Source organism: Rugamonas apoptosis, assembly GCF_014042355.1.
GTDB classification, from domain to species: Bacteria; Pseudomonadota; Gammaproteobacteria; order Burkholderiales; family Burkholderiaceae_D; genus Rugamonas; species Rugamonas apoptosis.
The window spans coordinates 171,644-229,029 of the sequence record NZ_JACEZU010000010.1; the positions used below are offsets into that span (position 1 = coordinate 171,644).

A 57,386-nucleotide genomic window follows, 5' to 3' on the forward strand; every position below is an offset into this window, starting at 1 on the left:
GCGTCGATCTGGCCATCAGCCGGGCTGACGACGATGTAGGTATGAGCGATGCGGTCGCTGGCCAAAAAGGCTTCCAGCGCGTGGCGCAGCATGGGCTTGCCGCCCACGGTCAGGTATTGCTTGGGGCCGTCGGCCGCCATGCGGGCGCCCACGCCCGCCGCAGGTATCAGGGCGTAGTGGCGCGGCGCGCCAGCGGTGTCCAGGATCATTAGTGCTTGTCGTCGATCAGAAAGGATGGCCGCCGCTCAGTACGTTCCGTATTTCGCCGCCGCAGGTTTCGCTCAGGTGCGCGTACTCTTCGGGCGAATCGATACCGGCTTGCACCGCGTCGACCTTGCGCATTTCAGCCTTGATGAAATCCATCCAGCCATTATCCACTTCGTGCGTCAGCGCCGACATGGCCGTACCCGATGGCGCATACAGGGGTTTGTCCTGGAAGCGCTTGGCCAGCGCCTCGCGCACCGTCTTTTCCACCTTGGGCAAATGCTCCATGTAGGCGTTCATGTGGCGCAGCTCATGTTTGAGGATTTCCTTGTAGGCGCAGGAGCCGGCCGGGAATTCGCGCGCCACGTAGATCACCACGGGCACATAGTACAGCTTTACTTCGATGCGGGGCGCGATGCATTCATAGCCGCTGTCGCTATCCTGCAGCAGCGTGCCCGTGTAACCCATCTTGACGCGCGAATCGGTCTGGGTCAGCCCCGCCACCTTGACGGCGCCGGCCGCCAGACCGTGCATCGACGTCAACGCCCGGTAGGACAGATGGGTATCGACCGTATAGCCGCTTTGCTGGGCCGACAGCACGGTGACCGTCTTGCTCAGGGAATCTTCGCAACGCATCTGGAACGGCGTGCGCTCGGCGTGCGCGGTGGCCGCCGCCAGCAGGCATGCAAGCGCTAACAGGAACCGAAATGGTCGCAGTGACAACATGGCTCAGTCCAGCTTCCAGGCACCGGAACGGAGCTTATCGAGCCAGAACACACCAATCACCGTCTTGACGTCGGTGATCTTGCCGCTGCGGACCCAGTCCAGCAGCTCATCAATGGTGGCGGTGAACGTTTCCAGGAATTCGCCCTCGTCCAGCTTGGCCGCGCCCGCCTTCAGGCCGCGCGCCAGGTACAGGTCCAGGTGCTCGTCCGAATAGGCGATGGCATTATGGATCACACTGACAAATTGCCAATCCTTGGCCGTATAACCGGTTTCCTCTTCCAGCTCGCGCTTGGCGCAAGCCAGCGGGTCCTCGCCCGGATCGATCTTACCAGCGGGAAATTCGATGAACACCTGGTCCAGCGGATAGCGGAATTGACGTTCCATCAACACGCTGCCGTCATCGAGCACGGGCAGGATCACCACCGCGCCAGGATGACGGATATATTCGCGGGCCGTGTGCTGGCCGTCGGGCAGCGCCACCTGGTCCTTCTGGACCTTGAGGAACTTGCCGTCGTAGACCAATTCGCCGCCGACGCGGATTTCTTTCAGGTGCTTGTCCATGCGTACTCCGTGTTGCCGTACGGCTAGTATATCAGGAGTGGTGCTTGCGCAGGTAGCGCACGACAAATCCGGGGAAGGCAAGGACGATAAAGAGACAGGCCGTGATGGCGTAGAACTCCCACGTCTGGGGGAAAGGGGTGCCGATGCGGGCTTCCAGCGCGAAACCGGCAGCCCCCACGGCGAAATACAGCACCGCCATTTCCACCAGCCGCAGCCAGAACGGCTTGCGCCGCACGGCCCGCGGGTCGCCGGGATGCCGCTTGAGCGGTACCACGGCGAAAACCTTGTCATTAAAGAAAGGCAGGTTGGCGGCCAGGATCGTCAGCGCGATCACCAGCCAGCTGGCGGAAGATACTTCCATCAGGTATTGAGCGTCTTGGTCATGGCGCTCAGGCACGATGCCAGCAGCGGGCCAGGCAGCATGCCCACCACCACCAGCGCCAGGCCGTTCAGGCTCAGCACCAGGTTCATGTCGCCGGGGATGGACAGCGGGGTGCTGTCGGTCGGCTCATCGAACCACATCATCTTCACCACGCGCAGGTAGTAGAACGCGCCGATCAGCGAGAACATGACGGCCAGCACGGTCAGCCAGATCTGGCCCGTACCCAGTACGGCGGTCAGCACCGAGAACTTGGCGGCGAAGCCCAGCATCGGCGGCACACCGGCCAGCGAGAACATCATGATCGACATCAGCACGGCGTACCAGCCGTTGCGCTTGCTCAGACCCTTGAAGTCGGCCAGTTCTTCCGCTTCGAAGCCGGCGCGGGCCAGCACCATGATCATGCCGAAGCTGCCGGCCGTGGTCATCACGTAGGTAATGGCGTAGAACATGGCGGCGCTGTAGGCGGCCGGCGCACCGGTGCGGTCGGTCGCGCCGACCACGCCAGCCAGCAGGCCCAGCAGAACGAAGCCCATCTGTGCGATGGTCGAATAGGCCAGCATGCGCTTGATGTTGGTCTGGGCGATGGCGGTCAGGTTACCGATGGCCAGCGACAGCACGGCCAGCACCATCAGCATCTGTTGCCAGTCCACGGCCATCGGCAGCAGACCTTCCACCAGCAGGCGGATGCAGACGGCGAAGGTGGCCAGCTTGGGCGCGCCGCCCAGCAGCAACGTCACGGCGGTAGGCGAACCTTGGTAGACGTCCGGCACCCACATGTGGAATGGCACGGCGCCCAGTTTGAACGCCAGGCCGGCCACCAGGAACACCAGGCCGAACACGAGGATGGTAGGCTTGATGGTGCCGGAAGCGGCGGCCAGCGCCACTTTGGACAGGTCCAGGGTGCCGGTGGCGCCGTAGATCATCGACATGCCGTACAGCAGGAAGCCGGACGCCATGGCGCCCAGGATGAAGTACTTCATGGCCGCTTCGGTGGCCTGGGCGTTGTCGCGGCGCAGGGCCACCAGCGCGTACAGGGCCAGCGACATCAGTTCAATGCCCAGGTAGATGGACAGCAGGCTGTTACCGGAGATCATGACCATCTGGCCCAGCAGCGAGAACAGCGCGAGCACATAGAACTCGCCGCCCAGGTTGCCGCCCAGCATGCCGCGATCGGTCGCGTACTGGCGGGCATAGATCAGGGTCATGCCGACCGAGACGTAGGTAAACAGCTTGAGCAGGTTGGACATCGGGTCCGACACGAACATGTTATTGAACGTGTAGACGGTGGTGCCAGCCGCATAGTCGGCGTAGCTGAAGTAGCCGCAAACGAGCAGCGTCAGCAGCGACAGTACGTACGTGATCGAACGCTTGCCCTCGGACAGGAACATATCGATCAGCAGGATCGCCGACGCGGCGACCAGCAGAAAGACTTCTGCGTAGAGCGGGATCATGTTGGTGGTATTCATGTAGGCGTTTCCGTTTTCTTCTTAAGGCAGCTTGCTGTGCGCTACGTGCGCGAGCAGGTCCGCGACCGAGGTTTGCATCGTGTCGGTGAACGGCGCGGGGTACAGGCCCATGGCCAGCACGGCCGCGGCCAGCAGGCCCAGCATCACGAACTCGCGGGCACCGATGTCGGTCAGCTCGGCCACGTGGTGGTTGGCCACCTTGCCGAAGATGACGCGCTTGGCCATCCACAGCGAGTAGGCGGCGCCGAAGATCAGCGCGGTGGCGGCGATCAGGCCGATCCAGAAGTTGGCCTTGACGGCGCCCAGGATCACCATGAACTCACCGACGAAACCGGAGGTCGCTGGCAGGCCGCAGTTGGCCATCGAGAAGAACACGAACAGCGCGGCGAACTTCGGCATCTTGTTGACGACACCACCGTAGTCGGCGATCTGGCGCGAGTGGGCGCGGTCGTACAGTACGCCGATGCACAGGAACATGGCGCCGGAGATGAAGCCGTGCGAGATCATTTGCACGATACCGCCCTGCACTGCCATGTCGTTAAACAGGAAGAAACCCAGGGTGACGAAGCCCATGTGGGCGATCGACGAGTAAGCGACCAGCTTTTTCATGTCCTTCTGCACCAGTGCCACCAGGCCGATGTAGACCACGGCGATCAGCGACAGGGTGATGATGAAGTTGGCCATGTAGTGCGAGGCGTCCGGCGTGATCGGCAGCGAGAACCGCACGAAACCGTAAGCGCCCAGCTTCAGCATGATGGCGGCCAGCACGGCCGAACCGCCGGTCGGCGCTTCCACGTGGACGTCGGGCAGCCAGGTGTGGACCGGGAACATCGGTACCTTGACGGCGAACGCCATCAGGAAGGCGATGAAGATGAAGATCTGCTCGCGCATGGTGAGCGGCGTACGGTGCCAGGTCAGGATGTCGAACGAGCCACCGGAAACCTTGTACAGGTAGATGATGGCGATCAGCGTCAGCAGCGAGCCGAAGAAGGTGTACAGGAAGAACTTGAACGAGGCGTACACGCGGTTCTCACCGCCCCAGATACCGATGATGATGTACATCGGGATCAGGGTCGCTTCGAAGAAGAAGTAGAACAGCAGGCCGTCGAGCGCGCAGAACACGCCGATCATCAGGCCCGACAGGATCAGGAACGCGCCCATGTACTGGGCCACGCGTTTCTGGATCACTTGCCAGGCCGAGATCACGACGATCACGGTGATGAAGGCCGTCAGCGGAATGAACCACAGCGACAGGCCATCGATGCCCAGCGAGTACAGGATGTTGAAGCGCTCGATCCACGGCGACTTCTCGACGAACTGCATGCCGTGGGCCGCGTTATCGAAGTTGGAGATCAGCGGCAGCGTGAGCGCGAAGCTGACGATGGAGCCGATCAGCGAGCCGACGCGCACCATGCCGGCGTTGCTGTCGCGGCCGAATGCCAGCACCAGCAAGCCGAAGGCGATCGGCACCCAGATCGCCAGGCTCAGGAACGGAGGTAATGTAGAAATTGACTGCATCATGGTTATCTTTATCTCTATGCGTATCAGCTAATTAAGCGTGCCAAAACGGCAGGAAGTAGACCAGGAACCCCAGAATGCCGAGGATCATGACGAACGCGTAGTGGTAGATATAGCCGGTCTGAGCCAGACGGGTCAGCGACGAGAACCACTCCACAACCTTGGCGCTGCCGTTCACGACGAGGCCGTCGATCAGCGTGCGGTCGCCCACATTCCACAGGCCGTTGCCCAGCAGGCGTGCGCCGCCGGCGAACACGGTCTCGTTGAACTTGTCCATGTAGTACTTGTTGTCCAGCAGCGTGTGGACGAAGCGGAACTTGTCGTAGAACCAGGCCGGCACGCGCGGGTTGATCATGTAGCAGTAGTAGGCGGCGGCGACACCGGCGGTGGCCAGGGCCAGCGGCAGCGAGGTCAGCGCATGCAGCGCCATGGCCACGGGGCCGTGGAATTCCTCGCCCAGTTTTTCCATCGCGTGGTGGTTCTCGCCGACGAAGATCACGCCGTTGAAGAACTTACCGAACAGCATAGGACCGATGGTCAGGTAGCCGATGATGACCGATGGGATGGCCAGCATCACCAGCGGGAACCACACGACGAATGGCGACTCATGCGGTTTCTGGCCCGGGGCCAGGCCGTGGTGGCCGTGTGCATCCTCTTCTTCGTGGTGCGCGTCCGAATCGTGTTCGGCGTGCGCATCGTGCGCATCATGGGCGGCGGCGGCCGGCGCGTGGTGGTCATGGCCGTGGGCCTTGCCGAAACGCTCTTCGCCGTGGAACACCAGGAAGTACATGCGGAACGAGTAGAACGCGGTCACGAACACGCCAGCCAGCACGGCGAAGTTGGCGAAGCCGGCGCCGGCGATGTGGGTTTCGGCCACGGCTTCGATGATCGAATCCTTGGAGTAGAAACCGGAGAAGAACGGCGTGCCGATCAGGGCCAGCGAGCCCAGCAGCGACGTGATCCAGGTCACGGGCATGTATTTACGCAGGCCGCCCATGTTGCGGATGTCCTGGTCGTGGTGCATGCCGATGATGACGGAGCCGGCGCCCAGGAACAGCAGCGCTTTGAAGAAGGCGTGGGTCATCAGGTGGAACACGGCGATCGAGTAAGCCGAGGAACCCAGGGCCACGGTCATGTAACCGAGTTGCGACAGGGTCGAGTAGGCGACCACGCGCTTGATGTCGTTCTGGATGATGCCCAGGAAGCCCATGAACAGGGCCGTGATGGAGCCGATCACGAGCACGAACGACAGCGCCGTTTCCGACAGTTCGAACAGCGGCGACATGCGGGTCACCATGAAGATACCGGCCGTCACCATGGTGGCGGCGTGGATCAGTGCCGAGATCGGGGTCGGGCCTTCCATCGAGTCGGGCAGCCACACGTGCAGCGGGAACTGGGCCGATTTACCCATCGCGCCGATGAACAGGCAGATGCAGGCCACGGTCAGCAGCATCCAGTCCGTGCCCGGCAGGGTCAGGGCCGCCAGCGCTTCACGCTTGGCGAACACTTCCTGGTAGTTCATCGAGCCGGCGTAGGCCAGCAGCAGGCCGATACCGAGGATGAAGCCGAAGTCGCCCACGCGGTTGACCAGGAACGCCTTCATGTTGGCCACGATCGCCGTCGGGCGCGTGTACCAGAAGCCGATCAGCAGGTAGGACACCAGGCCCACCGCTTCCCAGCCGAAGAACAGCTGCAGGAAGTTGTTGGCCATGACCAGCATCAGCATCGAGAAGGTAAACAGCGAGATGTAGGAGAAGAAGCGGTTGTAGCCTTCGTCTTCCGCCATGTAGCCGATCGTGTAGACGTGCACCATCAACGAGACAAACGTCACCACGCACATCATCATCGCCGACAGCGCGTCGATCTGGAAGCCCACTTCGAGCTTCAGACCGGCCACCGTCATCCAGTTGTAGACGGTGCCGTTATAACCGGCGCCGCCGATGACGTCTGACAGCGTCATCGCCGACAGAATGAATGCAATCAGCACGCCAAGAATCGTCACAGTATGCGACGTCTTGCGACCGACCAGATTCCCGAAGAATCGGGTTCCGAACAAGCCCGCAATCGCAGCGCCAGCCAGCGGCGCCAGAGGTACGGCAAGAAGGAGGTTAGGGTTTAGAGTTTGCCCCGCCATGATGAACCTTAATCGTTATTATTCGAGGTTGAAACTTAGCCTTTGAGGCTATCCAGGTCTTCTACGTTGATGGTGTCCAGATTACGGAACATCACCACCAGGATCGCGAGGCCGATCGCCGATTCAGCGGCGGCCACGGTCAGGATGAAGAACACAAAGATTTGCCCGGCCGCGTCGCCCAGGTAATGCGAGAACGCGATGAAGTTCATGTTCACCGCCAGCAGCATCAGTTCGATGGCCATCAGCAGGATGATGATGTTCTTCCGGTTCAGGAAAATACCCACGATCGAGATCGCGAACAGGATCGCGCCAAGAACGAGGTAGTGAGCGAGCGATAAAGTCATGGAGCCTCCTTGTTTGCTGCGCCGGCCTGTTCGCGGTTGGACACGGCGGCGATCTTGACGATGCGCAGGCGGTCGTTACGCTTGACGCGCACCGCGTCAGCCGGGTCGAAATACTTGGTGTCCTTGCGCTTGCGCAGCGTCAGGGCCACGGCGGCGATGATGGCCAGCAGCAGCACGGCGGCGGCGATCTCGAACGCATAGATGTATTTGGTGTAGATCAGCAGGCCCAGTTCCTTGGTGCCGCCGATGTTGCCGGCGTTGGCCGGGCCTTGCGCCTCGAACGACAGGAAATTGCGCCACAGCACGGCGGCCATCTCCAGCACGATCACGACGCCGATGAAGCTGGCCAGCGGCAGGTAGCCCCAGAAGCCTTCGCGCATCTTGTCCGTGTTGATGTCCAACATCATCACGACGAACAGGAACAGCACCATGACGGCGCCCACGTACACGAGCACCAGCACGATGGCGAGGAACTCGGCTTTGAGCAGCAGCCAGATGGCGGCGGCCGAGAAGAACGACAGCACCAGGAACAGTGCGGCGTGGACCGGATTGCGGGCCGTGATAACGCGGGTCGCGGCCAATATCATGATGGCCGAGAACACGTAGAACAAAGCAGTTTTAAATTCCATAACTAACCCAAGAGACGTACAGTTTATTGAACGGCGGATCTCGCCAGCTACGCCGCCCCACCCCGCCCCGCCTGAGCGGAGCGGGCAAGGCGCCGGCGATTAGCGGTAAGGAGCGTCCGCCGCGCGCGCCGCGGCGATCTGCTCTTCATAGCGATCGCCAACGGCCAGCAGCATCTCTTTCGTGTAGTACAGATCGCCGCGTTTCTCGCCGTGGTATTCCAGTACGTGCGTCTCGACGATCGAGTCGACCGGGCAGGATTCCTCGCAGAAGCCGCAGAAGATGCACTTGGTCAGGTCGATGTCGTAACGCGTGGTGCGGCGCGAGCCGTCCTCGCGCTGTTCCGATTCGATCGAGATGGCCATCGCCGGGCATACCGCTTCGCACAGTTTGCAGGCGATGCAGCGTTCCTCGCCGTTCGGATAACGGCGCAGCGCGTGCAGGCCGCGGAAGCGCGGCGACATCGGCGTCTTCTCTTCCGGGTACTGGATGGTGATCTTGCGCGAGAACATGTACTTGCCCGTCAGCGCCATCCCTTTGATCAGTTCGGTCAGCATGAAGCTGCCGAAGAAGTCCTTGATACGTTCCATTGTTCTCTTCCTTACTTCCAGATATTCCAGGATGTCTGCATCCAGCCTGCGACCAAGACCAGCCAAACCAGGGTCAATGGGATAAATACTTTCCAGCCCAGACGCATGATCTGGTCATAGCGGTAACGCGGGAACGTGCCGCGCACCCAGATGAACAGGGAAACGATGCAGAACGTCTTGGCGAACAGCCAGAAGAAGCCACCGAAGCCGCCCCAGAATTCCAGGAACTTGAACGGCGCGGACCAGCCGCCCAGGAACATGATGGACGCCAGCGTGCCGATCAGGATCATGTTGGCGTATTCGGCCAGCATGAACATGGCGTAGGCCATGCCCGAGTATTCGACCATGTGGCCGGCCACGATTTCCGATTCACCCTCGACCACGTCGAACGGGTGGCGGTTGGCCTCGGCCAGGCCGGAGGTCAGGTAGACCACGAACAGCGGCAGCAGCGGCAGCCAGTTCCACGACAGGAAGTTGAGGCCCTGCTCGACGAAATAGCCTTTTTGCTGGCCACCGACGATGTCGATGAAGTTCAGCGAACCGGACACCATCAGCACCACGACCAGCACGAAGCCCATCGGGATTTCGTAGGAGATCATCTGGGCCGAGGCGCGCATGGCGCCCATGAACGAGTACTTCGAGTTCGACGACCAGCCGGCGATGATGATGCCGTACACTTCCATCGACGTGATGGCCATCAGCAGCAGCAAGCCCGCGTTGACGTTGGCCAGCACGGCTTCCGGACCGAAGGGCACCACTGACCAGCAAGCCAGCGCCGGCATGATGGTCATGATGGGGCCGAGCACGAACAGGCCTGGGTTGGCCTTGGTCGGCGTGATGATCTCTTTGAACAGCAGCTTGAGCGCGTCGGCGATCGGCTGCAGCAGGCCCATCGGACCGACGCGGTTCGGACCGACGCGGATCTGGATCCAGCCGATGAACTTGCGCTCCCACAGGGTCAGGTAAGCAACCAGACCCATCAGTGGCATCAGCACGACGACGATCTTGATCATGGCCCACACCAGGGGCCAGACGGGCGCCAGCACGCTGGCGGCGCCGGCGTTGTTAATGGCGGTGACGAATTCAGGCAGAGCCATTATTTCCCCTCTCCTGCTTTTTCAACTGTGATGGAACCGAACATGCTGCCCAGGGCGGCGGTCGACGCGTGAGCGGCGGCCACGCGCACGGCGTTGGCAGGCAGGCCGGCGTCGACGGCGGCCACCAGGATGGCGCTGCCGGAACCTTGGCTGACTTTGACCTTGTCACCGGCCACCACACCCAGCTGCTGCGCCAGAGCGGTCGACAGGTGCGCTTTCGGCGCGGCGGCGTCGGCCGTTTTCTGCAGCGACTCGGCGCGGCGCACGATGGCGTCGGCGAAGTAGATCGGCACGTCGGTGACGCGCTCAGGGGCCGCAGTGGCACCGGACGCGGCACCGAAAGCGGCGGCCACGGGAGTGGCCTTGGCGGCGTTGTTCAGGCGGGCCGACACGTCGGTCACACCGGCGCCCAGCACTTCGTCGCGGATCGCTTCCGAGGTCTCGTAGTCGAAACCGGACAGACCCAGCACGTTACCGAGCACGCGCAGCACTTTCCAGGCTGGACGGGTGTCGCCCAGTGGCTTGACGGTGCCGTTGAAGCTTTGCGCGCGGCCTTCGCAGTTGACGAAGGTGCCCGAGGTTTCGCTGAATGGCGACACCGGCAGCAGCACGTCGGCGTAATCCATGCCGTGCTTGTAGGCCGACAGCACCACCACCATGTCGGCGCGCTTGAGCGCTTCGGTCGCTTGTTGCGGGTTGACGGCGTCCAGTTGCGGTTCCACGTTGAGCAGCACGTAAGCCTGTTTCGGCGTGCTGAACACAGGGGCGTTGCCGCTGTTGGCGTTGGCGATGTAAGCGCCCACGGTGTTGGCCGCTTCCGTCAGGACGCCCAGCTTGGCGCCCGTCTGTTCCGCGATCCATTGCGCGGCGGCGTGCAGCGCGGCCGCTTGCGGGTGTTGTACGGCGGCGTTACCGAGCAGCACAGCCTTGTTGTCGCCCGACAGCAGGCTGGCGGCGATGGCGGCGGCGGCGTCCGACACGGTCACGGCCTCGAAGCCGGCCGGCGCGGCCACTTCCTTGGCCTTGGCCACGGCCACCACCACTTGCGACAGTGCGGCCAGCCAGTCGGACGGCGCGGCGATCATCTTGTTGGCGATGGTGATCAGCTGGTCGTCGTCGGCGGCATGCAGGATGGACAGCTTGGCGCCGCCCTTCACTGCCGTGCGCAGGCGGGTGGCCAGCAGCGGGTGATCCTTGCGCAGGAACGAGCCGATCACGAAGGCGCGGTTCAGTTGCGCGAAGTCGGCGATCGTCATGCCCAGCCATGGCTTGACGTCGGCCGCCAGCGAGAAGTCGCTGTGGCGCAGACGGGTATCCACGCTGTCCGAGCCCATGGCGCGGGTCAGCTTTTGCAGCAGGTGCAGTTCTTCCAGCGTCGAGTGCGCCGTGGCCAGCGTGGCCAGCGCGTTGGCGCCGTGTTCATGCTTGATGTTCTTCAGGCCGTGCGCCACGTATTCCAGCGCCGTCTGCCAGTCCACTTCCTTCCATTCGCCGCCCTGCTTGAGCATGGGCGCGGTCAGGCGGTCGGCGGCTTCCAGGCCTTCGTACGAGAAGCGGTCCTTGTCGGAAATCCAGCACTCGTTGATGGCTTCGTTTTCCAGCGGCAGCACGCGTTTGACCTTGCCCTGCTTGACCTGAACGATCAGGTTGGCGCCGAGGCCATCGTGCGGGCTGACGGACTTGCGGCGCGACAGTTCCCAGCTGCGGGCGCTGTAGCGGAACGGTTTCGACGTCAGCGCGCCAACCGGGCACAGGTCGATCATGTTGCCCGACATTTCGGAGGTGATGGTCTGGCCGACGAAGGCCGTGATTTCCGAGTGTTCGCCGCGGCCGATCATGCCCAGCTCCATCACGCCGGCCACTTCCTGGCCAAAACGTACGCAGCGGGTGCACTGGATGCAGCGCGACATTTCCTGCATGGAGACCAGCGGGCCGCCATCCTTGGGCGTCACCACGCGTTTTTCTTCCTCGTAGCGGGACTCGCCCTTGCCGTAACCGACGGCCAAGTCCTGCAGCTGGCATTCGCCGCCCTGATCGCAGATCGGGCAGTCCAGCGGGTGGTTAATCAGCAGGAATTCCATCACGGACTTCTGTGCCTGCACGGCCTTGTCGGACGCGGAGCGCACGATCATGCCGGCCGACACGGGCGTGGCGCAAGCGGGCAAAGGCTTGGGCGCCTTTTCCACTTCCACCAGGCACATGCGGCAGTTCGCAGCGATCGACAATTTCTTGTGATAGCAGAAGTGCGGAATATAGGTTCCCAGTTTGTTGGCGGCGTCCATCACCATGCTACCAGCAGGGACTTCGACTTTTTTGCCGTCTATTTCGATTTCAACCATGGTGATCGTTACCTGACGCAGCTTAGATGTAAGCGGGCACTAAGCAATGCTTGTGCTCGACGTGATATTCAAATTCTTCGCGGAACTGTTTGACGAAAGCCCGCACCGGCATCGCCGCCGCATCGCCCAGCGCGCAAATGGTGCGGCCCTGGATGTTGTCGGCGATCGAGTTCAGCATATCCAGGTCCGACGCGCGGCCCTGGCCATGCTCGATACGATGCACCATGCGGTACATCCAGCCCGTGCCTTCGCGGCAAGGGGTACATTGGCCGCACGACTCTTCAAAGTAGAAGTAGGACAGGCGTTCCAGCGCCTTGACCATGCAGCGCGTCTCATCCATCACGATCACGGCGCCCGAGCCCAGCATGGAGCCAGCCTTGGCGATCGAATCGTAGTCCAGGTCGGTGTCCATCATGATCTCGCCGCGGATCACCGGAGCGGACGAACCGCCGGGGATGACGGCCTTGATCTTCTTGCCGCCGCGCATGCCGCCAGCCAGTTCCAGCAGCTTGGCGAACGGCGTGCCCAGCGGTACCTCGTAGTTACCCGGCAGGTTCACGTCGCCCGAGATCGAGAAGATCTTGGAGCCGCCGTTGTTCGGCTTGCCCATGCCCAGGTACTTCTCCGGACCCATGTTCAGGATGAAGGGCACGGCCGCGAAGGTTTCCGTGTTGTTGATGGTGGTCGGCTTGCCGTACAGGCCGAACGACGCGGGGAAAGGCGGCTTGAAGCGCGGCTGGCCTTTTTTGCCTTCCAGCGATTCCAGCAGTGCCGTTTCTTCGCCGCAGATGTAGGCGCCGTAGCCGTGGTGCGCGTGCAGCTGGAAGCTGAACTCGCTGCCCATGATCTTGTCGCCCAGGAAGCCGGCGGCGCGCGCCTCGTCCAGCGCTTCTTCAAAGCGCAAGTATTCCTGGAAGATTTCGCCGTGGATGTAGTTGTAACCGACGGTGATGCCCATGGCGTAAGCGCCGATGGCCATGCCTTCGATCAGCGCATGGGGGTTGTAGCGAATGATGTCGCGGTCCTTGAACGTGCCTGGCTCGCCTTCGTCCGTGTTGCAGACCAGGTATTTCTGGCCCGGGAACTGGCGTGGCATGAAGCTCCACTTCAGGCCGGTAGGGAAACCGGCGCCGCCGCGGCCGCGCAGCGAGGACGCTTTCAGGTCGGCGATGATCTGTTCCGGCGTCAGCTTCTCTTCCAGGATGCGGCGCAGCGCGCTGTAGCCGCCGCGCTTGACGTAGTCTTCCAGATGCCAGTTCTGGCCATCCAGGCCGGCCAGGATGACCGGATCGATGTGTCGGTTGTGGAGTGACGTCATTTCTTGAGTTCCTCGACCAGGGCGTCGATCTTGTCGTTCGACATGAAGCTGCACATGCGGTGGTTGTTCACCAGCAGCACCGGTGCGTCGCCGCAGGCGCCCATGCACTCGCCTTCCATCAGCGTGAACTCGCCGTCGGCGGTCGTGTCGCGGTAGTCGATGCCCAGCTTTTCCTTCAGGTGGTGGGCTGCGCGCTCACCGCCCGACAGGGCGCACGGCAGGTTGGTGCACACGGTGATCTTGTGCTTGCCGACCGGCTTCAGGTTGTACATATTGTAGAAAGTGGCCACTTCCTGCACGGCGATGGCCGGCATGCGGATGTAGTCCGCCAGTTCCTGCATCACTTCGGGCGAGATCCAGCCCAGCTCGACCTGGGCGTGGGCCAGCGAGGCCATCACGGCCGACTGACGCTGGTCTTCCGGATACTTGGCCAGTTCGCGGTCGATTTTTTTGTAGCACTGCTCTGATAACAACATACTTTTGCCTTTCGGACTGTCTTGTCGCTTAGCGGTCGATTTCGCCGAAAACGATATCCTGGGTACCAATGATGGTCACGGCGTCGGCGATCATGTGGCCGCGCGCCATTTCGTCCAGCGCTTGCAAGTGGGCATAGCCCGGTGCGCGGATCTTCATGCGGTACGGCTTGTTGGCGCCGTCCGACAGCAGGTAGATGCCGAACTCGCCTTTCGGGTGCTCGACGGCGCTGTACGCCTCGCCTGGCGGCACATGGAAACCTTCCGTGAACAGCTTGAAATGGTGGATCAACGACTCCATGTTGGTTTTCATGTCGACGCGCGACGGCGGCGCCACCTTGCGGTTGCCCGACATGACAGGACCTGGATTGTTGCGCAGCCATTCCACGCACTGCTTCATGATGCGGTTCGACTGGCGCATCTCTTCGATACGGACCAGGTAACGGTCATAGCAGTCGCCGTTGGTGCCGACCGGAATGTCGAAGTCCATCAAGTCGTACACTTCGTACGGCTGGTGCTTGCGCAGATCCCACTCGATGCCCGAACCGCGCAGCATGGCGCCGGTGAAGCCCATGGCCAGCGCGTCTTCCGGCTTGACCACGCCGATGCCGACGGTACGCTGTTTCCAGATCCGGTTGTCGGTCAGCAGGGTTTCGTATTCGTCCACATAGGTGGGGAAACGACGGGTGAAGTCCTCGATGAAGTCGAGCAGCGAACCCTGGCGGTTTTCGTTCAGGGCGGCGATCTTCTTGTCGCTGCGGATGATCGATTTCTGGTGCTGCGGCATGGCGTCCGGCAGGTCGCGGTAGACGCCGCCCGGACGGTAGTAAGCCGCGTGCATACGGGCGCCGGACACGGCTTCGTAGCAGTCCATCAAGTCTTCACGGTCGCGGAACGCGTACAGGAACGGGCCCATGGCGCCCACGTCGAGCGCGTGCGCGCCCAGCCACAGCAGGTGGTTCAGCAGACGGGTGATCTCGTCGAACAGGACGCGGATGTACTGTGCGCGCAGCGGGACTTCAACGCCCAGCAGCTTCTCGATCGCCATCACGTAGGCGTGCTCGTTGCACATCATCGACACGTAGTCGAGGCGGTCCATATAAGGCACGGACTGCAAATACGTCTTCTGCTCGGCCAGCTTCTCGGTGCCGCGGTGCAGCAGGCCGATATGCGGGTCGGCGCGCTGGATCACTTCGCCGTCCAGCTCCAGCACCAGGCGCAGCACGCCGTGCGCGGCCGGGTGTTGCGGACCAAAGTTCAGGGTGTAGTTTTTAATTTCGGCCATTATTTCGTCCCGTAATTTTCTTCGCGGATCACGCGCGGTACATTTTCACGCGGCTCGATCGTCACAGGCTGGTAGATCACACGCTTCTGTTCCGGGTCGTAACGCATCTCGACATAGCCCGACACCGGGAAGTCCTTGCGGAACGGGTGGCCGATGAAGCCGTAGTCGGTCAGGATGCGGCGCAGGTCGTTGTGACCTTCGAACAGGATGCCCATCACGTCGAACGCTTCGCGCTCGTACCAGTTGGCGGTACGCCACAGACCCGTCACGGACGGCAGCAGCGGCATGTCGTCGTCGGACGCGAACACGCGCACGCGCACGCGCCAGTTGTGCTTGACGGACAGCAGGTGCACCACGACGGCGAAACGCAGGCCATCCCAGGCGCCTTCGCCATAATTGAGGTAGTCGACGCCGCACAGGTCGATCAGCTGATCGAAGCCCAGCGCCTGGTCGTCGCGCAGCGTCTGCATCACGCCGAAGTAGTCGGCGGCCTTGACCACCAGGGTGATCTCGCCCAGCGCCACGGTGGTGCTGACGCGATCGCCCAGGGCGGAGCCGAGGGCGTTTTGCAGTGTTTCCAAATGTGTAGTCATAGTTGATGCGCCCCGTTAGCGTGCGATCGTATTGGTGCGCTTGATCTTGTTTTGCAGCTGCATGATGCCGTACAGCAGAGCCTCAGCCGTCGGCGGGCAGCCCGGCACGTAGACGTCGACCGGCACGATGCGGTCGCAGCCGCGCACCACGGAGTAGGAATAGTGATAGTAGCCGCCGCCATTGGCGCAGGAACCCATCGAGATCACCCAACGCGGTTCCGGCATCTGGTCGTAGACCTTGCGCAGCGCGGGCGCCATCTTGTTGCACAGGGTACCGGCCACGATCATCACGTCGGACTGGCGTGGCGAGGGACGGAACACGACGCCGAAGCGGTCCATGTCGTAACGGGCCGCGCCCACGTGCATCATCTCAACCGCGCAGCAGGCCAGACCGAACGTCATCGGGAACATCGAACCCGTACGCGCCCAGTTGATCAGCTTGTCGGCCGAGGTGGTGATAAAACCTTCGTTTAATACGCCTTCAATAGCCATGGCTTATTCCCAATCAAGGGCACCTTTCTTCCAGATATACCAAAAACCGACCACGAATTCGGCGATGAACACCATCATCGTCACGAAGCCGGCCCAGCCCAGTTCGCGCATGGAGACGCCCCACGGGAAGAAGAATGCCGTTTCCAGATCGAACAAAATAAAGAGGATCGCGACCAGGTAGTACCGGACGTCGAATTTCATGCGCGCGTCTTCGAAAGCTTCGAAACCGCATTCATAGGGGGAGAGTTTTGCAGAGTCAGGCTTGTTGGGCCCGAGCAGGTGACCCAGGATCTGGGGCAGGATACCAACGCCGAGACCGACGAGGATGAACAACAGGACGGGGAAGTAATTTTCGAGGTTCACGATTGATAAGCTTGATGTTGAACGATCGGTTGAAGGACACACTGCGGTGTTGCGGTATTGCGTTGCAGTGATCTTAACGTCCGACCCAAATCAACAGCTTAGACCAGGATCGAACGACACATCCTCGTAAAAAAGCCAGCTTAGGTACTCCCTTGCTGGCCTCTAATTTCTGGTGCCGACGACGAGACTCGAACTCGTACAGCTTGCGCCACTACCCCCTCAAGATAGCGTGTCTACCAATTTCACCACGTCGGCATTCATTAAGGCCGCTATTCTACTGTGTTTTGCGCACTTTGTTAATGAGAATTGCACCAAAACAAGGAAGAAAAACGATAAATCTTTACTGATTCTTACTTTGGATTGTTTTGACAGCTTTCACTGCCAAAACAATAGGCAAGCCAGCTATTTTATAACCAATAGCTGACTTGCGGCTTACTTGGGAATCGATGCGGCAGGAGCTGGAGCGGCCGGTGCCGGCGCGGCTGGCGCCGTGGCGGCAGGGGCAGCCGCGGCAGGCGCCGTGGTCGCAGGAATGGCGCCAGCGCCACCAGCTGGCGCGGCTGGCGCAGGAGCGGCCACCTTGTCCATCACGCCGCCACTGACGCCCGTGCTGCTGTGGGTTTGCAGGAACGACAGGCCCAGCGTGGCGCTGAAGAACAGCACGGCGGCCACGGCGGTCGACTTGGACATGAAGTTGGACGAGCCGGAGGCACCGAACAGGCTGCCCGAGGCGCCGGAACCGAAGGCGGCACCCATGTCGGCACCCTTACCATGCTGCATCAGCACCAGGCCGATGATGGCCAGCGCCGACAAAACTTGCACCACAACGATCAGATTGTACAAAGTGTTCATGTTATTTCATTCTCACATTAAATAAGTTTCAAGCACTACCCTGCCCCGCCACGCGCTCAGTGCGCGTGGATGATGGCCAGGAAATCGGCTGCCTTCAATGCCGCGCCGCCGATCAGGCCACCATCGATATCGGGCATGGACAGCAATTCTTTCGCGTTGTCCGGCTTCATGCTGCCACCGTACAGGATGTGCACGCCGGCCGCCGCCGACGCATCTTTTTCCGCCAACTGGGCACGCAACACCTGGTGCACGTCCTGCGCCATTTGCGGCGTGGCCGTCTTGCCGGTGCCGATTGCCCACACTGGCTCGTAGGCGACGACGATCCTGGCCACATCGCCAGCGGCGATGACTTCCAGCACGGCGCCCAGTTGCTCACGCACGACGGCATCGGTCTGGCCCGCTTCGCGCTCGGCCAGCGTTTCGCCCACGCACACCACCGGCGTCAGCCCGGCGGCCAGCGCGGCCACGGTCTTCTTCGCCACCAGTTCGCTGCTTTCATGATGATAAGCACGGCGTTCCGAGTGGCCGATCAGCACATAGCGGCAGGCGAAATCCGCCAGCATGGCGGCCGACACTTCGCCCGTGTAGGCACCCGAGGCGTGGGCCGACAGGTCTTGCGCGCCCCAGGCGATGGCGGTGCCCTGCAGCGCCGATTGGCACTGGGCCAGGTACGGCGCCGGCACACAGACGGCGCATGCCGCGCCCGAGGAGGTCAAGCCTGCGGCGATGCCGGACAACAATTCCGCATTGCCGGCAAGGCTGCCGTTCATTTTCCAATTACCGATGACGAGTTTGCGTCGCATAGTGGCCTAATTTTCAATAACCCGCTATTTTAACGCGCGGGCGGAAGCCCGGTCAAACCAGCGGCAGGCGCCGGCGGACCAAAGTTGGCAAAAATGACACAAATTTCCATCATCGCCGCCAAAAAATGGTTCAAATTATCTGCAACATGATTTTTCCCACATGGGTGCTGCGCTCCATCAGCGCGTGGGCCGCGGCGGCCTGCTCCAGCGGGAACACTTCGTAAATGACGGGCTTGATCTTGCCCGCCTCGAACATCGGCCACACGCGCTGCTTCAACTGGGCCGCGATGGCGGCCTTGAAGGCGACGGAACGGGGCCGCAAGGTGGAGCCGGTAATGGTCAGGCGGCGGCGCAGCACCTGGCCCAGGTCCACCGTGGCCTTGGCGCCGCCCAGCAGCGCGATCAGGGAAATGCGGCCATCGTCAGCCAGGCAGGCGATTTCGCGCGGCAAATAGTCGCCGCCCACCATGTCCAGGATCACGTCCACGCCGCGCTCGTTGGTGAGCGACTTGGCCAGCGCCGCGAAATCCTCGGTCTGGTAATTGATGCCCCGTTCCGCCCCCAGCCGCTCGCAGGCACGGGCCTTGTCGTCGCTGCCGGCGGTGGCGAACACCCGGTGGCCCATGGCGGCGGCCAATTGGATCGCCGTCACGCCGATGCCGGAGGTGCCGCCCTGCACCAGCAGCGTTTCGCCGCCGCGCAGATGGGCGCGGTCGAACACATTGCTCCACACGGTGAAATAGTTTTCCGGCAGCGAAGCCGCTTCCAGCGCCGACAGGCCACGCGGCACGGGCAGGCATTGCGGCACCGGCGCCACGCAGTATTCGGCGTAACCGCCGCCCTGCACCAGCGCGCACACCAGGTCGCCTTTCTTGAAGTCGCTGCCCGTCAGGTCGCCATCCACGATTTCGCCGGCCACTTCCAGGCCGGGCAGATCGGACGCGCCCGGCGGCGGCGCGTAGCTGCCCAGGCGCTGGAACACGTCCGGCCGGTTGATGCCGGCCGCATGCACCTTGATCAGCACTTCACCCGCCTTGACGGCCGGCACCGGACGTTCGCACAGCTTCAGCACATCAGCCGGCCCCGGCTTGGTGATCTCGATCGCGCGCATGACGCTTCCCTCGTGATTGGAAAGGGACGATTGTACTTCAGGGCGGCGCCACGCGCAGGCCGCCCGCGCCCCCGCGACAGTCGACAGCGTCAGCCGCCACCGGTGCGCGACTGGCGCGGCAAGGGCGTGTTCGGCTTCCAGGCGGCCGACAGCGCCTGCCCTTCCTCGATCTGCTCCTGCGTCATGCTGCGCAGCACGGCCGCGCGCTGCTCGGCAGCGTTCATGGAACCGCCGGCGGCAGCCAGGTTCCACAGCATGTAGGCGAGCACGTTATCCTGCGGCATGCCGCCGATGTGATAGCGGTACATCAGGCCCAGCACCTGCTGCGCCTCCGCATGGCCTTGCTCGGCCGCCTTGCGGAACCAGACGATGGCTTGCTTGTGGTCCTGGATCACGGCGTTGCCCGTGTAGTACATGGCGCCCACCACATACTGCGCGTCCGCCTTGCCCTGCAGCGCCGCCTTGCGGTGCCATTCCAGCGCCTGCTTGTAATCCTGCGGCACGCCGCGGCCCATGTAGTACATCAAGCCCAGCAGATGCTCGGCGTCGGCATTGCCGGCCCTGGCCAGCGGCGCGATCTCGCGGTAGGCGAGCGCGTAATTCTTGCTGTTGTAGGCCATGGCGCCGTCGGCGAAGCCGGCGTAAGCGGCCTGTTGCATGGCCAGCAGCAGGCACAGCGCGAATACGGTTTTTTTCATGGCGCGTTTGTATGCGTGAGGGTGACGGTTCATCATTGCGTCGTCCGCCTTATTTCCAGCTGACCTTGCCCAGGCCATCCACGCTCACGTTCCGGTTGGCTGGCTTGCCATATACGGTGACGGAACCCAGGCCACTCAGGTTGAGCGTGGCGTCGTGGCGGGCCGTGACCGTGGCGTTGCCCAGGCCGCTCAATTGCACATCCACCGCGTCGGCCTGGAACTGCTGCGCGTTCAAGCCGCCCAGTCCGCCGAGCGACGCACGCAGCAGCTTGCTGCGCCCACCCAGCGTGATATAGCCAGCGCCATGCAGGTCCAGCTCCACCAGCTCGTTCTCGCTGACCCACAGGTGCATGCTGCCCACGCCCCCCAGGTTGGCCTTGAGCTTCTTGTAATCGCCCGCCACTTTCATGGAACCGGCCCCATCCAGGGTCAACTCCAGTTCATCGCCCATGAAGCCGTTCACTTCCGTGCTGCCCACGCCTTCCGACACCACTTGCCGCAGCGCCGGCAACACCAGCTCCACCCGCGCGCCCGAGCGGTTCAGTTTGACGCCATGTCCTTCCGTGTCCAGGTGCAAGGTGTCGCCCGTCTGGGAGGCCGTGATCTTGGCCATGGTACGCCGGTCGGCCACGATGGTCAGGGACGGTTGCGCGCCTTGGGTCAGTTTCAGGTCGAGCACACCGTCGAGCAGCACCCGCACCACGCGCCCGTCGATGGGACGCGATTCGGTGACGTAATCGTCGGCGGCCTGGGCCCGGCCCACCAGCGTACAGAAGGCAGCCAGCAGCAGGCTGAAAGGGAGCAGTTTTTTCATTTGCAGGGTTTCCTCGGGTTTCCTCGCGGGCGCACCGGTCGTGGATGCGGATCGTCGCCAATGTAACAGAGGCCACGACGGGGCGCGGCGAATTGCGACGAACTGCATATTTCACGTCACAGATTGCGCTTTTGCCACGCCACGCCGCTGTCGGAAAAACTGACGGTGCAGCGTCCGCCAACGGCCCGCCCCGCCCCCGGCCACGGCCTGCGCCACGGCCCGCCCCAGCCCGCCACGGGCAAGGCCGGGTTCGGCACTGGCCGGCGCCGTGACCGGCCTGGCCAAGAGCAAGGACATCAAGATCTATCCGGTGCTGTTCGGCAGTTGCTCGCCCATCACGCCCGGCTTCCTGCAGGCGGCGTCTGAAACGGGTGGCCAGGTGTTCTTCCTGTTCGGCGAGGAGGCCGGCGCCGTCACCCAGCTGGCCGACCTGGTGGGCCGCAACAACGCGGTGCAGATCCTGTCCGTGCAGGACCAGTTCCCCATCCATAAAACCCGCAGCGTGCCCGTCGATATCAGCCTGACGCGTTCGCCTTCGCCACGCCAGGCCAGACCGATAGCGGCGTGTTCACGCTGGCGGGCGAATGGTGGGATGGCGATCCGCTGGCGGGCGGCAGGCTGATCCAGGCTGCCGATCCGGTGGCGGCACCATTCGCGCCGCAAGTGCCGGGCGCAACGGTACTGCCCGTGCCGGCCACGGCCCTGTTGTTGGCGACGGGCCTGGGTCTAATGGGAGGCTGGGGAGGCTGGGGAGGCTGGGGAGGCTGGGGAGGCCGGGGACGCCGGGGACGCTGGCAATGGATGCGCCAGCGCGGCCGCCAGCAGCGCTAGCAGGTCGGCGCTTGCCCGTGGCGCCGGGGCGGCCGGCCGGATGTCGAGATAGAAGCCGGGGCCGGTACGCCCCAGCAAATCAAGCTTCTTGCCGTGCCGCTCGGTGGGCTGCACTTGCAGCACCGTGAGCCGGGTCCGCCCCGCATCCTGCGCCTGCAGGTGAACGATGAACTGGCAGGAGAACGGCGCGCCGCCCGCGTCCCAGTAGTAATCGGCATCGGGCACGATCAGCACGTCGTGGCGGCGCGCGTCGATGGGCAGTTGCAGCCAGCGCGCCAGCGCGGGTGTGGGCGACAGGGCCAGATCCGTATCCGGTGGGAACAATGGTGCGCCGAACGGCAGCGTCATATGATAACGGCGATGGGCTTCGCCACCGGGCGCCAGATGCTGCATGGCGCGTAGTATCAGTTGCTGGACCTGGGCCGGCGCCTGCCCGATGACGATAGCATCCGGCTCGGCACCCCACGCTGGTGGCGGCAGCGCAGCCAACGGAACGGCGCAGACCAGAGCCAGCAGCAGCGCAGACCACCTGGCCACCGCGCCTGCGATTGCTTGCTTCATTATTTGAACCATCCGTCGCATATCCCCTCCCGCCTACCATGCTACCAAGCGGCGCGTGTCACGTCGTTGATATGGCGCCGAACCAGTGGGACGCAATGCGCAAAGAACCGGGCTCAGGTCATGAAACTTCGCATCTTGCGAGATGTCATGACCTGCCCGCCCCGGTTTGATGACCTGCCCCTGGTCTTAGCTGTCGAGCGGAGTGAAGGCCGCGCCGGGCAGCACGATGGTGGCGCGGAAGCCGCCCTCGGGATGATTGTCGAGCCGTAGCTCGCCGCCATGGGCTTGCACGATGCCGCGCGCGATGCCCAGCCCCAGCCCCATGCCGCTGCTGTTCTGCTCGCGGCCATGGTCGAGCCGGACATACGGCTCGGCCAGGCCATCGAGCGCCTCGGGCGGCACGCCCGGCCCGTGGTCGCGGATCACGATGGCGATGTTGGCGCCGCGCGGCTCCACCGCCAGCTCCACCTGCTTGCCGTAATGCAGGGCGTTGTTGAGCAGGTTGCCGATGGCGCGCTTGAGCGCCAGCGGCTTGGCAGCCACGCTCAGGCCCGAGGCCGTAAACAGGACCTGATGGCCGGCCAGGCGGGCATCGCGCACCATGCGGCCCAGCAAGGCGTCGAGCCGGATCTCGGTGGGATTTTCATGGATGTCGCTATCTTTGACGGTCTGCAGGGCGCCCTTGACCATCATCTCCAGCTCATCGAGGTCTTCATGGAACTCGTCGCGCAACTGCTCATCGTCCAGCAATTCCGTGCGCAGTTTCAAGCGCATGATGGGGGTGCGCAAATCGTGCGAAATGGAGACGAACAGCCGTTCCCGGTCCGCGATATAGCGATTGATGCGCTCACGCATGGCGCTGAACGCGCGCACCGTGTTGACGAATTCCCGGCTGCCCGTTTCCGGCAAGGCAGGCATGCGCTCGCCGTTACCAAAAGCGGTGGCCGCTTCCGACAGGGCCGCCAACGGCCGCGTGGTCCAGCGCACCACCAGGATACACAACAGCAGCACGGCCGCCAGCGACAACGCCTGCAGCAGCACGCGGTCGCGCGTGAGCGGGTTGCCGCTGTCGAGGAAGTAAGGATTGGGCATCAGCGTGGCCAGGTACAGCCAGTTGCCCGGCCCCATCTCCGCCTGGATCAGCAGGATGGGCGCCGGCGCCGGCTTGGTCAGCACCACGTTCTGCACCCAGCCTTCCGGCATGTCGTTGAGCGTGGTGCCGTCGTCGCTGACGGGCAGATGGTCGGGCCAGCCGAAATCGATGCGCAGCTTGCTCAGGTTGGGCACATCCTCCTTGAGCGTGGTGCGCACCTGGGCGATGGCCACGTCCGCCAGCGGCTGTTCGCCGATGCCGGGGATTTCCACCGGCGCCCGGTTGACGTTGACGAGGAAGCGGGTGCCGCCCATCTCGCGGAATTGCTGGATGATCAGGGGCCGGTAATTGGCCGGCAGGCTGAGGAAGAAGCGGATCACCTTGGACGCGCTGTGGGCCAGATGCTGGGTGGCCGTGCGCACTTCCACCTCCGCTTCCGCCTGGCGCTGGGTGGCCCACAACCAGTTGCCCGCCAATTGGGTCAGCAGCACGCCGGCCACCATCACCACCACCAGCCGCCCCAGCAGCGACGACGGCAGGATGCGCGCCAGCCAGCGCCCTGGGCGCAGCCTGGCAGTCATGTCAACATGGCCATGGCTAGGCATGGCGACGAAGACAGTGCGCGTGCACGGCAAGGCGCCATAACGACGCCATGGGCTGGTTGCAGTGACTTCTTAGACATTGCTGACCGTAACATCGGCTGAAAATACATAACCGGCGCCGCGCACGGTCTTGATCAGCAACGGCTGGCGGCCGGCATCGTTCAGGCGCAGGCGCAGGCGGCTGATCTGCACGTCCAGGAAGCGGTCCATGGGGCCGGCGTCACGGCCCCGGGTTTCCTCGCACAGCACGTTGCGGTCCAGGATGTCGCCCGCGTGTTCCACGAAATACTTGAGCAGCTGGAAATCCAGTCCCGTCAGCGGCACATGTTCGCCGCTGGGGCCGGTGACGGTACGTTCCACCGTGTCCAGCGTGTAGCCGACGAAGCGGTAGAAGCGGGGCGCGGCCACGTTGTCCATGCCGGTGCGGCGGTGGATGGCCTTGATGCGCGCCAGCAGCTCGCGCGGGCTGTAGGGCTTGGAGATGTAATCGTCCGCGCCCAGTTCCAGCCCCACCACGCGGTCGGTTTCGTCGGAGCTGGCGGTGAGCATGATGATGGGCACGTTGGAGCGGCGCCGCACCATCTTGCACAGGGCGAAGCCGTCCGTGTCGGGCAGCATCACGTCCAGGATCACCAGCGACAACTCGTCGGCGTAGCGGTTGAACTCGGCCGTAAAGGTTTCGCCGTTGTGGGCCAGGCCCACCTCGTACTGGTTCTTTTCCAGGTAGGTCTTGAGCAGAGTGCGGGTTTTCTGGTCGTCGTCGACTATCAATATCTTACGCATGGTGTTGCCTAGTGTGTCTTGGTGTAGGTACGCGCGATGGTGGCCAGGCGGCGCTGGGTGTCGGCCACGGTCACGCCATCGTCGAGGAAATAACGGTGCAATTCGGCCACCATCGCGTCACGCACGATCTCGTCGGTGGCCATGCGGTGCACCAGGCTGGGAATCTGGGCGCCGGGGCCGCTGGAAAACAGTTTGTAGGAAGCGCGCGCGCAACTGTCCATTTTGGCCAGCGCCGGGTTGCGCAGCACGGGAATGGAACCCTTGACCTGATTGTAGTCGTTCTGCAGCGCCGGCGTCATGATCACGGCGGCCAGCTTTTCCTGGGCCGGCCGGTGCGATTCGCGCGTGGCCAGCATGCTCAGGGTGTCGATGTTGTACAGGTGGTAGTTGGCGGTGCCGGGCACGACCGCGCAGCCGAAACCCTCATCCACCGTTAAACCGCGCATCACCAGCTCGCCCTTGGCCCAGTCGCCCATCACCAGCATGGCCGCGTTGCCGTCGGCCAGTTGGCGGGTGGTGTCGTCCCAGGTACGTTCGGGCACGGGCTGGTCCATCCATTTCTTCAAGTGACGCAAGCGCGTCAGCGCACTGGCCAGTTTCGGGTCGGCATAGGCGGACGCTTCGCGGCGCTGGAGCAAGGCGCGGTAGAATTCGGCGCCCTCGGACAACACCAGCGTCTCGAACAGGGTGGCCACCTGCCACGGTTCGCTGCTCTGGGCCAGCGGCACCACCCCACCCTGCTGCAACACCGTGGCCGCGTGCTCGAACTCGGCCCAGGTGGTGGGCGGGTTCAGCTTGAACTGGCTGAACAGCTTGCGGTTGTAGAACAGGGTGTTGATGCGGTGGATGCCCAGCGGCGCGGCGTAGACGTGGCCGTCGGACTGGATGGCGGCCGCCACGGTGGGCTGCAGCAGCTTGTCCCATTTACCGGCGGCGGCCACCGTATCCAGCTCCAGCAGCAGGCCGAGCCGGGCCCAGTCGCGGATCACGATGCCGTTCACCTGCGCCACTTCCGGCGCATCCTTGGCCAGCATGCGGCTGCGCAGCACGATGCCGGCACCCACGCCCGAGCCATTGGGGATCATGCCGTCGCGCCAGCCGATGCCCTCATCGTTGAGACGGGTCGCCACCAGGTCGATGGCCTTGCGTTCGCTGGCCGACTTCCACCAATGCAGCACTTGCAGGCCATCCGCCTGCGCGGCGCCCCATGCCGCCAGGCACACCAGCGGCAGCAGCCTGCGCAGCGTTTTCACCATGTCTCCTCACTCCAGCGACGATCCACCTCGTCGGATGAACCTGTTCTTTTATATCGCGGCGATATATCCGCCATCTTGCCGCTGAGACTATACCTTAAGTCTTGCAACAAACGTTGGTTACCAACTTCAGCTTTTTGCAATAAAGCGTATGGAATTGTTGCGTTTTGTTGCAGCCGCGCGTGCACCGCGCCCGGCCCCGCCAGGCCCGCCATGACAGCCAAAACGGCCGTTTCGCGTTGCCGTCCATTGTAAGGAAATGTAAGCGCCTGGCGGCGCCGAAAAACACTCTATTTCAATCAAATCAACCACTTAACGATATTTCAGATAGAGAAAAGTGCCTGGGTAGCATCACAAAAGGGCCGATGTTACTGTGCATCTGCCGTAGCAAAAAACTACAACATCCACCGCAACAGCAACACAGTGTGGCAGATACGCCGGCATGGAACGAGAGATAACGCGGCAGATATGCCGACGTGTCCAGGTCCGCACTGACAACCAAGAGGAGACTGTCGTAATGAAACATACCGTCCTGAAAACCCTCCCGGCCATGATGGCCCTGGCCATGGCCAGCGGCGTCGCGCACGCCGACGCCTTCAACGACACCGAGGGCTTCCACGGTTACCTCCGCGCCGGTTCCGGCGCCAGCTCGACCCACGGCCCACAAAGCTGCTTCAGCCTGGGTGGCCCTACCCAGAGCTATCGCCTGGGTAACGAGTGCGACAGCTACACCGAATTCGGCTACACCCACGAACTGGCCAAGTCGGAAAACGGCGCCACCTTCGTCGGCACCCTGTGGGCCAACGCCTACAAGAACGGCTCCGACTTCGGCAACGCCCCGCTGAACGTGGCCAAGGCCTACGTGGAAGCGCGCAACCTGCCGTTCATGAACGGCGGCACGGTCTGGGTCGGCAAGCGTTACTACTACCGTCCTGACATCCACATGCTGGATATGCAGTTCATCAACATGAACGGTACCGGCGGCGGTCTGGACAAGATCAACCTGGGCCCAGGCAAGATCAGCTACGCCGTGTTCAAGGATAACGACCAGAACCAATACGATCCGAGCGTCTCGGCCGTCGTCAATACCTCGGCCGCCGTCCGCCAGAACCTGGTGTACGAAGGCTTGCCTGTCAACGCCGGCGGCACGCTGGACGCGGCCTTCACCATCGTCACGGCCCAAGGCAAGGGCACGCAGGACCACAACGGCTGGAACGCTTCGCTGTTCCACAAGCAAGCCGGCACCTTCGGCGGCGGCAACACGTTCGGCGTGCAATACGGCGTGGGCCCAGGCACCGGCATCGGCGGCCCATGCTGCGCCCGTATCGGCTCCTCGGGCAGCACCACGCTCGGCTCCGACGTGACCCGTGTGCGTGTGTTCAACGACCTGTGGATCCAGCCAACCAAGCAGTTCAGCGCCGAAATGGTGGCCCTGTGGCAGAAGGACAAGTCCGACGCCAACGGCAGCACCACCTGGACCACGGCCGGTATCCGTCCCGTGTACGCCTTCGCGCAAAACTTCAAGCTGCAAGCCGAACTGGGCGTAACGGGCCTGAAGTCGGGCACCACCGGCGACACGGCGCACCTGACCAAGCTGACCATCGCCCCGACCATCACGGTGGGCGAAGGCTTCTGGCAGCGTCCTGAACTGCGCGCCTACTTCACCTACGGTAAGTGGAACAAGGAAGCGACGGCCCTGGTCAACGCGGCCAACAATTCCGGCCCCGTGTACGGCAACGGCACCAGCGGTTCCTCGATCGGCCTGCAGATGGAAGCCTGGTGGTAATCGGCCCGGCATCCTGCCAGCCTGATACCCCGTTGCAGCAATAACGTCAGCCGCGCGTCCGGCCCCCACAACCGCTTTCAGGGTGCCGGCGCGTTTTCGTGATAAATTAATAAAGTTACATCAATCCACATAACGGAGACATATAACATGACCCTCAAACCCCTCGTTCAAGCCGCTCTGCTGCTGTCCGCCGTCGCCGCCTCCGCCGCCATGGCCGCTCCCCAGGTCGAAGTGCTGCACTACTGGACTTCCGGTGGCGAAGCCAAATCGATCGCCGAACTGAAGAAAATGATGGAAGCCAAAGGCGTGGCCTGGAAAGACTTCGCCGTGGCCGGTGGCGCTGGCGAAAACGCCACCACCGCCCTGAAGGCACGCGTGATCGCCGGCAGCGCGCCGACCGCCGCCCAGATCAAGGGCCCATCGATCCAGGAATGGGGCCAGGAAGGCGTGCTGGCCAACATCGACGCGGCCGCCACCGAAGGCAAGTGGGAAAGCCTGCTGCCCTCCGTGGTCACCAAAGTGATGAAGTACCAGGGGCATTATGTCGCCGTGCCGGTCAACGTGCACCGCGTGAACTGGCTGTGGGTCAACCCGGCCGTGCTGGCCAAGGCCGGCGCCAAGGCCCCGACCAACTTTGACGAGTTCTTCGCCGCCGCCGACAAGATCAAGGCCGCCGGCATGGTGGCCGTGGCCCACGGTGGCCAGCCATGGCAGGACGCCACCGTGTTCGAATCGGTGGTGCTGGGTGTGGGCGGCGCCGCGTTCTACGACAAGGCACTGGTGAAACTGGATCAGGCTTCCCTGACCAGCCCAACCATGGTCAAGTCGTTTGAAACGCTGGGCAAGATCAAGACCTACATCGACAAGGACGCCGCTGGCCGCGACTGGAACCTGGCTACCGCCATGGTCATCAACGGCAAGGCCGGCATGCAGTTCATGGGCGACTGGGCCAAGGGCGAATTCACGGCCGCCGGCAAGGTACCGGGCAAGGACTTCCTGTGCCTGCCAGCGCCTGGCACCGAGAAATCGTACACCTTCAACATCGACTCGCTGGCCATGTTCAAGGTCAAGAGCGCCGAAGAACAGAAGGCCCAGCTGACCCTGGCCAGCGCCGTGATGAGCCCCGAGTTCCAGGAAGTGTTCAACCTGAACAAGGGTTCGATCCCGGTCCGCGCCGGCGTTTCGCGCGCCAAGTTCGACGCCTGCGCCACCCGTTCCATGGACGACATGGCCGCCAGCAGCAAGGCCGGTTCGCTTGAGCCGTCCATGGCCCACGGCATGGCGATCGACTCGGCCAAGGCCGGCGCCATCCAGGACGTGATCGCCAAGTTCATGAACTCGTCGATGACGCCACAGGCCGCCGTGCAAGCGCTGGCCAAGGCCGCCAAGACCAAGTAAGGCGGCAATTTACGCTGCCAACCAGGCAGCAACCAGGCCCGCAACTTGGGCTGTAACTGAAGCTGTAATGCTGTAACGCTGTCGCGCGGACCGCCGTCCGCGCGCAGAGGCCGCGGCCCACCGCGCTCCCGCCCCTCCGGGAGCGCGGGCCGGCCGCCCCCCTCGCCCTGGAGAACCCCATGTCTGCTACAACCGCAACCCCGGCCAGCCCGGCCGCCGCCACCGCGGCCCGCGCCCCGGTCCGCGCCAGCCGCTTCGCCGGCCTGGCCGACACCTGGCTACCACGCCTGGTGCTGTCGCCCACCATCATCGCCTCGCTCGTGTTCGTGTATGGCTTCATCGGCCTGACGGCCTGGCTGTCGCTGACCGACTCGCGCATGATGCCCAATTACGAGTATGCCGGCTTCGGCCAGTATGCCAACCTGTTCGAGATCGACCGCTGGTGGACCGCCGCCGCCAATCTCGGCATCTTCGGCGGCCTGTTCATCCTGGTCTGCCTGGCCATCGGCCTGACCATGGCCATCTTGCTGGACCAGCGCATCCGCCATGAAGGCGCGCTGCGCGCCATCTACCTGTACCCGATGGCGCTGTCGTTCATCGTCACCGGCGCGGCCTGGAAGTGGATCCTCAATCCCGGCCTGGGCCTGGAGAAGATGGTGCACGACTGGGGCTACACCAGCTTCAGCTTCGACTGGCTGGTCAATTCCGACATGGCTATCTACACCGTGGTGATCGCCGGCGTGTGGCAATCGTCCGGTTTCGTCATGGCCCTGTTCCTGGCAGGTTTGCGCGGCGTCGACGACGCCATCATCAAGGCCGCCATGGTCGATGGCGCCAGCCTGCCCACGATTTACCGGCGTATTGTCATCCCCTCCTTGCGTCCGGTCTTTTTCAGCGTGCTGCTGGTGCTGGCGCACATCGCCATCAAGAGCTTCGACCTGGTGATGGCACTCACCGCCGGCGGCCCCGGCACCTCCTCAGACGTGCCGGCCATCTTCATGTACCAGTTCTCGTTCACCCGCGGCCAGCTGGGTCTGGGCGCGGCGTCGGCCATGATGATGCTGGCCACGGTGCTGGCCGTGCTGGTGCCGCTGATGTACATGGAAACCAAAGGAGCGCGCAATGGACGCTAATCTGAACACCGACGGCGGCCGCGTGACGGTCGGCCGCGTCGCCATCTACACCCTGCTGGTGCTGGTGGCCCTGTATTACCTGGCGCCGCTGTACGTGATGCTGACCACGTCGTTCAAGACGCTGGACCAGATCCGCTCGGGCAACCTGCTGGACTTCCCCCTGCAGCCGACCACGGCGGCCTGGGGCAAGGCCTGGGACAGCGCCTGCACCGGCGTGCGCTGCGGCGGCTTGCAGCCGTACTTCTGGAACTCGGTGCGGATGGTGATTCCGGCCGTGCTGATCTCCAGCCTGATCGGCTCGCTGAACGGCTACGTGCTGGCCCACTGGCGCTTCCGTGGTTCGAACGTGGTGTTTACGGCCCTGATGGTGGGCTGCTTCATCCCGTTCCAGGTGGTGATCCTGCCGATGGCGCGCCTGCTGGGCATGGCCGAACTGGCCAACACCACCAGCGGCCTGGTCCTCGTGCACATCATCTACGGCATCGCCTTCACCACCCTGTTCTTCCGCAACTATTACGTGTCGGTGCCCGATGAACTGGTGAACGCGGCCCGCATCGACGGCGCCGGTTTCTTCACCATCTACCGCCGCATCATCTTCCCGCTGTCGCTGCCCATCTTCATGGTCTGCTTCATCTGGCAGTTCACGCAGATCTGGAACGACTTCCTGTTCGGCGTGGTGTTCGGCGGTTCGGACGCGCAACCGGTGACGGTGGCGTTGAACAACCTGGTCAACACCTCGACCGGCGTGACCGAGTACAACGTCAACATGGCCGCCGCCATCATCGCCGCGCTGCCTACCCTGGTGCTGTACATGGTGGCGGGCAAGTACTTCGTGCGCGGCCTGACGGCTGGCGCGGTCAAGGGCTAATAAACATATTCGGCGCCGGCATCGTGGCCGGCGCCTTCTGGAGACATCAGCATGGCTAGCTTATCTATTCGTAATGTGCGCAAGGTTTATCCGAACGGCGCAGAAATCCTCAAGGGCATCGATCTGGAGATCGAGGACGGCCAGTTCCTGATCCTGGTGGGCGGCTCCGGCTGCGGCAAATCCACCCTGCTCAACATGATCGCCGGACTGGAAACCATCTCGCAGGGCGAGATCCGCATCGGCGACCGCGTGGTCAACAACATCCCGCCCAAGTCGCGCGACATCGCCATGGTGTTCCAGTCGTACGCGCTGTACCCCACCATGACAGTGCGCGAGAACATCTCGTTCGGCCTCGGTATCCGCAAGGTGCCCAAGGACGAACAGGAGAAGATCGTCAACCGCGTGGCCGACACGCTGCAGATGGCCCACCTGCTGGACCGCAAGCCGGCCATGCTGTCGGGCGGCCAGCGCCAGCGCGTGGCCATGGGCCGCGCCATCGCCCGCGATCCGTCGCTGTTCCTGTTCGATGAACCGCTGTCGAACCTGGACGCCAAGCTGCGCGTGGAAATGCGGGCCGAGATCAAGCTGCTGCACCAGCGCCTCGGTTCGACCATCGTCTACGTGACCCACGACCAGATCGAAGCCATGACGCTGGGCGACCGCATCGCCGTCATGCGCGACGGCGTGGTGCAGCAGTTCGGCAGCCCGCAGGACATCTACGACCGTCCCGATAACCTGTACGTGGCCGGCTTCATCGGCTCGCCGTCGATGAACTTCCTGCGCGGGAAACTGGTGCAGGACGGCGCCAACATCTCGTTCGCGCTGGAGCACGCGGGCCAGACCACGCTGCTGCCGGTGCCGGGCACGGTGCTGCCCAAGCACGCCGGCCGCGAGATCATTCTCGGCATCCGCCCCGAGCACGTGACGGACGCCGTCAGCGCCCGCCGCGCCACCAGCGCCGACCCCTACCATCCAACGGAAGTGGAATGCCTGGTCGAGATGACGGAACCGACCGGCCCGGACACGCTGGTGTTCGCCTGGTTCAACGGCATCCGCGCCACCTGCCGCACCCACCCGCGCGCGGAGGCGACGGCCGGCCTGCACACCAAGCTGGCGTTCGACCTGTCGAAGGCCGTGTTCTTCGACCCGACCTCGGAACAGCGCATCGACCTGGGCCAGTAAGCGCCCCAACCCGGCTGCCGCCTTCTTGCGGCAGCCGTCCCCTCCCTTCCCCGTTGGTTCCTGGCCGCGCGTGCGCGCCAAGCAGTCGCTACACCCAAACACATTACAGACGCGGGCCACGACCGGCGTCATGGAGACTGAACATGAAGCTGAACGATATCAAAATCGGCTACCGCCTGATGCTGGGCTTCGGCCTGATGCTGGTGCTGATGGCCGGCATGACCACCGTCGCCGCGCTGGCCTCGCGCCAGGCCGGCGCCAGCCTGACCCGCTCGGTCGACGACAGCAACGCCAAATCCGCGCTGGTGGCCGCCATGCGCCAGAACCTGTTCCGCCAGGGCCTGGCGGCCCGCAACATCGGCGCCACGGCCGACCTCAATCAAATGCAAAAGGAGATGGCCAACATCGGCATCGAACAGCAGCGCTACCGCGACAACGAAGCGAAGCTGACCACGCAGGGCCTGAACCCGGCCGAGCAGGCCATCGTGGCCGAAATGCACGGCTACGAACAAACCAGCCTGCCCTTCTTCAAGGAGGCGCAGGAATACGTGGCCGGCTTCAACGCGGGCCAGGCGCTCAAGGTGCTGACCACACAAGTGGCGCCGTTGCAGGACAAATGGCTGGCCGGCCTGGACCGGATGGCGGCCCTGCAGAACCAGGAGATCGGCACCGGCATCAACCGCTTCAAGGACGACAGCGCGCGCGCCACCGTCATCATGGCCGTGATTTGCGCCGTCGCCATGACGCTGGCCGTGGTGGTCGCGCTGCGCCTGAGCCGCAGCATCACCCGCCCCTTGCAGCACGCACTGGACTTGGCCACCCGCGTGGCCGGCGGCGACCTGACCCAGCCCGTGAGCGTGGGTGCGCAGGACGAGACAGGCCAGTTGCTGCGCGCACTGGCCAGCATGAACGACAGCCTGGCCGCCACCGTGGGCGCCGTGCGCACCAGCACCGAATCGATCACGGTGGCCTCGCGCGAGATCGCCAGCGGCAACGCCGACCTGTCCTCGCGCACGGAAGCCCAGGCCAGCGCCCTGGAACAGACGGCCAGCTCGATGGAAGAACTGACCGGCACCGTGCGCCAGAACGCCCAGCACGCACAGCAGGCCAACCAGTTGGCCGTATCGGCATCGGCCGTGGCGGCGCAAGGCGGCCAGATCGTGGCCGACGTGGTGCAGACCATGGCCACCATCAAGACCAGCTCCTACCAGATCGTCGACATCATCGGCGTGATCGATTCGATCGCGTTCCAGACCAACATCCTCGCGCTGAATGCGGCCGTGGAAGCGGCCCGCGCCGGCGAACAGGGGCGCGGCTTCGCCGTGGTGGCGTCGGAAGTGCGCAACCTGGCCCAGCGCAGCGCCGGCGCGGCCAAGGAGATCAAATCGTTGATCAGCAATTCCGTGGAACAGGTGGACGCGGGCGGCAAACTGGTTGACTCGGCCGGCCAGACCATGGAGCGCATCGTCACGGCCGTGCAGCAGGTGGCCGACTTCATGCACGACATCACGGCCGCCAGCCAGGAGCAAAGCGTGGGCATTGAGGAAGTCAACCGCGCCGTCGGCCAGATGGACGCCATGACCCAGCAGAACGCGGCCCTGGTTGAACAAGCCGCGGCCGCAGCCGAGAGCATGCAGGAACAGGCCAACAACCTGGCGAAGGCGGTCGGCATCTTCAAACTGGGTGCGCGGGACACGCAAGACCCGTCGGCGCGCACCGCCCTGCCCCCGGAGCGCAGCCCGCAATTCCGCCTCGGCTCCGCGCGCGCGGCAACGCCGGCCTGACGCGCGCACGACTGAACGACCAATTTCACCGATTCGCTCACACTATTCATACCATGACGATGACACCCAACTTCCGCTCCCGCGCCACGCTGATCGAACATATCCAGCACACCATGCGCTTCTACGAGCCGCGCTGCGTGGATGGCAGCGGCGGCTTCTATCACTACTTCAAGGATGACGGCACGGTGTACAACGCGCACAGCCGCCACCTGGTCAGCAGCACGCGCTTCGTGTTCAATTATGCGATGGCGTTCCGGCACTTCCAGCAGCCGGTCTACCTGGAGCGGGTACGCCACGGCCTGGCCTTCCTGCGCGGCGCCCACCGCAACGCGGCGACGGGCGGCTATGCGTGGGAACTGGACTGGCGCGACGGCGCGGCCACCGTCACGGACGGCACCAACCATTGCTACGGCCTGGCCTTCGTGTTGCTGGCCTACTCGCAGGCGCTGATGGCCGGCGTGACGGAGGCGCGCGGCTGGATCGCTGAAACGTATACGCTGATGGAAGAACGGTTCTGGCAAGCGGAGCACGGCCTGTATGCCGACGAAGCGAGCGCGGACTGGTCGCAACTGGCGCCGTATCGCGGCCAGAACGCCAACATGCACAGCTGCGAAGCGCTGCTGGCCGCGTTCGAGGCGACGGGCGAACTGCGCTACCTGCACCGGGCCGAGACGCTGGCCCACAACATCACCGTGCGCCAGGCAGCGCTGGCCGATAATTTGATCTGGGAGCATTACCACCAGGATTGGTCGGTGGACGGCGACTACAACCGCCACGACAAGACCAACATCTTCCGCCCCTGGGGCTACCAGCCCGGCCACCTGACGGAATGGGCCAAGCTGCTGCTGATCCTGGAGCGCCATGCCGTGCGTCTGGCCGGCCCGTCCGAGTGGATGCTGCCGCGCGCCCGTGCCCTGTTCGACCAGGCGTTGGAAAAAGCGTGGGACGGCGAGCATGGCGGCATCTACTACGGTTTCGCACCGGACGACAGCATCTGCGACAGCGACAAATACTTCTGGGTGCAGGCCGAAAGCCTGGCCGCCGCCGCGCTGCTGGCCGCGCGCACAGGCGACCCCACATATTGGGACTGGTATGAACGCCTGTGGCAATACAGCTGGGCGCACATGATCGATCACCAGCACGGCGCCTGGTATCGCCTGCTCAGCGCGGATAACCGCAAACTGAGCGACGAGAAAAGCCCGGCTGGGAAAACGGATTACCACACCATGGGCGCCTGCTACGAAGTGCTCAACGTGCTGGCCGGCTAAGCGCCAGCCACCCCGTCCATCCGGCGAAAAGGATGGCGCCCACCGCCGGCGCCATCCTCAACCACCTCAGGCCGCGCGGCGGCGACGGGCCACCACGCCCACCAGCGCCAGCCCACCCAGCAGCATGCCGTAGGTTTCCGGTTCCGGCACCGCCGTGGTGATGTTCAGGCTACCCGAATAACTGGCCGAAGCGCCGGTGTATCCTTTCACGGTCAACACCAGCGGGCCACTGAAGCCCGTGTCGAACAAATGGGCGCCGCTGATGAAAAAGCCGTCGGCAGTGTCCAGCTTTTTACCGTTCAAACTCACGCTGGTGAAATGGATGTGCTGCGACTCGTTGCCGTAGAAGTTCACCACCCCGCCATTGGCCATGAAATTGCCGTTCAACGTAGGCGAGAACGTGTAGGTGTCGCTGAAATAGTTGCCATCGATGGGCTCCGGCAAGCTCAGATTGAAACTGCCCGTCCATTCGTTCGGGTGGTGCGGCGATTGCAGCAGCGATACCGTGTAGTCATGGGCCACGGCGGAGCCGGTGGCGGCGCCTGCCAGCAGCAACGCGAGTAAAGTCGATTTCATGGGATTTCCCTTCAGTTGTGGAGTTGGCGATGCCGGCGTTTGGCCGGACCGGATCTGCGTCGCGGGCCTGCGATGGGCCCGCCGATCATGAAGAATAGTAATTTGTTATCATTTCCCACAAAATAGTCTGTTTGGACTGAATTGCGCCCAGGCACTTGTGGCGCCGCGCACGCTGGGTTGTAATAACGACATGAACCATTCCTTCCTCTTGATCGATGACCACGCGCTGTTCCGGGCCGGCTTGCGCATGACGCTGGAGAGCGCCCACCCCGGCGTGCCGCTGCGCGAAGCGGCCACGCTCGATGAAGCCGTCCATACCCAGCGCGACGCGCCCGCCCCCACCGTGGTGCTGCTGGACCTGCAACTGCCCGGCCTGAATGGCATGGACGGTATGGCCCTGATCCAGCACAAGTGGCCCGAGTGCGCCATTGTCGTGCTGTCGGCCGACGACAGCCCCGACACGGCGCGCCGCGCGCTCGAACACGGCGCGTTGCGCCATCTCTCCAAGGGCGAACCGGCCGCCGTCATCCTCGACGGCATCGCGGCCGTGATGCGGGCCGAGCCGGGCGCGCTGCCATCCTCCACCACGCGCGCCACCGCGCCGCGCCTGACGCCGCGCCAGTGTGAAGTGCTCGACCTGCTGTGCCAGGGCATGTCCAACAAACTGATCGGCCGGCGCCTGAACCTGTCGGAGAACACCGTGCGCGGCCACGTGCAGGCGCTGCTGGCCTTGCTGCAAGTGGTGAGCCGGGCCGAAGCGGCCTACGCGGCCCGCAGCCGGGGGCTGGTTGGCTAGGCCAGGCGCCGCGCGCCGCGCCGAGGGCCTGGTCCGGGCGGAACAGGTGCGCCTGTTGCTGGGCAATATGGGCAGTTCGCTGCTGCCCACCATCGTGGTGGCGTCGCTGCTGCTGTACGCGCTGGCCACCCCGGCCAACACGCGCGGCCTGCCACTGTGGTGCGCCGCCGTGATCGGCTCCAAATGCTTCGCCTGCTGGGACGCGCGCCGCATCCTGCGCGGCCGCATCGGGCCATGGCGCGCCTACCGGCTGGAACGCTGGCTGATCCTGCTGAACGCCATCGACGGCGCAGCCTGGGGCGCGCTGGCCTGGACCGGCTTCGATCCTGGCTCCACGGCCAACAGCATCCTGGTGGTGGCGGTGTTGTCCGGCATCGTCGGCAATGCCATGTCGATGTTGTCGCCCGTGCTGCCGGTGTTCGCCATTTTCTGCGTGTTCGAACTGGGCGCCCTGTCGCTCAAGGCGTGGTCGCTGGACGAGCTGCAATTCCGGACCCTGAGCCTGGCCGTGGTGGTGTATTTTTTCAGCCTGCTCAGCCAGGGCCGCAACAGCGCCCGCGCCGCGCGCGCCGCCATCCAGCTGAAGTTCGACAATATCGGCCTGATCCGGCAACTCCGCATTGAAAGCGACAAGACGCGGCACGCGCTGCATGCGGCCGAACAGGCCAACCTGGCCAAGTCGCGCTTCCTGGCCGCCGCCAGCCACGACTTGCGACAGCCGATCCACGCGCAAGGCCTGTTCCTGGAAGTGCTGGCCCGCTCGCCCCTCAACGACAGCCAGCGCACGGTGCTGGCCAGTGCCCGTGCCGCGTCCGAAGCGTCGGCCGGCATGCTGCATACGCTGCTCGACTTTTCGCGCATCGAAGCTGGCGTGATCGAAGCGCAGCTCGAAGGGTTCGCGCTGCAACCGCTGCTGGCCAAACTGGAAAGCGAACTGGCGCCGCAAGCCAATGCCAAGGGCCTGGTGTACCGCACCCGCGACAGCGGCCTGGCGCTGCGTTCGGACCGGGGCTTGCTGGAACTGATCGTGCGCAACCTGGTGACGAACGCCGTGCGCTATACGGAGCGCGGCGGCGTGCTGGTGGCGTGCCGCAAGCGCGCAGGCCACGCGGTGCTGGAAGTATGGGACAGCGGCATCGGCATCGCCCCCGAACAGCAGGAGGAAATATTCCGCGAATTCCATCAGTTGGGCAATCCGGAACGGGACCGGCAAAAGGGTCTGGGCCTGGGCCTGTCGATCGCGCGCGGCCTGGCCCAGTTGCTCGGCCACGAGCTGACGGTGGCGTCGCGGCCGGGACGGGGCAGCGTGTTCCGGCTGGCCGTGCCGCTGGCCGCCATGCCGGCACTGTCCGGTGCGCCGCTGGCGGCGCCGGCACTGGACGCCCCCGCGCGGCGTGCCTTGCCGTTGCGGGTGCTGGTGATCGACGACGATGCCATCGTACGGATCAGCATGCAGGAATTGCTGGCCGGCTGGGGCTGCGACTGCCAGGTGGCCGACGGCATCGAACCGGCGCTGGCGCTGGCGGCGACGTGGCTGCCGGACATGATCATCAGCGATTACCGGCTGCGCGAGCAGCGCACGGGCGCGGAAGCCATCGCCATGCTGCGGGCCCAGGCCGGACATGCTATCCCGGCCTTGCTGATCACGGGCGACACGGCCCCCGCCCGCCTGCGCGAAGCGCGCGCCAGCGGCGTGCCGCTGCTGCACAAGCCCACGTCGCCCGAGCAGTTGTACCGCAGCATGGAACAAGTCCGGGGACGCGGCCACCACGCCAATACGGACTCAGCCAATGAACTGCACTGTCACTGAATTCGTTACTGCTGACAGCCGGGCGCAAAGGATGGATCACGGCGACGCGAAAAATAGTTGATTACTCAACAATCACCGATGAATTGATGCAAAATTGCCGCACCCGATGGCAAACCGACCATATTTATTTTGATGGTGCTACACTGGTTGACGTCTTTTCATTCATTGAGAGGCTCCCCCATGAACCAGATGTCGAGGCGTCAGTTCCTGAAGGTGACTGGCGCGACCCTGGCCGGATCGAGCATCGCGCTGCTGGGCTTCGCCCCGGCCACGGCGCTGGCCGAAGCCCGGCAATACAAGCTGGCCCGCAGTACCGAGACCCGCAACACCTGTCCCTATTGCTCGGTCGGCTGCGGCATCCTGATGTATGGACTGGGGGACGGCGCCAAGAACGCCACCGCCCGCATCATCCACATCGAGGGCGACGCCGACCACCCGGTCAACCGCGGTACGCTGTGCCCGAAAGGGGCCAGCCTGATCGACTTCATCCACAGCCCCAACCGGCTGCAGGTACCCGAATACCGCGCGCCCGGCGCCGCCGAGTGGAGCCCGGTCTCGTGGGACGACGCACTCACCCGCATCGCCAAGCTGATGAAGGCCGACCGCGACGCCAACTTCATCGAGAAAAGCGCGGACGGCAAGACCGTCAACCGCTGGCTGTCCACCGGCATGCTGTGCGCCTCGGCCTCCACCAACGAGGTCGGCTACCTGACGCACAAGGCCATGCGCAGCACCGGCATGCTGGCCTTCGATAATCAGGCGCGTGTATGACATGGTCCGACGGTGGCAGGTCTTGCCCCGACGTTTGGCCGTGGCGCGATGACGAATCACTGGGTCGACATCAAGAACGCCGATGTGATCCTGGTCATGGGCGGCAATGCCGCCGAAGCCCACCCGTGCGGCTTCAAATGGGTGACGGAAGCGAAGGCGCACCGTGGCGCCAAGCTGATCGTGGTCGACCCGCGCTTCACCCGCACCGCTTCGGTGGCCGATCATTACGTGGCCACCCGTACCGGATCGGATATCGTGTTCCTGGGCGCGATCATCAACTACCTGCTCACCAACGACAAGATCCAGCACGAGTACGTGCGCAACTACACCGACCTGCCGTTCATCGTGCGCGAGGACTTCGCGCTCAACGACGGCCTCTATTCGGGCTACGACGACAAGGCTGGCAAGTACGCCGACAAGACCAGCTGGAACTATGAACTGGGCGCGGACGGCTACGCCAAGATCGCCCCCACGCTCGAGCATCCGCGCTGCGTCTACCAGCTGCTCAAGCAGCACTATGCGCGCTACACGCCGGCCATGGTGCAGACCGCGTGCGGCGTGGCGCCGGAGCAGTTCAAGCTGGTGGCCGAGACGCTCGCTTCGACGGCCGTGCCGGGCCGCGCCGCCACCATCCTGTACGCGCTGGGCTGGACCCAGCATTCGACCGGCGCGCAGACGCTGCGCTGCGGCGCCATGGTGCAGCTGTTGTTGGGGAACATAGGCGTCGCCGGTGGCGGCATGAACGCGCTGCGCGGCCACTCCAACATCCAGGGTTTGACGGACCTGGGACTGATGTCCAACCTGCTGCCCGGCTACTTGACGCTGCCCGGCGAGGCGGAGCAGGATTTCGACGCCTTCATCGCCGAGCGCGCGCTCAAGCCGCTGCGCCCCAACCAGCTTAGCTACTGGAGCAATTACCGGAAATTCCACGTCAGCCTGATGAAAGCGTGGTGGGGCGATGCGGCCACGGAGGACAACCGGTTCGCGTTTGATTACCTGCCCAAACTCGACAAGCCCTACGACATGATGCAGGCGTTCGAACTCATGCATCAGGGGAAAATGAACGGCTATCTGTGCCAGGGCTTCAACATCCTGGCCTCGGCGCCAGACAAGCAGAAGATCACGGAAGCGCTGTCCAGGCTCAAGTTCCTGGTGGTGATGGATCCGCTGGCCGTGGAGACGGCCGAATTCTGGCGTCCATTCGGCAAATTCCACGAAGTCGATCCCGCCAAGATCCAGACCGAGGTGTTCCGCCTGCCCACCACCTGCTTCGCCGAGGAGCGCGGTTCGCTGGTCAGTTCCTCGCGCGTGCTGCAATGGCACTGGCAAGGCGCGGAAGGGCCGGGCCAGACCCGCAGCGACCTGGAGATCATGTCCGGCATCTTCCTGCGCATGAAGCAGATGTACCAGGCCGACGGCGGCAAGTATCCCGACCCCATCGTCAACCTGAGCTGGCCATACGCACAACCATACAGCCCCACGCCGGAGGAACTGGCGATGGAATACAACGGCAAGGCGCTCAAGGAGCTGACCGATCCCAAGGACGCGGCCAAGGTGCTGGTGAAGAAAGGCGAACAGCTGGCCGGCTTCGCCCAGTTGCGCGACGACGGTTCCACCGCCTGCGGCTGCTGGATCTTCGCCGGCGCGTGGACAGCGGCCGGCAACCAGATGGGGCGGCGCGACAACGCCGATCCATCGGGCATCGGCCAGACCCTGAACTGGGCCTGGGCCTGGCCGGCCAATCGCCGCGTGCTCTACAACCGCGCCTCGTGCGACCCGAAAGGCAAGCCGTTCGACCCCACCCGCAAGCTGGTGGGCTGGAACGGGACCAATTGGGCCGGCGCGGACGTGCCGGACTTCAAACTGGACGAGCCGCCCGAGAACGGCATGGGCCCGTTCATCATGCTGCAGGAAGGCGTGGCCCGCTTCTTCTGCCGCGCCGGCATGAACGAGGGGCCCTTCCCCGAGCACTACGAGCCGTTCGAAACACCGGTCGGCCACAATCCGCTGCACCCGTCCAACGTGCGCGCCACCAGCAATCCGGCCGCCCGCGTGTTCCCGTCCGACCGCGCCAAATTCGGCACGGCGGCCGAGTTCCCGCACGTGGCCACCAGCTACCGGCTCACCGAGCATTTCCATTACTGGACCAAGCATGCGCGGCTCAACGCCATCATCCAGCCGGAGCAATTCGTGGAGATCGGCGAGGACCTGGCGGCCGAAATCGGCGTGGCCAACGGCGGCACCGTCAAGGTCAGCTCCAAGCGCGGCCACATCGTGGCCAAGGCGGTGGTCACCAAGCGCATCAAGGCGCTCACCATCAATGGCAAGAAGACCCACACGGTGGGCCTGCCGATCCACTTCGGCTTCAAGGGCGTGACCAAGCCGGGCTATCTGATCAACACGCTCACGCCCACCGTCGGCGACGGCAATTCCCAGACCCCGGAATACAAGTCCTTCCTGGTCAAGGTGGAAAAAGCGTGAGCGCCCGAGGAGAATGAGATGGCACTGCAATCATTGGATATCAAGCGCGTGTCCGCCACCACCACGCAGCCGCCCAGCGCGCGCGAACCGGCGCTGGGCACCGTGGCCAAGCTGATCGACGTATCGAAGTGCATCGGCTGCAAGGCTTGCCAGACCGCCTGCATGGAGTGGAACGACCTGCGCGACGACGTGGGCGAGAACGCGGGCGTGTACGACAACCCGAACGACCTGACGCCGCAATCGTGGACGGTGATGCGCTTTTCCGAGCACGAGTCGGGCGACGGCAAGCTGGAATGGCTAATCCGCAAGGACGGCTGCATGCACTGCGAAGATCCCGGCTGCCTGAAGGCCTGTCCGGCGCCGGGCGCCATCGTGCAGTACACCAACGGCATCGTCGACTTCCACCAGGAGAACTGCATCGGCTGCGGCTACTGCGTGGCTGGCTGTCCGTTCGACGTGCCGCGCATTTCGAAGAAGGACAGCCGGGCCTACAAATGCACACTGTGCTCGGACCGGGTGGCCGTGGGCCAGGAACCGGCCTGCGTCAAGACCTGCCCCACCGGCGCCATCGTGTTCGGCACCAAGGAGGACATGCGGCAGCACGCCGACGAGCGCATCGCCGACCTCAAGTCGCGCGGCTACGCGCAGGCGGGCCTGTACGACCCGGCCGGCGTGGGCGGCACGCACGTGATGTATGTGCTGCACCATGCCGACCAGCCAGGCTTGTACCACGGCTTGCCGGCCGCCCCCAGCATCAGTCCCATGGTGGGATTGTGGAAGGGCATGACCAAGCCGCTGGCCCTGGCCGGCCTCGCCGTCACGGCGCTGGCGGGCTGGTTCCACTACGTGCGGGTGGGCCCCAATGAAGTGAGCAGGGACGAAGAAGCCGAGGCAGCCGAAGACGCCAACCGCATCCGGGAGAGCCAAAATGAATCGCGATAAGGATGGCAATCCGCTCATCGAGCGCTACACGGCCAATGAACGCGCCGGCCACTGGGTCACCGCCATCTGCTTCGTGCTGCTGATGGTGTCTGGCCTGTCCATGTTCCACCCGGCCACCGCATGGATGACGGTGTTCCTCGGCGGCGGGCAATGGACGCGCATCCTGCACCCGTTCATCGGGTTGGTGATGGTGGTCTCCTTCACCGGCATGGTGGCCCGGTTCTGGCGCCACAACCGCTTCGAGCCGGGCGACCGCGAATGGCTGGACCAGACCGGTGATGTGATCCACAAGCGCGAACATCTGGTGCCCAAGGCGGGCCGTTACAACGGCGGGCAAAAACTGCTGTTCTTTCTGCTGGTGGGCTGCATGGCGGCGCTGCTGCTGACCGGCCTGGTAATCTGGCGCGCCTACTTCTCGGCGCTGTTCCCCATCGGTCTGATACGCTTCGCCGCCCTGCTCCACGCGTTCTGCGCGCTGCTCATCATGGTGGCCATCATCATTCACGTGTACGCGGGCTTGTGGGTCAAGGGCTCGCTGGGCGCCATGGTGCGCGGTACGGTGACGTACGGGTGGGCGCGCAAGCACCACGGACGCTGGTTCGAGGAAGCCGTGCGCAAGTCGCGCGACTAGCGGCATGGATTCCATCGCCTGTCGAGCCTCGCCCGTTTTGGATTAGAATAAGCCGCAAGGCCGGCCGCCGGTGGCGGGCCGGATCGGCATTCTGGGACGGGGGACTTACTTGGTACAACGCCTGCTTGCACCCGGCGAGATCGAAGCGCTCGATCACACCGCCATTCCGCGCCTGCTGCTGCCGCAGCCGCGCGGCCTGTTCCGCGCCCGCGCCGCACGCCTGCGCCGGCTGGCCAATAACGACATCAAGGGCATTCCCGTTGGCGCCACCTTGCGCGGCTACCTGCTGCTGATGGCCGCGCTGGTCGATGCGCAGGCGGCCGTCACGCTGGCCCTGCCGTCCGATACCAGCGCACTGGCGGCGGCCATCAACCTGCCCGGCCACGCCGCCATCGCCCAGGCGCTCAGTCACAACATGCCGCCGCTGCCCGTCAGCGGCGCCCGCCCGCGCGCGTGGCGCGGCGTGTTTGACAACCTGCTGGCGCAAATGGGCACGCTGGCCAACAGCCAGCCGCAACTTTCGTCGGTGCTGGACGAACTGCGTGCGCTCTCGGACGCCGAACTGGACGGCTGCGCCGACGCCGTGCTGGCGCAGTTCGGTGACGGCATCAACCCGCTCCATGCGCCGTTCGTGGCAGCCGCGCTGCAGGTGGTGTGGACATTGCAGGCCAGCCTGCTCGACGCGCGCCACGTGCAGCCGCTGGTCACGGGCGCCCTGTGCCCCGTGTGTGGCTCGCATCCGGTGGCCAGCGTGATCCGCATCGGCGGACAATCGCAGGGTTACCGCTATCTGCACTGCGGCATCTGCGCCAGTGAATGGCATATGGTGCGCGTCAAATGTTCCAGCTGCGAGCAGAACGCGCACGTGGCCTACCAAAGCCTGGAGGACGCGGACGGCGGTACCGCGCCGCCGTCCGACGCCATCAACAAAGCCAACGACCCATCGCGCGTGGCGCGCGCGGAAACCTGCGACGACTGCCACAGTTACCGCAAAATATTCAACCAGGAGCATGACTATGAGGTCGAACCGCTGGCCGATGACCTGGCCAGCCTGATGCTCGACGTGCTGGTGGGCGAAGCTGGTTATGCGCGCGCCAGCGGCAATCCCTTGCTGTGGTTCAGCGCGCCATGAGCGGCGCACCGCCAGGGGCAACCGAGGGCGCGGCGGCGGACACCGGCGCGGCCGGCGCGCGCAGCGTGCATCTGCCGGCCGTGCATCTGATCCTGGCCGATCCATCATGCCAGCCGCTGCTGGCCGAATACGGCCGCGTGCAGACTCTGGCCGCGGCGCGCGCGCTGCTGGCCGAGCTGCGCGGCGACATGCTGCGCGTGGCCAATGCCGGCGGCGCAGCGTCATCCCCGGCCGGCCAGATCGCCATCCCCGCCATCACCGCCCTGCTGGCGCAGCGGCTGGCGCAGGCCAACCGCTCACCGCTGCGCCCCCTGTTCAATTTGAGCGGCACCGTACTGCATACCAACCTGGGCCGCGCGCTGCTGCCCGACAGCGCCGTGCAAGCCGTGGCCGAAGCGCTGCGCTGGCCCATGAACCTGGAATGGGACATCGACATGGGCAGGCGCGGCGACCGCGACGACCTGGTGGAAGCGCTGCTGCGCGAGCTGACCGGCGCCGAAGCCGTCACCATCGTCAACAACAACGCCGCCGCCGTGCTGCTGATGCTCGACACGCTGGCCCATGGCCGCGAAGCCATCGTCTCGCGCGGCGAGCTGGTGGAGATCGGCGGCGCGTTCCGCATCCCGGACATCATGCAGCGCGCCGGCGCCACGCTGCGCGAAGTGGGCAGCACCAACCGCACGCACCCGCACGATTACGCCAACGCCGCCAATGCGCAGACGGCGCTGCTGCTCAAGGTCCATTGCAGCAATTACGTCATCACCGGCTTCACGAAAAGCGTGGCGGTGGCCGAGCTGGCGCCGCTGGCACGCGACCGGGGTATCCCGCTGGCTGTGGATCTGGGCAGCGGCACACTGGTGGACCTGGAACAATATGGCCTGCCACATGAAACGACGGTGCGCGAGACCGTCGCCGCCGGCGCCGACCTGGTGACCTTCAGCGGCGATAAGCTGCTGGGCGGGCCGCAATGCGGCATCATCGCCGGCCGCGCCGACCTGATCGCGCGCATCAAACGCAACCCGCTCAAGCGCGCGCTGCGGGTCGGCAAACTGACGCTGGCCGCGCTGGCGCCCGTACTGGCCCTGTACCGCGCCCCCGACCTGTTGCCCGTCCGCCTGACCACGCTGCGCCTGCTCACGCGCCCGGCCGCCGATATGCGCGCGCAGGCGCAAGCCATCCTGCCGCTGCTGCGGCGCGCGCTGGGCGCCGATTACGACGTGCGCGACGAAGCCATGACCAGCCAGATCGGCAGCGGCGCGCTGCCGGTGGACCTGCTGCCCAGCCACGGCCTGACGGTGCGCGCCGCTCCAGGCGCGCGCGTGCGCGACGCGCTGGGCATGCTGGAACGGCGGCTGCGCGCCCTGCCCATCCCCGTGGTCGGCCGCATCGCGCAGGACGCCCTGTGGCTGGACCTGCGCTGCCTGGACGAAGATCAGCAGCAGCGCTTCGTCGAACAACTCGAATCGCTGGCCGTATGATCGTCGGCACCGCGGGCCATATCGACCATGGCAAGACCACGCTCACGCGCGCCCTGACCGGCGTCGACACGGATCGCCTGAAGGAAGAAAAGGCCCGCGGCATTTCGATCGAACTCGGATACGCCTATTTGCCGCTCGACGATGGCCTGGTGCTGGGTGTGATCGACGTTCCCGGCCACGAGAAATTCATCCGCACCATGGCCGCCGGCGTGACCGGCATCGACTACGCGCTGCTGGCGGTGGCGGCCGACGACGGCATCATGCCGCAAACGCTGGAACACCTGTCCATCCTGCGCCTGCTGGGCGTGCGGCGCGGGGCCGTGGCCCTGACCAAGGCCGACCGCGCCGACCCGGCCCGGCTGGCGCAAGTGGAAGGCGAGGTTCGCGCCCTGCTGTCCGCCATGGGCTTCGACGACGCTCCCCTGTTCCGCACCAACGCCACGGCGGCCAACGACGCGGGCGTGGCGGCGCTGCTGGCGCATCTGAGCGCCACCGCCCGCCAGCTGCCCGCCCGCGACGAGCAAGGCCTGTTCCGGCTGGGCGTGGACCGCGTGTTCACGCTGGCCGGACAAGGCACCGTCGTCACCGGCACCGCGCTGGCGGGCGCCGTGCGGGTGGGCGACCTGCTGCGGCTGGCGCCCGGCGGCCGGCAAGTGCGGGTGCGCGGCATCCACGCGCAGAACCGCGCGGCCGAACGCGGCATGGCCGGCCAGCGGCTGGCGCTGAACCTGGGCGGCGCCGCGCGCGAGGATATCGACCGTGGCAGCTGGGTGGTGGCGCCCGCGCTGGCCGATTGCGGCGAACGGCTGGACGCCGAATTGTCGCTGCTGGCCGGCGCCGGTGCGCCGCTCGCATCGTGGTCGCCGTTGCACGTGCACCTGGGCGCCGCCCATCGCACGGCGCACGTGGTGCCGCTCGATGGCGACATACTGGCGCCCGGCCACACAGGCCGCGTACAACTGGTGCTCGATGCGCCCGTGCACGCGGCGCCCGGCGACCGCTTTATCATCCGCAACGCGCAGGCCAGCGCCACCATCGGCGGTGGCGTGGTGCTGGACCCGTTCGCGCCGGCCCGGAAACGGCGCAGCGCCGAACGGCTGGCGTGGTTGCAAGCCATGTCCGGCTATCTCGCCGACGGCGGCCTGGCCGCGCCGCTGGCCTGCAGCCCGCACGGCCTGCGTGCATCCACGCTGACACGCCTGACGCTGCTGCCGGCGGACCGTCTTACGTTGCCGCCGGACGCCATGCGCATCGCACTGGCGGGCGGCGACGCGCTGCTGATCGCGCGCGCCAGCGCGCAAGCGCTGCAGGAACGCGCCATCGCCGCGCTGGCCCAGTTCCACGCCCGCGCGCCCGACGAGGCGGGCCCGGAATGGTGGCGACTGAAACGCATGGTGGCGCCCGATGCGGAAGACAAGCTGTGGAGCGACCTGCTGGAACAACTGATTGCGGCGGGCCGCGTATGCCAGCGCGGCCGAAGCCTGCACCTGCCCGAGCATCGCCTCGAATTGAGCCCGCAGGAGCAGGCGCTGGCCGCACCCTTGCTGGCCTCATTGCTGGCCGGTAGCTACGATCCGCCATGGGTGCGAGACCTTGCGCGCAAGACGGGCATGGCGGAGGACGACGTGCGGCGCCTGCTGCGCAAGCTCAATCGCAGCGGCGACGTGGGTCAAGTGGTGCCGGACCTGTTCTACCATCCGGCACGGCTGGCCGAACTGGCGCGCATCGTCGCCACGCTGCCCGAAGCGCAAGCCGCCTCGTTCCGCGACGCCACGGCGCTGGGCCGCAAGCGCGCCATCCAGCTGCTGGAGTACTTTGACCGCGTCGGCTATACTCGGCGCGTAGGCAACATCCATCTGGTACGGCCCAACGCCGTATGGTCGTAGCGCCGTTTTGACGCACCACGAGGAAGGCATACTCATCCGGTGATGGGGCCGGGCTTCAAACCCGGTGGGGGGCGTCAGCCGCTCCCTCGTAAGTTCGACTCCTACTGCCTTCCGCCCATCCATTCGCGCTTGCCCTCAGCGGATAATGGCGCAAGAATCCGGGCCGCGAGCCCCTTGCTCGCAAAACCATAAGGAATAAAAAAACCGCCAGGCTCACGCACTGGCGGTTTTTTGCTTCAGACTAAGCCGAAAGATTACTGGGCTGCTGCGGCGCCTTCTTCAGCGGCCGCTTTCATCGACAGCTTCAGACGACCGCGGTCGTCCGTTTCCAGCACTTTCACGCGCACTGCCTGGCCTTCTTTCAGGTAGTCGGCCACGGCGTTCACACGCTCGTTGGCGATCTGCGAGATGTGCAGCAGGCCATCCTTGCCTGGCATGACTTGCACGATCGCGCCGAAGTCCAGCAGCTTCAACACCACGCCGTCGTAGGTCTTGCCCACTTCGACCGAGGCGGTCAGCTCTTCGATGCGGCGCTTGGCTTCCTGGCCGGCGGCAGCGTCCACGGAGGCGATGGTGACCACGCCTTCGTCGCTGATGTCGATCTGGGTGCCGGTCTCTTCGGTCAGCGCGCGGATCACGGCGCCGCCCTTGCCGATCACGTCACGGATCTTCTCTGGGTTGATCTTGATGGTGATCAGGCGCGGTGCGAAGTCCGACAGCTCGGTCTTCACGTGCGGCATGGCTTTCTGCATTTCGCCCAGGATGTGCTCGCGGCCTTCCTTGGCTTGCGCCAGCGCCACTTGCATGATTTCCTTGGTGATGCCCATGATCTTGATGTCCATCTGCAGCGCCGTGATACCGTTGCGGGTACCGGCTACCTTGAAGTCCATGTCGCCCAGGTGGTCTTCGTCACCCAGGATGTCCGACAGCACGGCGAAACGGCCGCCTTCCTTGATCAGGCCCATGGCGATACCGGCCACGTGCTCTTTCATCGGCACGCCGGCATCCATCAGCGCCAGGCAGCCGCCGCAGACGGAAGCCATCGACGAGGAACCGTTCGATTCCGTGATTTCCGACACCAGGCGCACGGAGTAGCTGAACTCGTCGGCCGATGGCAGCGCGGCGATCAGCGCGCGCTTGGCCAGGCGGCCGTGGCCGATTTCGCGGCGCTTGGGCGTGCCCACGCGGCCCGTTTCGCCGGTGGCGAACGGAGGCATGTTGTAGTGCAGCATGAACGAGTCGGTGAACTCGCCCATCAGCGCGTCGATCTTCTGGCTGTCGCGGGCCGTGCCCAGGGTGGCCACCACCAGCGCTTGGGTTTCGCCGCGGGTGAACAGGGCCGAACCGTGGGTGCGTGGCAGCACGGAGGTGCGGATCGCGATCGGACGCACGGTGCGGGTGTCGCGGCCGTCGATACGTGGCTCGCCTTCCAGGATCTGCGAACGCACGATCTTGGCTTCCATGTCGAACAGGATGTTGCCCACTTCGGCGGCGTCCGGTGCCTCGGCAGTCGCTTCGGCGGCCAGGTCGGCCATCACTTCACTGGTGGCGGCCTTCAGCTTGGCGGTACGCTCTTGCTTGTCCTTGGTCAGGTAAGCGTCGCGGATCTTCGCTTCGGCGAAGTGCGCCACGCGGGCGATCAGCGCTTCGTTCTTGGCCGGGGCGGTCCATTGCACTTCCGGCTTGCCGCCGTCGCGCACCAGCTCGTGGATCGCGTCGATCACGGCCTTCATCTGGTCGTGGCCATAAACCACGGCGCCCAGCATGATTTCTTCGGACAGCTGTTTGGCTTCCGATTCGACCATCAGCACGGCCGTTTCGGTACCGGCGACCACCAGGTCCATCTGCGACGTCTTCAGTTGCTCGACGGTCGGGTTCAGGATGTACTGGCCATTGGCGTAACCCACGCGGGCGGCGCCGATCGGGCCGTTGAATGGCACGCCGGACACGCACAGGGCGGCCGAGGCGCCGATCATGGCGGCGATGTCTGGATCGATTTCAGGGTTGACCGACAGCACGTGAATGATGATCTGCACTTCATTCAGGTAACCTTCAGGGAACAGCGGACGGATAGGACGGTCGATCAGACGCGAGGTCAGCGTTTCTTTTTCCGAAGGACGGCCTTCGCGCTTGAAGAAACCGCCGGGGATCTTGCCTGCGGCATAGGTCTTCTCGACGTAATCGACGGTCAGCGGGAAGAAGTCCTGACCGGGCTTGGCGTCCTTGCGTGCCACCACGGTGGCCAGGATCACGGTATCTTCGATCGATACCATGACCGCGCCCGATGCCTGGCGGGCGATTTCGCCGGTTTCCAGCGTGACTTGATGTTGGCCGTACTGGAAGGTTTTCGTAACTTTGTTAAACATGGGTATTCCCTTTCTATTTGCCGACAGATTTTCAGGGGCTGTCGTTCACCTCACCACAGGCGGCGTCTCCTTGTAAGATGGGCCGCCTTTACTGCTATCACTGCTATCACTGCGCTTTCACTGCGCGACTGCCGCATTGTGAAACGGCAGCGTGCGTATTCGGGAATGCCATGTTGCTGTGCCAAGAGACTGTTCCTCTTAGCAATTTGTTGCCGGGCCAAATGACAAAATGCCCGCGTCAGCGAACTGGCGCAGGCATTTCGGTTTAAACCGGGTGGCGCAAAAATTACTTACGCAGGCCGAGTTTAGCGATCAGATCGCGATAACGGGTTGCATCTTTGCCCTTCAGGTAGGACAGCAGGCTCTTACGACGGTTGACCATCATGATCAGGCCGCGGCGCGAGTGGTGATCCTTCGAGTGAGCTTTGAAGTGACCGTTCAGTTCGTTGATGCGTGCGGTCAGCAGCGCAACTTGAACTTCTGGGGAGCCGGTGTCGTTTTGACCACGGGCGTTGTCCGCGATGATGGCGGCTTTGTTGATGTTTTCTACGGTCATGATTTTACCTTTAACATGCGGTGCACGGAGTCTGAACCCTGCGCACCGTGAACTTCAAAAAAATTCCGGCCGAAAGACCAGACCCGCAAGTATATCGGAAAAACAGCGCGCATTGCCAGTGTTGGCTACAATTCTTACTGCCCTTCCTCATTACTTGACGGTGGCGCCATGAAAAATCTGGCTTTTTTGGCAATTTTAGCCGTCCTGGCGACCGCTTGCGCCGGCCGGGGTGGCTGGGGTGTGCCCTCGCTCACGCCGGGCACACCGGAAGCGACCGTGCGCGCCGCGCTGGGCACCCCTACCGCCACCTACCGCGACGGCGTCGATACCTTGCTCGAATATGCGTACGGACCGGCCGGCCAAACCACCTGGATGGCCCGCCTGGACCCACAAGGCCGGCTGGTGTCGTACCAGCAGGTGCTCACCAGCGCCAACTTCGCCACCGTGCGCATCGGCAAGGATGACCGCGACGCCATCCTGCACCGCTTCGGCCGCCCGGCCGAAGTACGGCGTTTCGCCTACAGCCCGTCTGACGTATGGATGTACCGCTACAAGGAACAGGATGTGTGGGATTCCGTGATGTACGTGGAGTTCGCCGCCAACGGCACCGTCGGCAGGATGGTCAACGGCCCCGATCCGGAACGGGAGGAGCGCCGGCGCCATTAACACCGGGCGATACAGGCCGATTCAGGCCGGCTCAGGCCGTGGGCAATATCCGCAGGCCGCCGACCAGACCTTCCGCGCTGCATTCCTCGACGGTCACTTGGGCCACCTGGGCGGACGGCGGCCCGCGCCTGGCCCACACGATGATGGTGTCCATCGCGGCCGGCTCGCCGTGGACGCAAGCTTCCACAGCCCCGTCGCGGCGGTTACGCACCCAGCCATCCAGGCCCAGCGTTTCGGCCTGCCGTGCGAACGCCGCGCGGTAACCGACGCCCTGCACCCGCCCTTCTATCACCAACCGTTTGGCCATCCGCCGCCTCGCCTTGTCGACCGGTGGGGCACGTCATGGCGCACCCCACCCCATGCTACCGCGTTCTGCTATCAGATCTGCGGGTTGACCCGTTCGATCTTCGAATGCAGCTTGTTGAGCGCCGACAGGTAAGCCTTGGCCGAGGCCACGATGATGTCGGGATCGGAGCCCACGCCATTGACGATGCGGCCTTCCTTGGACAAGCGCATGGTCACTTCGCCTTGCGACTGGGTGCCCGTGCTGATGGCGTTCACCGAGAACAGCACCAGTTCGGCGCCGCTGGCGGCCTGGCCTTCGATGGCGTTGACGGTGGCGTCCACCGGGCCATCGCCATGCCCTTCGCAGGTGTATTCCTGGCCGTCGATGGAGAACACCACCTTGGCCATCGGCGTCTCACCCGTTTCGGAACGCTGGGCCAGCGACACGAAGCGATAGTGCTCGCTTTCCTGCGCCTGCTGCTCGTCCGACACCAGGGCCATGATGTCCTCGTCGAAGATGTCGGCCTTGCGGTCGGCCAGTTCCTTGAAGCGGCCGAAGGCGGCGTTCACTTCCGCTTCCGAATCGAGTTCGATGCCCAGTTCCTGCAAGCGCTGCTTGAAGGCGTTACGGCCCGACAGCTTGCCCAGCACGATCTTGTTGGCGGTCCAGCCCACATCTTCGGCACGCATGATCTCGTAGGTTTCGCGCGCTTTCAGGATGCCATCCTGGTGGATGCCCGAAGCATGCGCGAAGGCGTTGGCGCCCACCACGGCCTTGTTGGGCTGCACGGCGAAGCCGGTGATCTGCGACACCATCTTGGAGGCCGCCACGATCTGGGTGGTGTCGATGCCCACTTCCAGGTTGTAATAAGCCTGGCGGGTGCGCAGCGCCATCACCACTTCCTCCAGCGCCGTGTTACCGGCCCGCTCACCGAGGCCGTTGATGGTGCACTCGATCTGGCGCGCGCCGCCTATCATCACGCCGGCCAGCGAGTTGGCCACGGCCAGCCCCAGGTCGTTGTGGCAATGCACCGACCAGATGGCCTTGTCGGAATTGGGAATGCGCTCGCGCAGGCGGCGGATGGTTTCACCGAACATTTCCGGCACGGCGTAGCCCACCGTGTCGGGGAAGTTGATGGTGGTGGCGCCTTCGGCGATCACGCCTTCCAGCACGCGGCACAGGAAGTCCTCGTCCGAACGGCTGCCGTCTTCCGGGCTGAATTCGATATCGTCCGTGAACTGGCGGGCGAAGCGCACCGCGTTCTTCGCCTGCGTGAGCACCTGCTCGGGCAGCATGCGCAGCTTCATTTCCATGTGCAGCGGCGACGTGGCGATGAAGGTGTGGATACGCTTGCGGGCGGCCGGCGCCAGCGCTTCGGCCGCGCGCGCGATGTCGCGGTCGTTGGCGCGCGACAGCGAGCAGATGGTCGATTCGCGCACCGTGCTGGCGATGGCCTTGATGGATTCGAAATCGCCCTGCGAGGCGGCGGCGAAGCCGGCCTCGATCACATCCACGCGCAGCCGTTCGAGCTGCTTGGCGATGCGGATCTTTTCATCCTTGGTCATCGAGGCGCCGGGCGATTGCTCGCCGTCGCGCAGGGTGGTATCAAAGATGATCAGGCGGTTGGACAGGTTACTCATGATGGCTCCGTGGCGTTACATAAAATATCTGTGGGCCGACCGCCCGCCGCAATCAGCGGCGTTCGCTCGGGTCGACCGGCTCATGGCCGGTCTGGATCAGGCTGACCGGCTTGCCCTTGGCCAGGCGCCAGGCCGACACCGCATAGCCCGACAGGCCGTAAGCGATGAAGATCGGGAACAGCACCTTGGGCGGGTCGATCGATACAAGGGCGAACATCAGCGCGATCAGGAACACGGCGATGAACGGCACCGACTTGCGGAAATTGACGTCTTTAAAACTGTAGAACGGCACGTTGGTGACCATGGTCAGGCCGGCGAACACGGCGATGCTCCACGATACCCAGCGCAGTTCGATGCCCGACACTTCCTGGTCCACCATCAGCAGGATGAAGCCGGCCACCAGCGCGGCGGCGGCCGGGCTGGGCAAGCCCTGGAAGAAGCGTTTGTCGACCACTTCGATGTTGGTATTGAAACGGGCCAGGCGCAGCGCGGCGCCGGCGCAATAGACGAAGGCGGCGATCCAGCCCAGCTTGCCCAAGCCGCGCAGCGACCATTCATACACCACCAGCGCCGGCGCGGCGCCGAACGACACCATGTCCGACAGGCTGTCGTACTGGGCGCCGAATTCGCTCTGGGTATTGGTCAAACGGGCGATGCGGCCGTCGAGGCCGTCCAGCACCATGGCGATGAAAATGGCCCAGGCCGAATGCTCGAAGCGCTGGTTCATGGCCATCACGATGGCGTAAAAGCCGCAGAACAGGGCGGCCGTGGTGAAAGCGTTGGGCAGCAGGTAGATCCCGCGCGGACGGGGCTTGACCACGCCCTCAGCCAGCGGCTGGCGCGCAAAGCGGCCCAAACGGGACAGCTTGGGCGCCTTGGCGGCCTGGTTGGTGCCGTTCTTGGCTCTGCGACGGGGGAAATTTGCCATATTGGTCCAATTCTAAGTACCGCGGATGATGCGCGCGTTATTCTTGTCAGCGTGTTGCGCCATCATTATAGTAGACCAGACAACAAAAGAGGCGGTTCAGGCATAACATCGCCCTCCGCCCGGCGTGCGGGCGGCTGGATGTGGCCCATTTGTGGCCAGGCGGCGCGAAAAACGACCGTCCCGGGCCAGTGCCGCGGTGGCGGACCGCCCGTCAGCCGACGGTGGCGGTCAAGCGCAAGGTGGCGGGCGCGCCATGGTCACGCCCCGCCCCATCGAGCTTGAACAAGCCCACCACCTGCGACAGCCGCCCCGCCTGGCTTTGCATGGCTTCCGAGGCAGCCGCCGCCTGCTCCACCAGCGCCGCGTTCTGCTGCGTCACCTGGTCCATCTGGCTGATGGCGATGCTGATCTGCTCGATGCCGCTGCTCTGTTCCTGACTGGCCAGGGTGATATCGCCGATGATATCGCTCACCTTGCGCACGCTGGTGACAATATCGCGCATGGTGCTGCCGGCCGCGCTCACGTACTGGCTGCCCGCCTCCACCCGCTCCACCGAGGCGCCGATCAGCGCCTTGATTTCCTTGGCGGCGCCGGCGGAACGGTGGGCCAGGTTGCGCACCTCGCTGGCAACGACGGCGAAGCCGCGCCCCTGCTCGCCGGCGCGCGCCGCCTCCACGGCCGCGTTCAAGGCCAGGATATTGGTCTGGAAGGCAATGCTGTCGATTACGCCCACGATGTCGACGATCTTGCGCGACGAGTCGGTGATTTCATCCATGGTCCCCACCACCTGGCCGATCACCTGGCCGCCCTTGGCCGCCACCGCCGATGCCGATTCGGCCAGCGCGTTGGCCTGCATGGCGTAATCCGTGTTTTGTTTGACGGTGGCCGTCAGCTGCTCCATCGAAGCCGCCGTCTCCTGCAGCGAACTGGCCTGCTGCTCGGTACGCGACGACAGGTCCTGGTTGCCTGCCGCGATCTCGCCAGTGGCCACGGCGATGGTGTCCGTGCCGGAGCGCACCTGGCCGACGATGCTGACCAGGCTGGCGTTCATCTTTTGCAGGGCCGCCATCAACCGTCCCGTCTCATCGTTGCCGCGCACGACGATGGTGCGGGTCAGGTCGCCGCCGGCGATGGCGCCGGCCAGTTCCACCGCCTCGTTCAGCGGCACCGTGATGGCCCGCACCAGCCAGTAGCCAATGGCGGCCGCCAGCAGCAAGCCGACCACCACACCGGCCAGGCACCAGTTGCGGATCCAGTGGTAGCGCTGGTCGGAGGTTTGATAGGTGTCGCGCGCCACGTCGAGTTGCAGGGCGATCAGTTCGTCGATCGCGCGGCGCAGCGGCACGAAGGTCTGCTCCATGCGGCCCTGCACCAGTTCCACGGCCTTGGCCTGATCGTCCGCACGCAGCGCCGCCACGACGGGCAGCAAGCCTTGCTGCAGAAAGACGGCGCGGGCGGCTGCGGCCTGCCCGGCCAGGCGCTCCTCGTCCGGCGTGAGCGTGGTGGCCATGTACTCGCCCCACACTTTGCCCACTTGCTGCACGTTCGATTCGATCTCGTCCACCAGACGTTTCACTTTTTCCGGTGGCGCCGTCAGCGCCTTGGCGGCGTTGGTCTGGTTGGCGCTGAGCAGCCGCACCACCTGGTCCAACTGCCCCAGGCAAACGAGCCGGTCGGCGTACATGGATTGCATGGAGTCATTTGCCAGATACAGCCCGACGATGCCAACCACGGCGCCAAACACCAATTCCAGCGACAAAAAAGAGATGACGATAACCAGACGGGTTTTAATGGTGAGATTCTTCAGCATGATGTTCTCCGTTGAGTCAGCGTTTCACCTGCGGAAAAACAGGCGCTCTAACACAGCATGCCTTTCCCTTCGGTCAAAAAACATGCTCTAAAACAAGATCAACGCAAGAAGTCATCAGCTGGCTCGCCAGGCCCGGTCACCGGCTTGGAAACTAGCGAAAACGTACCTTCCCTACAACGTGCATTTGCAAGGTCGTCTCGCCGGGTTCGAAGCTGGGTTCGGCCACTTCCGCGCTGTCGGCCATTTTCGCGGCCCGCATCAACATGGGCGCGGCCCGCTCGGGCTGGGCGTAGTTGCCGGAACCTTCAAAGTCGATGGTGTCGAGCACGGCGTCGCCGACCTTGCGGCCCATGGCGTTGGCGATCGAGACGATGCGCTCGTTCAGGTTCTGGTAGGTGGCGGCGATGCGCTGGTCGTCCAGCTTCTTGGTCGTTTCCGGCGTCAGGCCGAAGTTCAGGCTGTTCAAGGTCAGTATGCGCTGGGCGGCGGCCACCGTCTTGGGCAGCGTATCGAGGCTGGTGGTGGTCACCTGCAAATACTGGCCCACCCGCCAGGCGGTCGGCACGCGCGGGCGCGGCGCCGCACCGTTGGGCATGGGGCGGTCTTCCGGGTAGACGGGATAGGTGTAATAGCCCTGCGTCTTCAGGCTGGCGCGCGGGTCGTGCTGCCTGACGATGTCGATGCCCTGCTTCATTTTCAGGTTAACGCGCGACGCGGCGGCGGCCTTGTCCTTGTCCTGCTCCTCGACGGCCAGGGTGATGACGGCCAGGTCGTTGGCCTGTTTGACTTCGCCGTAAGCAGGCACGACGACGAGCGTGCCGGAGGTCGGCAATTGTTCCAGCGGTGCCGCCTGCGCGGCCAGGGCGACGGAAACGGCGGCGGCCGCCGCGAGTTGATGAATGACGGTCATGGCGAGCTCCAGGTTGAAATATCGACAAGCAGCACTGTACCGCATCGCGCCGCCACGACCGGTAACACATGGTGAGCGTTTGTAACAACCTTCAAGCATGGTCAACATGCCGCTTTCGCGCAGATGCTGAAATGGGTATTGCAGACCATCCCACGCCAGCGATGCTCAACCGCTAGATTCGCTCGGCGACTTCCGGCAAGCTTGCCCCGCGCTGTTTTTGTATCTACAATAATTATGCGTATAACCTTCGATAGAAGCAAACGCGACAAAACATTGATTGAGCGCGGCTTGGACTTTGCCGACGCCCAACATGTTTTCGCTGGCCTAACTTTTGAAATCGAGGACACACGCAAAGAGTACGGCGAACGACGCATTATTTGCTACGGCCT

Annotated in this window: 53 protein-coding genes and 2 tRNA genes (2 of these 55 running past the window's edge); 19 read left to right on the forward strand and 36 right to left on the reverse strand. The window is 64.3% G+C overall.

The genetic code is table 11. The features are described from left to right. From ispD to H3H39_RS20010, 24 genes are all read right to left on the reverse strand, one after another. Window positions 1-209: the beginning of a 2-C-methyl-D-erythritol 4-phosphate cytidylyltransferase gene (gene ispD, locus H3H39_RS19895; RefSeq protein WP_182155763.1), read on the reverse strand. The gene continues 505 nt to the left of window position 1, outside the view; 209 of the gene's 714 nt are visible here — the first part of the coding sequence; its start codon is at window positions 207-209; the stop codon falls past the left edge of the window. A gap of 16 nt (window positions 210-225) precedes the next feature. Then, the gene (locus H3H39_RS19900) at window positions 226-930 is read right to left on the reverse strand and encodes a hypothetical protein (protein WP_182155765.1); all 705 of its coding nucleotides are present in this window, start codon (window positions 928-930) and stop codon (window positions 226-228) included. Between the two features lie 3 nt (window positions 931-933). Continuing rightward, window positions 934-1,491, reverse strand: a complete 558-nt coding sequence (locus H3H39_RS19905) for an NUDIX domain-containing protein (protein ID WP_182155767.1) — start codon at window positions 1,489-1,491, stop codon at window positions 934-936. Between the two features lie 31 nt (window positions 1,492-1,522). Further along, on the reverse strand, window positions 1,523-1,852 hold the full coding sequence (locus tag H3H39_RS19910) for a DUF2818 family protein (RefSeq protein WP_182155769.1): 330 nt from the start codon (window positions 1,850-1,852) through the stop codon (window positions 1,523-1,525). Beyond that, window positions 1,852-3,339 (reverse strand): NADH-quinone oxidoreductase subunit NuoN, encoded by a 1,488-nt coding sequence (nuoN, locus tag H3H39_RS19915; protein WP_182155771.1) that lies wholly within the window; start codon window positions 3,337-3,339, stop codon window positions 1,852-1,854. Before nuoN ends, H3H39_RS19910 begins: the two co-directional genes overlap by 1 nt. A 21-nt stretch (window positions 3,340-3,360) precedes the next feature. Further along, on the reverse strand, window positions 3,361-4,860 hold the full coding sequence (locus H3H39_RS19920) for an NADH-quinone oxidoreductase subunit M (protein ID WP_182155773.1): 1,500 nt from the start codon (window positions 4,858-4,860) through the stop codon (window positions 3,361-3,363). Window positions 4,861-4,891: 31 nt separating this feature from the next. Continuing rightward, window positions 4,892-6,991, reverse strand: a complete 2,100-nt coding sequence (nuoL, locus tag H3H39_RS19925) for an NADH-quinone oxidoreductase subunit L (protein WP_182155775.1) — start codon at window positions 6,989-6,991, stop codon at window positions 4,892-4,894. Window positions 6,992-7,026: 35 nt separating this feature from the next. Next, window positions 7,027-7,335 (reverse strand): NADH-quinone oxidoreductase subunit NuoK, encoded by a 309-nt coding sequence (gene nuoK, locus H3H39_RS19930; RefSeq protein WP_090314441.1) that lies wholly within the window; start codon window positions 7,333-7,335, stop codon window positions 7,027-7,029. Then, window positions 7,332-7,964, reverse strand: a complete 633-nt coding sequence (locus H3H39_RS19935) for an NADH-quinone oxidoreductase subunit J (protein WP_182155776.1) — start codon at window positions 7,962-7,964, stop codon at window positions 7,332-7,334. Before H3H39_RS19935 ends, nuoK begins: the two co-directional genes overlap by 4 nt. 99 nt (window positions 7,965-8,063) lie before the next feature. After that, entirely contained in the window at window positions 8,064-8,552 is a 489-nt protein-coding gene (nuoI, locus tag H3H39_RS19940) for an NADH-quinone oxidoreductase subunit NuoI (protein WP_182155778.1), read from the reverse strand. A gap of 11 nt (window positions 8,553-8,563) precedes the next feature. Continuing rightward, window positions 8,564-9,649, reverse strand: a complete 1,086-nt coding sequence (gene nuoH / locus H3H39_RS19945) for an NADH-quinone oxidoreductase subunit NuoH (RefSeq protein WP_182155780.1) — start codon at window positions 9,647-9,649, stop codon at window positions 8,564-8,566. Then, the gene (nuoG, locus tag H3H39_RS19950; RefSeq protein WP_182155782.1) at window positions 9,649-11,988 is read right to left on the reverse strand and encodes an NADH-quinone oxidoreductase subunit NuoG; all 2,340 of its coding nucleotides are present in this window, start codon (window positions 11,986-11,988) and stop codon (window positions 9,649-9,651) included. The genes nuoH and nuoG overlap by 1 nt, the downstream gene beginning before the upstream one ends. Before the next feature lie 22 nt (window positions 11,989-12,010). Then, window positions 12,011-13,306 (reverse strand): NADH-quinone oxidoreductase subunit NuoF, encoded by a 1,296-nt coding sequence (nuoF, locus tag H3H39_RS19955; RefSeq protein WP_182155784.1) that lies wholly within the window; start codon window positions 13,304-13,306, stop codon window positions 12,011-12,013. After that, window positions 13,303-13,782, reverse strand: coding sequence for an NADH-quinone oxidoreductase subunit NuoE (gene nuoE / locus H3H39_RS19960; protein ID WP_182155786.1), 480 nt, complete (start codon window positions 13,780-13,782; stop codon window positions 13,303-13,305). The genes nuoF and nuoE overlap by 4 nt, the downstream gene beginning before the upstream one ends. Before the next feature lie 28 nt (window positions 13,783-13,810). Then, window positions 13,811-15,064, reverse strand: coding sequence for an NADH-quinone oxidoreductase subunit D (locus H3H39_RS19965; RefSeq protein ID WP_182155788.1), 1,254 nt, complete (start codon window positions 15,062-15,064; stop codon window positions 13,811-13,813). Next, window positions 15,064-15,657, reverse strand: coding sequence for an NADH-quinone oxidoreductase subunit C (locus tag H3H39_RS19970; RefSeq protein WP_182155790.1), 594 nt, complete (start codon window positions 15,655-15,657; stop codon window positions 15,064-15,066). Before H3H39_RS19970 ends, H3H39_RS19965 begins: the two co-directional genes overlap by 1 nt. Before the next feature lie 15 nt (window positions 15,658-15,672). Next, on the reverse strand, window positions 15,673-16,149 hold the full coding sequence (locus tag H3H39_RS19975) for a NuoB/complex I 20 kDa subunit family protein (RefSeq protein WP_008450353.1): 477 nt from the start codon (window positions 16,147-16,149) through the stop codon (window positions 15,673-15,675). 3 nt (window positions 16,150-16,152) lie between these two features. Next, window positions 16,153-16,512: an NADH-quinone oxidoreductase subunit A gene (locus H3H39_RS19980; protein WP_182155792.1), complete on the reverse strand. Its 360-nt coding sequence runs from the start codon at window positions 16,510-16,512 to the stop codon at window positions 16,153-16,155. Between the two features lie 170 nt (window positions 16,513-16,682). After that, window positions 16,683-16,767 (reverse strand) — tRNA-Leu (locus H3H39_RS19985). Between the two features lie 177 nt (window positions 16,768-16,944). After that, window positions 16,945-17,364: a preprotein translocase subunit SecG gene (gene secG, locus H3H39_RS19990; protein WP_182155794.1), complete on the reverse strand. Its 420-nt coding sequence runs from the start codon at window positions 17,362-17,364 to the stop codon at window positions 16,945-16,947. A gap of 56 nt (window positions 17,365-17,420) precedes the next feature. Beyond that, window positions 17,421-18,167: a triose-phosphate isomerase gene (gene tpiA, locus H3H39_RS19995; RefSeq protein WP_182155796.1), complete on the reverse strand. Its 747-nt coding sequence runs from the start codon at window positions 18,165-18,167 to the stop codon at window positions 17,421-17,423. Between the two features lie 130 nt (window positions 18,168-18,297). Continuing rightward, the gene (locus tag H3H39_RS20000; protein ID WP_182155798.1) at window positions 18,298-19,278 is read right to left on the reverse strand and encodes an NAD(P)H-quinone oxidoreductase; all 981 of its coding nucleotides are present in this window, start codon (window positions 19,276-19,278) and stop codon (window positions 18,298-18,300) included. Between the two features lie 89 nt (window positions 19,279-19,367). Further along, window positions 19,368-19,976, reverse strand: coding sequence for a tetratricopeptide repeat protein (locus tag H3H39_RS20005; RefSeq protein WP_182155800.1), 609 nt, complete (start codon window positions 19,974-19,976; stop codon window positions 19,368-19,370). 49 nt (window positions 19,977-20,025) lie between these two features. Then, the gene (locus H3H39_RS20010; RefSeq protein ID WP_182155802.1) at window positions 20,026-20,790 is read right to left on the reverse strand and encodes a GIN domain-containing protein; all 765 of its coding nucleotides are present in this window, start codon (window positions 20,788-20,790) and stop codon (window positions 20,026-20,028) included. A gap of 268 nt (window positions 20,791-21,058) precedes the next feature. Here H3H39_RS20010 and H3H39_RS20015 point away from each other — a divergent pair, with 268 nt between their 5' ends. Further along, the gene (locus H3H39_RS20015) at window positions 21,059-21,412 is read left to right on the forward strand and encodes a hypothetical protein (RefSeq protein ID WP_229218146.1); all 354 of its coding nucleotides are present in this window, start codon (window positions 21,059-21,061) and stop codon (window positions 21,410-21,412) included. A gap of 104 nt (window positions 21,413-21,516) precedes the next feature. Here the strand turns inward: H3H39_RS20015 and H3H39_RS20020 are convergent, their stop codons facing one another. The 4 genes from H3H39_RS20020 to H3H39_RS20035 all read right to left on the reverse strand — a co-directional run bounded on the left by H3H39_RS20020 (window position 21,517) and on the right by H3H39_RS20035 (window position 25,916). Continuing rightward, complete coding sequence (locus H3H39_RS20020; protein ID WP_182155804.1) at window positions 21,517-22,182, reverse strand: hypothetical protein; 666 nt, start codon at window positions 22,180-22,182, stop codon at window positions 21,517-21,519. 186 nt (window positions 22,183-22,368) lie between these two features. Further along, complete coding sequence (locus tag H3H39_RS20025) at window positions 22,369-23,856, reverse strand: ATP-binding protein (protein ID WP_229218147.1); 1,488 nt, start codon at window positions 23,854-23,856, stop codon at window positions 22,369-22,371. Between the two features lie 93 nt (window positions 23,857-23,949). Further along, the gene (locus tag H3H39_RS20030) at window positions 23,950-24,660 is read right to left on the reverse strand and encodes a response regulator (protein ID WP_182155807.1); all 711 of its coding nucleotides are present in this window, start codon (window positions 24,658-24,660) and stop codon (window positions 23,950-23,952) included. 8 nt (window positions 24,661-24,668) lie between these two features. Next, on the reverse strand, window positions 24,669-25,916 hold the full coding sequence (locus H3H39_RS20035) for an ABC transporter substrate-binding protein (RefSeq protein WP_182155809.1): 1,248 nt from the start codon (window positions 25,914-25,916) through the stop codon (window positions 24,669-24,671). 514 nt (window positions 25,917-26,430) lie between these two features. Between H3H39_RS20035 and H3H39_RS20040 the strand changes: the two genes are divergently transcribed. From H3H39_RS20040 to H3H39_RS28020, 7 genes are all read left to right on the forward strand, one after another. Next, window positions 26,431-27,699 carry a maltoporin gene (locus tag H3H39_RS20040; protein WP_182155811.1) on the forward strand — a complete coding sequence of 423 codons (1,269 nt, stop codon included), beginning with the start codon at window positions 26,431-26,433 and terminating at the stop codon, window positions 27,697-27,699. A 147-nt stretch (window positions 27,700-27,846) separates the two neighbouring features. Next, window positions 27,847-29,097 (forward strand): ABC transporter substrate-binding protein, encoded by a 1,251-nt coding sequence (locus tag H3H39_RS20045; protein WP_182155812.1) that lies wholly within the window; start codon window positions 27,847-27,849, stop codon window positions 29,095-29,097. Window positions 29,098-29,276: 179 nt separating this feature from the next. Beyond that, complete coding sequence (locus tag H3H39_RS20050; protein ID WP_182155814.1) at window positions 29,277-30,230, forward strand: carbohydrate ABC transporter permease; 954 nt, start codon at window positions 29,277-29,279, stop codon at window positions 30,228-30,230. After that, a complete protein-coding gene (locus H3H39_RS20055) occupies window positions 30,220-31,098 on the forward strand; it encodes a carbohydrate ABC transporter permease (protein WP_220461618.1) in 879 nt (292 codons plus the stop codon). The genes H3H39_RS20050 and H3H39_RS20055 overlap by 11 nt, the downstream gene beginning before the upstream one ends. A gap of 51 nt (window positions 31,099-31,149) precedes the next feature. Next, window positions 31,150-32,280 (forward strand): ABC transporter ATP-binding protein, encoded by a 1,131-nt coding sequence (locus tag H3H39_RS20060; protein ID WP_182155816.1) that lies wholly within the window; start codon window positions 31,150-31,152, stop codon window positions 32,278-32,280. A 143-nt stretch (window positions 32,281-32,423) separates the two neighbouring features. Next, a complete protein-coding gene (locus H3H39_RS28400; protein ID WP_182155818.1) occupies window positions 32,424-34,064 on the forward strand; it encodes a methyl-accepting chemotaxis protein in 1,641 nt (546 codons plus the stop codon). Window positions 34,065-34,123: 59 nt separating this feature from the next. Next, entirely contained in the window at window positions 34,124-35,332 is a 1,209-nt protein-coding gene (locus H3H39_RS28020) for an AGE family epimerase/isomerase (RefSeq protein WP_182155918.1), read from the forward strand. 66 nt (window positions 35,333-35,398) lie between these two features. Here the strand turns inward: H3H39_RS28020 and H3H39_RS20075 are convergent, their stop codons facing one another. Further along, on the reverse strand, window positions 35,399-35,908 hold the full coding sequence (locus H3H39_RS20075; protein ID WP_182155820.1) for an FxDxF family PEP-CTERM protein: 510 nt from the start codon (window positions 35,906-35,908) through the stop codon (window positions 35,399-35,401). A 190-nt stretch (window positions 35,909-36,098) separates the two neighbouring features. On the opposite strand from H3H39_RS20075, the gene H3H39_RS20080 reads away from it, so the two are divergent. The 9 genes from H3H39_RS20080 (at window position 36,099) to H3H39_RS20120 (ending at window position 47,949) form a co-directional block, all read left to right on the forward strand. Continuing rightward, complete coding sequence (locus H3H39_RS20080) at window positions 36,099-36,704, forward strand: response regulator transcription factor (protein ID WP_182155822.1); 606 nt, start codon at window positions 36,099-36,101, stop codon at window positions 36,702-36,704. After that, a complete protein-coding gene (locus H3H39_RS20085; RefSeq protein ID WP_229218148.1) occupies window positions 36,697-38,514 on the forward strand; it encodes an ATP-binding response regulator in 1,818 nt (605 codons plus the stop codon). The genes H3H39_RS20080 and H3H39_RS20085 overlap by 8 nt, the downstream gene beginning before the upstream one ends. Before the next feature lie 180 nt (window positions 38,515-38,694). Then, window positions 38,695-41,766: a formate dehydrogenase-N subunit alpha gene (gene fdnG, locus H3H39_RS20090; RefSeq protein WP_182155824.1), complete on the forward strand. Its 3,072-nt coding sequence runs from the start codon at window positions 38,695-38,697 to the stop codon at window positions 41,764-41,766. Window positions 41,767-41,784: 18 nt separating this feature from the next. Beyond that, window positions 41,785-42,708, forward strand: a complete 924-nt coding sequence (gene fdxH / locus H3H39_RS20095) for a formate dehydrogenase subunit beta (protein ID WP_182155826.1) — start codon at window positions 41,785-41,787, stop codon at window positions 42,706-42,708. Next, window positions 42,695-43,339, forward strand: a complete 645-nt coding sequence (locus H3H39_RS20100) for a formate dehydrogenase subunit gamma (protein WP_182155828.1) — start codon at window positions 42,695-42,697, stop codon at window positions 43,337-43,339. Before fdxH ends, H3H39_RS20100 begins: the two co-directional genes overlap by 14 nt. Window positions 43,340-43,448: 109 nt before the next feature. Beyond that, window positions 43,449-44,471: a formate dehydrogenase accessory protein FdhE gene (gene fdhE / locus H3H39_RS20105; protein WP_182155830.1), complete on the forward strand. Its 1,023-nt coding sequence runs from the start codon at window positions 43,449-43,451 to the stop codon at window positions 44,469-44,471. Further along, window positions 44,468-45,949 (forward strand): L-seryl-tRNA(Sec) selenium transferase, encoded by a 1,482-nt coding sequence (selA, locus tag H3H39_RS20110; RefSeq protein ID WP_182155832.1) that lies wholly within the window; start codon window positions 44,468-44,470, stop codon window positions 45,947-45,949. The genes fdhE and selA overlap by 4 nt, the downstream gene beginning before the upstream one ends. After that, window positions 45,946-47,835, forward strand: a complete 1,890-nt coding sequence (gene selB, locus H3H39_RS20115) for a selenocysteine-specific translation elongation factor (protein WP_182155834.1) — start codon at window positions 45,946-45,948, stop codon at window positions 47,833-47,835. Before selA ends, selB begins: the two co-directional genes overlap by 4 nt. Window positions 47,836-47,856: 21 nt before the next feature. Further along, window positions 47,857-47,949: transfer RNA gene (locus tag H3H39_RS20120), tRNA-Sec, on the forward strand. Between the two features lie 140 nt (window positions 47,950-48,089). On the opposite strand, the gene pnp is transcribed toward H3H39_RS20120, so the two are convergent. Together pnp and rpsO are read right to left on the reverse strand one after the other, a co-directional pair. Beyond that, a complete protein-coding gene (gene pnp, locus H3H39_RS20125) occupies window positions 48,090-50,201 on the reverse strand; it encodes a polyribonucleotide nucleotidyltransferase (RefSeq protein WP_182155836.1) in 2,112 nt (703 codons plus the stop codon). A gap of 286 nt (window positions 50,202-50,487) precedes the next feature. Continuing rightward, window positions 50,488-50,757 carry a 30S ribosomal protein S15 gene (rpsO, locus tag H3H39_RS20130; protein ID WP_173594619.1) on the reverse strand — a complete coding sequence of 90 codons (270 nt, stop codon included), beginning with the start codon at window positions 50,755-50,757 and terminating at the stop codon, window positions 50,488-50,490. Window positions 50,758-50,943: 186 nt separating this feature from the next. Between rpsO and H3H39_RS20135 the strand changes: the two genes are divergently transcribed. Next, on the forward strand, window positions 50,944-51,423 hold the full coding sequence (locus tag H3H39_RS20135) for a hypothetical protein (protein ID WP_229218149.1): 480 nt from the start codon (window positions 50,944-50,946) through the stop codon (window positions 51,421-51,423). A gap of 31 nt (window positions 51,424-51,454) precedes the next feature. Here H3H39_RS20135 and H3H39_RS20140 read toward each other — a convergent pair whose 3' ends face one another. From H3H39_RS20140 to H3H39_RS20160, 5 genes are all read right to left on the reverse strand, one after another. Next, complete coding sequence (locus H3H39_RS20140) at window positions 51,455-51,730, reverse strand: acylphosphatase (protein ID WP_182155840.1); 276 nt, start codon at window positions 51,728-51,730, stop codon at window positions 51,455-51,457. 71 nt (window positions 51,731-51,801) lie between these two features. Further along, the gene (locus H3H39_RS20145) at window positions 51,802-53,349 is read right to left on the reverse strand and encodes a 2-isopropylmalate synthase (RefSeq protein WP_182155842.1); all 1,548 of its coding nucleotides are present in this window, start codon (window positions 53,347-53,349) and stop codon (window positions 51,802-51,804) included. 52 nt (window positions 53,350-53,401) lie between these two features. Then, on the reverse strand, window positions 53,402-54,277 hold the full coding sequence (gene pssA / locus H3H39_RS20150) for a CDP-diacylglycerol--serine O-phosphatidyltransferase (protein WP_182155844.1): 876 nt from the start codon (window positions 54,275-54,277) through the stop codon (window positions 53,402-53,404). Between the two features lie 211 nt (window positions 54,278-54,488). After that, window positions 54,489-56,087 (reverse strand): methyl-accepting chemotaxis protein, encoded by a 1,599-nt coding sequence (locus H3H39_RS28405; protein WP_182155846.1) that lies wholly within the window; start codon window positions 56,085-56,087, stop codon window positions 54,489-54,491. 151 nt (window positions 56,088-56,238) lie between these two features. Continuing rightward, complete coding sequence (locus tag H3H39_RS20160) at window positions 56,239-56,997, reverse strand: SIMPL domain-containing protein (protein ID WP_182155848.1); 759 nt, start codon at window positions 56,995-56,997, stop codon at window positions 56,239-56,241. A gap of 234 nt (window positions 56,998-57,231) precedes the next feature. Between H3H39_RS20160 and H3H39_RS20165 the strand changes: the two genes are divergently transcribed. After that, window positions 57,232-57,386, forward strand: partial view of a BrnT family toxin gene (locus H3H39_RS20165; protein ID WP_182155850.1) — the 5' portion only. The gene runs 136 nt beyond the window's last position; the window shows 155 of its 291 coding nt (coding positions 1-155); the start codon lies at window positions 57,232-57,234; the stop codon falls past the right edge of the window.

Bases quoted from the DNA above. Each gene is read 5' to 3' on its own strand.
- H3H39_RS19900 (WP_182155765.1), bottom strand. From the start codon at position 930: ATGTTGTCACTGCGACCATTTCGGTTCCTGTTAGCGCTTGCATGCCTG.
- H3H39_RS19905 (WP_182155767.1), bottom strand. From the start codon at position 1,491: ATGGACAAGCACCTGAAAGAAATCCGCGTCGGCGGCGAATTGGTCTAC.
- H3H39_RS19910 (WP_182155769.1), bottom strand. From the start codon at position 1,852: ATGGAAGTATCTTCCGCCAGCTGGCTGGTGATCGCGCTGACGATCCTG.
- nuoN (WP_182155771.1), bottom strand. From the start codon at position 3,339: ATGAATACCACCAACATGATCCCGCTCTACGCAGAAGTCTTTCTGCTG.
- H3H39_RS19920 (WP_182155773.1), bottom strand. From the start codon at position 4,860: ATGATGCAGTCAATTTCTACATTACCTCCGTTCCTGAGCCTGGCGATC.
- nuoL (WP_182155775.1), bottom strand. From the start codon at position 6,991: ATGGCGGGGCAAACTCTAAACCCTAACCTCCTTCTTGCCGTACCTCTG.
- nuoK (WP_090314441.1), bottom strand. From the start codon at position 7,335: ATGACTTTATCGCTCGCTCACTACCTCGTTCTTGGCGCGATCCTGTTC.
- H3H39_RS19935 (WP_182155776.1), bottom strand. From the start codon at position 7,964: ATGGAATTTAAAACTGCTTTGTTCTACGTGTTCTCGGCCATCATGATA.
- nuoI (WP_182155778.1), bottom strand. From the start codon at position 8,552: ATGGAACGTATCAAGGACTTCTTCGGCAGCTTCATGCTGACCGAACTG.
- nuoH (WP_182155780.1), bottom strand. From the start codon at position 9,649: ATGGCTCTGCCTGAATTCGTCACCGCCATTAACAACGCCGGCGCCGCC.
- nuoG (WP_182155782.1), bottom strand. From the start codon at position 11,988: ATGGTTGAAATCGAAATAGACGGCAAAAAAGTCGAAGTCCCTGCTGGT.
- nuoF (WP_182155784.1), bottom strand. From the start codon at position 13,306: ATGACGTCACTCCACAACCGACACATCGATCCGGTCATCCTGGCCGGC.
- nuoE (WP_182155786.1), bottom strand. From the start codon at position 13,782: ATGTTGTTATCAGAGCAGTGCTACAAAAAAATCGACCGCGAACTGGCC.
- H3H39_RS19965 (WP_182155788.1), bottom strand. From the start codon at position 15,064: ATGGCCGAAATTAAAAACTACACCCTGAACTTTGGTCCGCAACACCCG.
- H3H39_RS19970 (WP_182155790.1), bottom strand. From the start codon at position 15,657: ATGACTACACATTTGGAAACACTGCAAAACGCCCTCGGCTCCGCCCTG.
- H3H39_RS19975 (WP_008450353.1), bottom strand. From the start codon at position 16,149: ATGGCTATTGAAGGCGTATTAAACGAAGGTTTTATCACCACCTCGGCC.
- secG (WP_182155794.1), bottom strand. From the start codon at position 17,364: ATGAACACTTTGTACAATCTGATCGTTGTGGTGCAAGTTTTGTCGGCG.
- tpiA (WP_182155796.1), bottom strand. From the start codon at position 18,167: ATGCGACGCAAACTCGTCATCGGTAATTGGAAAATGAACGGCAGCCTT.
- H3H39_RS20000 (WP_182155798.1), bottom strand. From the start codon at position 19,278: ATGCGCGCGATCGAGATCACCAAGCCGGGGCCGGCTGATGTGCTGAAG.
- H3H39_RS20005 (WP_182155800.1), bottom strand. From the start codon at position 19,976: ATGAAAAAAACCGTATTCGCGCTGTGCCTGCTGCTGGCCATGCAACAG.
- H3H39_RS20010 (WP_182155802.1), bottom strand. From the start codon at position 20,790: ATGAAAAAACTGCTCCCTTTCAGCCTGCTGCTGGCTGCCTTCTGTACG.
- H3H39_RS20020 (WP_182155804.1), bottom strand. From the start codon at position 22,182: ATGAAGCAAGCAATCGCAGGCGCGGTGGCCAGGTGGTCTGCGCTGCTG.
- H3H39_RS20025 (WP_229218147.1), bottom strand. From the start codon at position 23,856: ATGACTGCCAGGCTGCGCCCAGGGCGCTGGCTGGCGCGCATCCTGCCG.
- H3H39_RS20030 (WP_182155807.1), bottom strand. From the start codon at position 24,660: ATGCGTAAGATATTGATAGTCGACGACGACCAGAAAACCCGCACTCTG.
- H3H39_RS20035 (WP_182155809.1), bottom strand. From the start codon at position 25,916: ATGGTGAAAACGCTGCGCAGGCTGCTGCCGCTGGTGTGCCTGGCGGCA.
- H3H39_RS20040 (WP_182155811.1), top strand. From the start codon at position 26,431: ATGAAACATACCGTCCTGAAAACCCTCCCGGCCATGATGGCCCTGGCC.
- H3H39_RS20045 (WP_182155812.1), top strand. From the start codon at position 27,847: ATGACCCTCAAACCCCTCGTTCAAGCCGCTCTGCTGCTGTCCGCCGTC.
- H3H39_RS20050 (WP_182155814.1), top strand. From the start codon at position 29,277: ATGTCTGCTACAACCGCAACCCCGGCCAGCCCGGCCGCCGCCACCGCG.
- H3H39_RS20055 (WP_220461618.1), top strand. From the start codon at position 30,220: ATGGACGCTAATCTGAACACCGACGGCGGCCGCGTGACGGTCGGCCGC.
- H3H39_RS20060 (WP_182155816.1), top strand. From the start codon at position 31,150: ATGGCTAGCTTATCTATTCGTAATGTGCGCAAGGTTTATCCGAACGGC.
- H3H39_RS28400 (WP_182155818.1), top strand. From the start codon at position 32,424: ATGAAGCTGAACGATATCAAAATCGGCTACCGCCTGATGCTGGGCTTC.
- H3H39_RS28020 (WP_182155918.1), top strand. From the start codon at position 34,124: ATGACACCCAACTTCCGCTCCCGCGCCACGCTGATCGAACATATCCAG.
- H3H39_RS20075 (WP_182155820.1), bottom strand. From the start codon at position 35,908: ATGAAATCGACTTTACTCGCGTTGCTGCTGGCAGGCGCCGCCACCGGC.
- H3H39_RS20080 (WP_182155822.1), top strand. From the start codon at position 36,099: ATGAACCATTCCTTCCTCTTGATCGATGACCACGCGCTGTTCCGGGCC.
- fdxH (WP_182155826.1), top strand. From the start codon at position 41,785: ATGGCACTGCAATCATTGGATATCAAGCGCGTGTCCGCCACCACCACG.
- H3H39_RS20100 (WP_182155828.1), top strand. From the start codon at position 42,695: ATGAATCGCGATAAGGATGGCAATCCGCTCATCGAGCGCTACACGGCC.
- selA (WP_182155832.1), top strand. From the start codon at position 44,468: ATGAGCGGCGCACCGCCAGGGGCAACCGAGGGCGCGGCGGCGGACACC.
- selB (WP_182155834.1), top strand. From the start codon at position 45,946: ATGATCGTCGGCACCGCGGGCCATATCGACCATGGCAAGACCACGCTC.
- pnp (WP_182155836.1), bottom strand. From the start codon at position 50,201: ATGTTTAACAAAGTTACGAAAACCTTCCAGTACGGCCAACATCAAGTC.
- rpsO (WP_173594619.1), bottom strand. From the start codon at position 50,757: ATGACCGTAGAAAACATCAACAAAGCCGCCATCATCGCGGACAACGCC.
- H3H39_RS20140 (WP_182155840.1), bottom strand. From the start codon at position 51,730: ATGGCCAAACGGTTGGTGATAGAAGGGCGGGTGCAGGGCGTCGGTTAC.
- H3H39_RS20145 (WP_182155842.1), bottom strand. From the start codon at position 53,349: ATGAGTAACCTGTCCAACCGCCTGATCATCTTTGATACCACCCTGCGC.
- pssA (WP_182155844.1), bottom strand. From the start codon at position 54,277: ATGGCAAATTTCCCCCGTCGCAGAGCCAAGAACGGCACCAACCAGGCC.
- H3H39_RS28405 (WP_182155846.1), bottom strand. From the start codon at position 56,087: ATGCTGAAGAATCTCACCATTAAAACCCGTCTGGTTATCGTCATCTCT.
- H3H39_RS20160 (WP_182155848.1), bottom strand. From the start codon at position 56,997: ATGACCGTCATTCATCAACTCGCGGCGGCCGCCGCCGTTTCCGTCGCC.